Below are 41668 nucleotides of genomic sequence, written 5' to 3'. Positions count from 1 at the left end.
GGCGGATTCAATCGGTCGTCGCAACACCTCGAGATCGTGGAGGTGTTCGATGGTTCGTCGGCAGCAGGCAGCGGACCGGGCAGAGCGCCCGAAGTTGCGCTCACCGGGTCATCCGAAGTTCCAGCGCGCCGTGGAGGCAGTCTTCTGGGAGGCGATCGCGAAGGGGTTGCTGCCGATCGAAGCCGCCGCAGTAGCCAGCGTGGCGCCCGCGGTCGGTCAACGCTGGTTCCGCAACGCTGGCGGCATGGCGCCCTTCGATCTGAAGCACCAGCCCACCGGGCGGTATCTGTCGTTCGTTGAGCGGGAAGAGATCGCGGTCCTGAAGGCTCAGGCCAAGGGCGTGCGCGAGATCGCTCGCCAGATCGGGCGCGACCCCGGCACGGTGTCGCGCGAGCTGCGCCGCAACGCGGCCACGCGCGCCGGGAGTACCGGCTATCGCGCGTCGGTGGCGCAGTGGAAGGCCGACATGGCGGCCAAGCGGCCGAAGCCGGCGAAGCTCGTCACGAACCCGCGGCTGCGCGTCTACGTCCAAGAGCGGCTCGCCGGGCGGATTAGTCGCCCCGACGGCACGCCCGTGCCGGGGCCGCAGGCGCCGAAGTTCACCGGGCTCAACAAGCCCCACCGCAAGCACCGGCCCTGGGCGTTGGCGTGGAGCCCCGAGCAGATCAGCCATCGTCTCAAGATTGACTTCCCCGATGATGAGGCGATGAGGATCAGCCACGAGGCGATCTACCAGGCGCTTTACATCCAAGGCCGCGGCGCGCTCAAGCGCGAGCTGGTCTGGTGCCTGCGCACCGGACGCGCGCTGCGCGCGCCGCGGGAGCGATCCCGACGCAAGACGTGGGCGCACGTGACACCCGAGACGCTGATCAGCGAACGTCCCGCAGAGGTCGCCGACCGCGCGGTTCCCGGGCACTGGGAAGGAGACCTGCTGATCGGCCTGGAACGGTCCGCGATCGGCACCGTGGTCGAGCGCACCACGAGGTTCACGATGCTGGTGCACCTGCCCCGCGAGGAGGGCTACCGGCACAAGGAGACGCCAAAGAACGGCCCAGCTCTGGCCGGCTACGGCGCGATCACCATGAGTCGGGCCCTGGCCGCGACGATGACGACCCTGCCGACGCAGCTGACCAGGTCGCTGACCTGGGACCGCGGCAAGGAGATGTCCGCCCACGCCCAGTTCAAGGTCGCCACCGGCATCCCCGTGTTCTTCGCCGACCCCCAGTCGCCCTGGCAGCGCGGCACGAACGAGAACACCAACGGGCTGTTGCGTCAGTACTTCCCCAAGGGCACGGACCTGTCCCGGTGGTCCGCCGAGGACCTCGAAGCCGTCGCCCACGCCCTGAATACCCGACCTCGCAAGACCCTCGGCTGGCGAACCCCCGCCGAAGCCCTCGACGAGCACCTACGCTCGGTCCAACAAGCCGGTGTTGCATCGACCAGTTGAATCCGGTCTTGGCGCGATGAGCCGGTGACGACGTGAGCGACGGCGTCCTCCGTCCCGGCTGCGTCGAATGCCGCGGACACCTTGTCCGAGGCCGTGGACATCGGCGGTCGCCGACAGCGAACCACTCCACCTCACCCTCGCGACGTGCGCCATCACCCACGTCTACCGGGGGCCGTGGGAGTCGTCCTGACCTGGCGGTCCTCGACGCGACTCACTCGTGCGGTCTGAGGGTCCACTCCTGATCACCGGCGCGGACCAGCAGGCGCAGCGCAGGTGCGCGAAGCGGGCGCACGAGCTCGAGGACCCGGTCCGCCAGCCGCCGGCCGTCGGGACCGTAGACGCTGATCTCGCTCTCGTTCGGTGAGCGCATCGTGCCGTCCACCTCGCCGACCTCGGGCTCGAGCCCGAGCATCAGCGTCATCTCGACCATGTCGCCCACCGAGCGCCCACGCCCCGGTACGACGACGACGACACGGTCGGACAGGTGCTCCGGCGCCGGGCTCGGTCCCGTGCCCGGTGGCACCGGCGTCGGGTCGTCCCACCACGGTTGTGTGCGCAGCGGGACGAGCGCGTTCGCCCGCACCTGCTGCAGGAGCCACCGCTCGAGCGCCACAGCGCCCATCACACCGCCGTACTGGCGTCGGCCGAGCTCGCTGAGGGGTGCGTGGAAGAAGTGGACCCGGCGCAGCTGGTCGTCGACCAGGTCCACCCGCACCTCACGTCCTTCGGGGTAGACGTCGCGCAGGTCCGTCTCGAACTCCGGGGTCTTCCACCTGCTGCGGTCGACGTCGCCCGCGCCGCCGAGCAGCGGCCACGGGTCACCGATGTGCAGCCCCGAGAACCTCTGTGCCAGCAGCGCGTCCCCCGGTTCGAGATCCGCCAGCTCAGCGCGCGTGGGCAGCGTCGGTCGCGGAGCGAAGACGTAGCCGAGCACCCCCTGCGGTGGCGTGTGGAACACGACCCGCCCCGGGGCGAACGTGCCGTCGGCCAGAGGGATCGCGAACCAGTCCCCGACCCGGTACGCCGCTGCGCTCACGCGGACCATCGTGCCAGCAACCAGGCCGCGCTCAGCACGTCGCCTTCCACAGTTTCACGAGCTGTTCCCGCATCAGCCGAGCAGGATTGAGCCGCGCCATCGGGCGCTGACCGTTCAGGCTGCCCTTCGCCTGCGCTGTCCGGATGTCCACGTCCCCCCACTTCGCGTTGAAATGGTCCTGCTCAAGTCCCCGTCGGACGTTGCGGTTGTCCGCCTGGTGGACCTCTCGGAACACGAGACCTTTGTACCTCGGGTCCGCCTGGTGCTCCCGCTCGCGGCGCGCGAAGTCGTTCGTCTCCCCGACGTAGCGGACGACCTGGGTGACGGCGTCGTAGAGCTCGTAGACCCCCGCCTTCCCGCTCTTGGAGCACAGGTCCCTCGGCCGGTACCCGCCGGGGACGTTCAGGAGCACCTGCGCGATCTGCGCGTCCAGGTTGTCGTTCGGCGGTCCGTCGCTCAACGCCGGGTCGTGGAGCGGGATGGAGCTCGCGAGGTCCTGGAACCGGGACAGGTCCTTGCACGTCGCAGTCGTGCTCTCCACCGCACACTGGGCGATGGCCTGCTCCGCGGCGAACGTGCCGAGGAAGTCGCCGGACGCGGTGAAGATCCGTTGGGCGTCCACAGCCCGCTTGACCAGGGTGCGGATCTGCGAGGCCTGGTCGCAGTTCGACGCCCATGGCCACCAGCAGTTGGAGCCTGCGACGCTCGACGCCGCGCTGATGAGAGGCGAGCAGTTGCTCACGCAGTTCCAGTCGGCGTCGTACGTGACGACGTCCGGCGCGTAGCTCCTGTACGACCACGTGTTCCCGACGATCGACGCACGGTTGGCGACGACCGGGGCGAGTCCTGCGTCCGTGTAGCGCTCCGGCTGGAACAGCGTGTACGAGGCGAGGCCGGGAATGCCGACCTCGTTCCGGTCGGGCTGGCGGGGGTCGGTCCCGCGCTGGTACTCGAGGTCGTCGTTCGCCAGGTCGAAGTCGGTGTCCTTGCGGTCGGCACGCGAGAAGTACGTGGCGCCGTTCGGCTGCTCGACGCCCATGGTCTCGACGTAGTCGGAGACCGTGTCCCGGTCCGAGTCGACGACCGTCGGCAGGGATCGGCCGGTGAAGTACTTGGTGATGCCGACGTCGATGAGGAACTTGTAGGTGGTGCGGGTCGCGGGATAGTCGCGCAGGTCCAGCGGCTCGCCCAGCCGGAGGCCTCGGAGCTCCTGACCATCGGTGAGCTGGTCACCGTCAGTGTCCGCGACGTCCGGGTCGCTCGTCACCCGCCGATTGCCGGCGAACGGGTCGTTCCCGGTCGGGTCCAGCGAGACGTCGTAGAAGCCGTACCTGGTCAGGACCCCGTAGGTCTCCTCGCAGTCGGTCAGGCCGTCTGCGTCAGTGTCCGTGCCGTCGTCGATGATCCCCTTGCCCAGGGTCGCGTACAGGGCCGGCAGCTGGGAAGCGTCCGTCAGCGCCAGGAACTGCCCGCCGGTACCGTCCGCGATCGACTGGAGCAGACTCGACTGGACGCCGTCACCCAAGCCGATGGCGTGGATGACGACCCCTTGGTCACGTGCGACCTGGGTCAGGTAGTCGGAGTAGGAGCTGTCTCCGTCGGTCATGAGGACCAGGACCTTGGCTCGGCCGACACCGGCCGAGGCCTCCAGCTCGGTCAGACCTTGGGAGACGCCAGCGGCGATATCGGTGCCGCCGCCGGCATAGCCCGAGCCATCCAGTGCAGCGGCGACGTCGGCCTTGCTTTGCGCCGAGCTCAAGTTCGTCAGCGGGATCCGTGTGGAAGCGCTCGACTCGAAGCTCACGACCGCTGCGGCGTCGACCGGGCGCATCTGGTCGAGGAACGCCTTGGCGCCCGCGACACGCATGCTGCTCGGGTCGTTCCAGTCCATGGAGCCCGAGGTGTCGATGACGAACGCTACGTCCACACCGACCTGGTCCGCGTCCCCGCTCTGCAGGCAGTAGGTCTGCTTGGTCGGCCAGTACCGCTCGAAGCCGCGCTCGTCGAGCTTGAACACCGCGTACGACGAGAAATGGGTCACCGTCGTCGAGACGGTGTGCGACGTGGTGTCGACGACCTGCTCACCCTCGGCGGGGAGCCACAGGCCCAGAGTGTCGTCGAGGTAGTACAGCCGCAGCCCGGCCTCGGAGAAACCGCTCAGCGCCGCGGGGTCGTACGGGATGCTCAGCGTCGCGGTCCTGAACGAGGTGCCCTCGGGCAGCGTGATGTCGTACACAGGGCTTGCCAGGGCATCTGCGACCGATGCAGCGGTCATGTCGTCGCTGGCGATTTGCACGTCCCAGGGCAGGATGCCGCCGTCGGACTGGAGGACCACCCGAACACCGTCGGGCCCGTCGACAGGCACCTCGCCCGCAGGCGCCGGCCCCTGGGCCGTGAGTGGATCCGTCATGACGGGCGTGGTCTCGACCGTCTCGCAGCCGGTGACCGTCTCCGCGTCCACGCACCGGTCGGCACCGTTGTCACCAGCCGCCGTGTCGTCGCCGGGACCCGCGAGGAGGACGTCATTGCCGTTGGCGGCCGTCAGCGCGTCAGCGCCTGCGCCGCCGTCGAGCAAGTCGGCGCCATTTCCGGCACTGACCGTGTCATCGCCGTCGTCCCCGTACAGCAGGTCGTCGCCGTTCTCACCGAGAAGGGTGTCGCTGCCCGGTCCGCCGTGAATGGTGTCCTGCTGGTTCCCACCACAGATGACGTCATTGCCGGCACCGCCGTCAATGGTGTCCCTGCCGTTGCCACCATCGATGACATCGTCCCCCGCGGTGCCCGTCAGGGTGTCATTCCCGTTCGTGCCGTTGATGGTGACGACCCGCCCTTGACAGCTCGCGGCGGCGTGCGCGGGCACGCCGACGAACGCTGTGGCAAGCAGTGTGAGGATCGCCAGCAGTGCGCTCGCGGAGGTCCGGCGGGCCACGGTGCGAATGCGGATCGAACGTGCGGGCACGACGTCTCCCTGCTGTCTGCGGAGGCGACGCCTCCCGTCAGACGGAGCGTGACAGGGCGGCAACCCGCGCGTGGCCCGTTTCGTGCCACGAGATGAGCCTGTTCACCCAATTGGGCGCCACGTCTGAGGGAGCGAAGGAGCCGTCGCGAACTCGGGCATGCGCGAGCTTGTGGTCCCCTGTGACAGAGCCTGCCGGGCGCCCACCCGCGGGAGCGGTATCGGCTGCGCACTGCCGCCGCTCATGGCCAGGGCGGCGGCCATGGCGAGTGTCGAGATGCGGCGCAGACTGACTGCTCCCGTGCGGCGTACCTTGATCGCCAGGATGCTCGGAGCGAGGACCGGTCAAAGTACGACGCCCCGCACGCGTACCGCTGTTCGCAGCGTGCTGTGTCCGCGCTTCACAAAGCCAACCCGCCGCTCGCCGTCATCGAACGGACATCGCCAGAGGGACCCCTCCGGCGGGTCCCGGGCGGTCGTGGTCAGTCGACCGGTGCCGGTCCGCCGAGCAATATCTCACCCCGTCCCGCTGCCCGGACCGTAGGTCGCCGGCCCGCCAGGCCACAGCACGCCCCGGCTCGATCGTTCTACCAGGGCGTGCTGTGTGGTGTCGCGGGTCAGTCGTGCGGGGGGCGTCCGGCGCGAGCGGTGAGGATCGCACCGACGACGACCGCTGCAGCGGCCACAGCCCAACCGGCGGACGTCCACCCGATCAGCTCGGTGGGCACCGCGCATCCCGCTGAGGAGTCCTCATCCTCGCAGGACGCCCACGGCTGCCAGAACAGCATGACCGCCAGCACGATCCCGGCAACGATGAGGACCGGGCCTGCGATGCTCGTCCGACTGCGCTGCGCGTCGGTCAAGAGCGCTCACCACCGCTGGCGGTGGCCCAGTTGCACCGGTGGAACGCGACGAGCCATCCCCATCCGGCCAGCGCGGTGCGGTCCGGGCGGAACTTCTCGAGGTTCCATGGCCCGGCCGAGTTGAAGTACCCGCCGGCGACGTGGCACTCGTACTGCTGCAGCAGGGTCAGCTTCTCCGTCACGCGAGGCTGTCTGGCCTTCACCTCGTTCCACCCGGCCGTGAAGAAGATCTGCCACCCCGCCGGTGTCGGCAGGTGCTGGGACTGCCCCCAGATCGACTTGGTGGCGTTGATCCGCAGGTCTCCGTTGTACGTGTCGCGTGTGACCGAGGAGAACAGGTCCCGGCCGAGGTACGGGTCCGCGACGATCGGGTAGGAAACGTCCTGCGTGCGGTGGTCGACGACCTGGGTGAGGACGCCGTCCGCGAGTTCGAACCGAGTGGGCACGGAGACGCCCGCTGCGTCCACGGCCCACGGGGCCGCAGCGCCGACGATGATGCTTCCTTCGCCGTCGAGCAGGAGCACGCTGCCGTTGTCCATCGTGTGCCACTGCCCGTCGGCGTCGGTGGCTATCTCGAACGGGAAGCGCGTAGGGGAGTCCGAACCGCTGATCGAGTAGACGACCTGGACCGAGCCGTCCTCCTTCTCCAGCGCTGCGAACGCCGCGTCATCCTCGGTCACGATGACGGAGTCGCCGGTGGGCAGCTCCCCGACGTGTGCGACTACCTCGACCGGCAGCGCGACGGTGACGGTCGCGTCGAACAACTCGAGCTCGGCGGTGTTCTCGTCGACGTCGACGGTGAGCTCGGACTCACGCTGGTCGTTCGCGTCAAGTGCCCCGTCCTGGGTGTGCTCGGCGGCAACCTGCTCGGTGAGCTCGACGAGCTCGAGGGCCGCTTCCAGTTCATCGGTGCCGGTGCCGGTGGCGTGGGCGGGTGTGGAGCCGGCGATGGCGACGACGACGATGAGCGCCGCGGCAACTGCCGTGTGCGTCGTTCTCACGACACTCCTTGGTGCACGGTCATTCGTCACGGTTGTGACGTCTCGGCGGAAACTAGCAGCAGGGACATGGGCACCGCTGACGTTTCGGGGCCCCGGCCTCGAGCTGTCCCGGTCCGGCGCTGCAGGGGGGCGCGGGACGGAACCGCCGGCTCCGTCACGACGGCCCCCGGTTCACCGTCACCAGAGGCGGACCCGCTCCTGACATCACGCTTGAGGTCGTTGACGCCGCGGGCGCGAAGTGGCCCGGACCGCCGAAAGCTCGCTCGAGGAAATCGACGCCAGACCCGCTAGAGGGCGGCACGCGGAAGCATGCCGCAGCACCGCTGGTGCGTTACATGCGTTACACCTGCTTGCCCACCCACACGCAGGCCGGTTGCAGGCCGGTGGGAGGCGGGCCTCCCTGAAGGGCGTCCGTCCGCACGGGATCCGGGCCGCGAGGTAACAATTGTCGAGATGCACGACAGATTGACCGCCCCGCAGCGGCGTACTTTGACCGAGCACACCCACGCGGGTGGGCTCAGTCAAAGTAGGAGCCGGGGTTCTTGGCCGACGACGTACGCGCCCGACGCGGGGCCAACGCCCTCGACGATCGGGCGGGCGTGGTCCGATGGCCGGGTCCAGCACCGCGGCGTCCGGCTAGTACAAGGTCTTGGGCGGGGTGCGCCAGGCTTCGGTGCAACTCGCGCGACCGGTGGGCCGTAGCCACCGCCTCGTCGTCGAGTGCGCCGACGGCACCCGGCTCGTCGACCCCACCCTGCGACACCCACAGCGACCTGGAGGCACCGCCGATGCGGTAGGCGGTGGACGTCCACGGCAGGTCGTGGTCGACGGTCACACGAGTCCCCTTCCACTTGAACTGCTCAGCGTTCTGCCCGCCATCGAGCGACCGCGTCACCGTCGGGTCGACCCCAGTCGCCGTCGATCCACAGGCTGTCGAGGAAGCTCGCCGCAGGTGCGAGCGGGACGCCGTGCCGCGCCGTGAAGTCCCCGACCGTCTGCAGCTCGGCCAAGGACCACCGACTCTCGATCCCCCCGAAGAGCCCCCCGTACGTGATGTCGACGAGAGCACGCACCGCGTCCTGGACCTCGCGCTCGTCGAGGCCGAGCGCGGCGACCTGGTCCCGGACGGGGTCCGGGAACGGCCGGCCCGGGCCGAGACCGGTCAGTTGGTGCGACTCGTACCAGCCCCTGAACGCCTCCGGCCCGTCGACGGTCATCCACTGCCAGAGGTGGTCCTCGAGCGTCACGAGCTCCGCAACGCGCAGACCCACGGCCTCGCGCCAGCGGGCGAAGGTGACCAGTGCGACCGCCTGCCGGGCCCTGACCGACAGGTCCGAGTACAGCGCAGGACTCCGCCACGACAGCAGCTCCCGCGCTACGGAGTACGTCGCGCCGGCGTCGCCGATGCCCCAGGGTGCGAGGTCGACGACGTCGACGACCGTGCCTCCCCGGAGTTCCCGGGCATGGGGACGACACGCGATGTCGACGTCGACCGGGAAGCTGCTGCCGGCTCGCAGGGCTGAACCCGAGTCGACGACGGCCGCCTTCTCCTCGAACCGGTGGGTCACGCCATCGACGTCATCGAACTCGATCTCGACGAAACCGGGGAAGTCATCGGAGATCCACCTTGTGGCGCGACCAGGGAGCATCAGCACGAGCACATGATCGCAAGGACCGCCGGGAGGATGACGGCACTGTCGACAACCGCGCGGCGACAAGGGCGGCGTACAGCCGGAAGAGATCGCCAGGGCCTCCGGGTCCAGCACCCACTGCCGCTGCGGTCTGCCGTGACGGGGCCAGCACGACACAAGGATCGGTTGCCTCGCCGAGCCGGCCGCGATCCGTCCGAACTGCGCTACTCGATCCGGTGTCGCGCCGCCGCCTACGGTGGTCCCGAGCGGATGATGGAACCAGTCGCTCACGCCCCCGCGGCGGCGAGTTCCCGGCTGGCGCGGAACTCCTCGGCGGCGGCCTGGGTCGTGTACTCGACCAGGGCGACCTTGTGCTCACGCAGCACCTCGAGCACCTGCCCGGGCGTGGCGTAGAAGAACTCCCGGCGGGTGTTGATGCGGTTGACCCGCTGCTCGGCGAATTGCCGGTGCAGCATCGCCTCGATGCCGAACGCGTCCTCGGAGAAGAAGAGTGCATGCACGTCGAACGTGAACGGCACCGAGGCGTCCCCGAGCTCGCGTACCCGGTCCATCGGCTCCAGGCGGCGGGTCATGCCGATCTTCACGACGTCCGGACCGAACGCGCCGACGTTGGAGATGACGTAGACGTAGCCGGCGCGGACGTTCGCGGCCCGGTAGTCGACGTCGGCGATGGACTGGTCGATCTCGGCGAGCTTGGCCTGCAGCTCCGCGGCGCCCATCTCGTCCCCGCGGGCCTGCAGCGCGGCGAGCGCGTTCGCGTAGTGCTCACGCTCCTTGTCCAACTTCTCCCGGGCACGTCGCAGCTCATCCTCAACGCGCTTCTCCTCCCGCAGCCGGGCCTTCTCCTCGCGCTCGGCCTCCTTCGCGGCCTGGACGGCGGCCTGGTGCCGGGCGGCGAGCTCGAGTTCGCGGATCCGAAGGCCGTGGTACTCGGGGGTGATGGCCAGGCGGATCATCTGCCCGTTCTTCGCGACGCGCTCGACCACCCGCGTCAGGCGCTGCTGGGCGGTGGCGAGCCCACCGGCCCTGACGGCCTTGATGGCGTTCTCGGCTTCAGCGTTGTAGGCCGACAGCATCGTCTTGGACATCGATTCGACGAACTGGCGGCCCTTGGCGGCGGAACCGTCGAAGGTGAAGTTCGACGTGGCGGTGACGGCCCGCTTGTCAGAGACGGTGGCCTTGATCTGGGCCCGTGCGCGGGCAAGCTCGGCGGACAGGGTAGCGGACGCTTCTGCGGGGTGCTCGAAGTCGTAGAGGCCGAACTCCTGGACGTTGATGGCGTGCCGCACGTCCAGGGCCTGTTGCTGGAGGGCCGCGAGTTCGGCGCGGGCCGCCGCGACCTGGGTGGCGTGCTGCTGCTGGGTCTGGTTGATCTGCTCGCCCAGGCTCGTCAGTTGAGCTTGGGCGGCGGTGGTCTGCTGCTGGATCTCGGCGAGGGCGAGGGCGCCGGCGGCCTCCAAGGTGGCGCGCAGCTGCGTGTTCTCGGCGGCGAGGTCCCGGGCAGCACCACGGGCGTTGAACAGCCCGATCTTGCGACCGCCAGCCGCTTGAGCCTGCTGGGGCACCGGCTGCTCGGCATGCTGGGGCTGGGTGACCGGCGGGTCAGGCTGCTGCGGGGCCGCGGAGGGCTGGGCTGGGGCGACGTGCGCAGTCCACTGGGCTCCGTCCCAGTACCGCATCTGGCCGGGGACTTGGGGGTCGGGGTACCAGTTCGCCGGCGTTGTCGTCATGATCGTGACGGTATTCGCGGACGGCCGTCGGTGTGACCAGAAGGATCAGGTATCACCCTCTGAAGCACCGGCTCTGGGGGTAACTACGGAACCAGGGTCCGCCGTGGGCTGACGACGCCGTGGGTTGGCGCCGAGGGTGCGTTTCGGCGCCCACCCCGTCTGGAGCACCATCAGGCCGACTGGAAGGGCTGACTCCGGCCCGTCGCACCACCGGCCGCCGCTATCGGGTGAAGGACGACTTCGCACGGGCTGAGCGGGTCCGCCTGGCGGGGCCCGGACTAGACGTCGTCGCCGTCGAGGTTGAGCGTCGTGCGCCACTTCAGGGGCCGCTCAGCTCGCCGAGGTCTGCCCCAGGGGAACGTGGCGGCCGCGCCGGTCGACGTGACAGTCGCAGGCTCGACCGCCACCATGCCCGCACCGACCGGCGCTCTCAGCGCCCTACCGCACGAGGTCGCACGTAGAGGAGCACTCAGCCGGTCCCGCGTCCCGATAGCTGGTGGCTTGGAGCCGACGCGTCCGTACTTAAAGTATCGAAGCCCGATTCTCAAAGTATCTTGCATCTCGACAACACAACAACACCTGGACTACATCTGCATGTCCACGAATCGCGAGTAGTGCCCCTGGAACGCCACGGTGATGGTGTCCGTCGGCCCGTTACGGTGCTTGGCTACGATCAGGTCGGCCTCGCCGGCGCGCGGCGACTCCTTCTCGTAGGCATCCTCGCGGTGCAGCAGGATCACCATGTCCGCGTCCTGCTCGATGCTGTTGTGGACGGCGATGCCGTTGGCGATGAAGTTGTGGGTTCCGACGACCGTCGCGTCGAACACCTGCTGCTCGCCGACGTGCTCGATGGCGACGACCTCGTCCCACAGCAGGTCGTTGACGGCCATGATCTCGAGCTCCTGGGAGTCGAGGACCGCAGCGATGCGTCCGAGGCGCTGGCGGGACGGCGCGTGCTTCCACATCGTCGACCCGCAGAACTGCGTGCCCATGGCCTCGGCGAACTGGCGGTGCGTCATCCCGCGCTCGACGAGCAGGTCACGTACGTCGTCCCAGACCTGACGAGGGACCGTGTCGACGTTTGTGTTCGCTCGCGTCTCGCGGATGATCGCCAGCAACCGCTCCGCCTGCGTGCCTCGCGCCCCGTGCACGCCGATCTCCTGCAGGAACCGCCGCTGGTCGTCGACGCCGGAGACGTCGAGAGTCCAGCCGTCGCGGTACCCGCTCTTGCTCGTCTTCCGGATCCGCGTCGAGATGCCGAACCGCAGCAGCAGCCGCGACAGGTCGTCGACGAGACGGCGAGAGGTCGACGCGTAGTAGATGCGGCCGCTGCGGCCGTTCGCGTTGACGGTGACGGACCCGTCGGTGGCCCAGATGTGCTTGATGAACAGCGAGATCTGCCGCTTCGGAAGGTGGAACACGGCGGTAGGCACGAACTTCTCGTGGCTGCGGGCGCCGAAGAGACCGAACTCGTCGAGCCACTCCGCCACCGGGTTCCGCTTGCCGCGGGCAAGGCGGTAGGGCGCCGGCAACCGCAGCGTCGTGACCCGCGCCGCCGCGTACTCGTCACGGATGGGCGTGATGCCGAACGCTCCGGCGGCGTCGGTGACGGCCGCGAGATTGGCCTCGTCGACCGACGCGTACCGCACCGGCTGCCGCTTCACGAACGACCCGTCGCCCAGCAGGTGCGCCAGCATCACGACCTTCCGGTCGTCCCACTCCGCCGTGAGCTCCGGACCCGGCACGTGCCGCGGGACACCGACACGCGACCCGACCTTCAGCTCGCCGAGCGGCGTCCACCCCTCGTACGTGAGGAACGGGTGGTTCGCGGTCGCCGTGACCTCCTTGCCCGACGCGAGCCGCAGCCGGTACACCGGCTTCACCCCCGTCGGGAAGACGTGGGTCAGATGCCGTCGCACGTACTGCAGCCGGTCGTCGAGCGCCCAGATCGGGACGTCCTTGTGCTGCAGCGCGAACATCTCGCCCAACGTGATCTCGGCGCCGGTGTCGGCGCGCAGCACCCGGGTGTCCTCCGTGAGGCAACCCGATTCACGCAGGTCGCTCATCGCCGGCCGCTTGTCCGTCCGCTGCTCAGGACCACGGTTCAGCTGCGAGATCGCGATGACCGGAACCTCGAGCTCCTTGGCGAGCAGCTTGAGCGCACGTGAGAACTCCGAGACCTCCTGCTGGCGGGACTCGACGCGCTTGCCGGACGTCATCAGCTGGAGGTAGTCGATGACGACGAGCTTGAGGTCGTGGCGCTGCTTGAGGCGCCGGCACTTGGCGCGGATCTCCATGAGCGACATGTTGGGCGAGTCGTCGATGAACAGCGGCGCCTCGCTGATGCGACCCATGGTCGCGGCGATCTTGGCCCAGTCGTCCTCGCCCATCGCGCCGGTGCGCAGCTTCTGCAGGTGGACGCGCGCCTCGGCCGACAGCAGACGCATCGTGATCTCGTTGCGGCTCATCTCGAGGGAGAAGACGACGGCAGCCTGGTTGTTCTTGATGGCGGCGGACCGCACGATGTCGATGCCCAGCGTGGAGTTGTGCGTCGGGATCATCGACTCGCCCGCGAGGTACAGGTGCGAGGAGTGGGAGATCTCGACGCAGCGCACCGGCACCGACGCCACGGGCTCGACCGACACCACGTACCGCTGGTGGAGACGCGCGGTCGAGCGGCGACGCCGCTCCTTGTGGACGAGCTTCTTGCGCTCGAGCGCGAACACGTCGTCGTCCGTGGTGAAGGTGATGGTGAAGCACGTGGACGACGCTGCGGAACGGCCCCGGACGGGCTTGACCGACCACCCGGTCCGGTACCCGAGCGAGTGGACCAGCTCCCGCACGTCCCGCGCCAGCCGCTCGTCGGTCACCGCGAACTGCACGGACCCGGTCGGGTTCACCGTGCCGTCGGTGTCGAGCAGCCCTGCCAGCAGGTCGCGCCGCTGGTCCTCGCTCGCCCGCAGGTAGTCGAGCGGGATGTGCTTACGACCGAGCACGCCGAGAGTGCGCAGCCGTCCCTGCACGGTGCCGAGGCGGTCGTGGCAGTCCTGGCAGCGCACGAGTCCCGTGGTCTCGACACCGCAGTCAGGACACGTCGGAGCGGGCACGGGGCCGGAGAGCATCTTGACCCGCCCACCGCACGACCGCCCGCACGTGCGCACCTGCGAGCGCGCGGGCACGAAGTCGGTGCCGCAGACCTCGCACTGCCGCGTCGCCGTCGTCTCGCGCGGGAGCCGCACGGTGTACAGGTCGGCCGCGCGGTCCTGGCCGGCGGCACGCACGTCGTACCCTCGCCCCTCGATCCGCATCGCGACCTCGGGGTCGGCGCTCGTGAACCGTGCGGACGTCGAGTGCCCGTCACCGAGCCACACACCCAGGAGGTACGGGTCGACGAGCAGGTCCCTGGCCGGCAGACGCAGCGGGTTCGTGGTCGCGACGGAGTGGTTCGCCCGCCCGTCGGCCGTCACGCACCGGACGGTCCCCGCGAGGTCCTCGGTCGTCCGCACGGCGCCCTCGGCGCCCACCCGTCGCTCGGCCCGGGTGCGCGTGAGCCACTGGTGCTGCGCGTCGGCCACGATGGTCGAGCCGTCGTCGAACGTCACGCGGTAGCAGGGACGGTCGACCATGACGTCGGTCGCCGCGACGACGCGCGTCACCGTTCCGTCGGCGGCCAGGAGCTGGTCGCCGACCTGGACATCACCCATGGTCGTCCACCCCGTGGGCGTCGGCAGCGGGGTGTCGAGCGCCAGGGCCTTGCCAATTGCCGGCCGCGCCGCCACCACGATCATCTGCCCCGGGTGCAGCCCGTTCGTCAGCCGGTCGAGGTCCGCGAAGCCGGTCGGCACGCCGATCATGCCCTCGCCGCGGTGCCCGGCCCGCTCGATCTCGTCGACGGTGCCCCCGATGACCTCGGACAGCGGCAGGTAGTCCTCCGACGCGCGGCGCTCGGTGACGGCGTAGACCTCGGCCTGGGCGTTGTTGACGAGCTCGTCGACGTCCCCGCCGTCGGTGGCGTACCCGAGCTGCACGATGCGCGTGCCCGCCTCGACGAGCTTGCGCAGGATGGCCCGCTCCCGCACGATCCGCGCGTAGAAGCCGGCATTGGCCGCGGTGGGGACCGCGGCGATGAGCGTGTGCAGGTACGCCGCACCGCCGACGCGGGCCATCTCACCGCGCTTGGTCAGCTCGTCGGCGACGGTGATGGCGTCGGCCGGCTCACCGCGGCCGTACAGGTCGAGGATGGCGTCGTAGATCGCCTCGTGCGCGGGGCGGTAGAAGTCGGTGCCCTTGATCTGCTCGATGACGTCGGCGATGGCGTCCTTGCTGATCATCATGCCGCCGAGCACGGACCGCTCGGCCTCGAGGTCCTGCGGCGGGGTGCGGTCGAAGCCGCCGCCGCCGCTGCGTCCGCTGTCCGGCGGCGCGCCGTACTCGAGGTCCTCGATGGTCACCTGTCACCTGCTCCTGCTCGTCCCCACCCGTCGAACGCCTGTTCTACCGGGACCCTCTGACAGTCACCCACGAGCCGGCCCCGCGCGGGACGACGTCGCCTCCCGGGGACCTGCCCTCGCGAGGCTAGGCCGCGAAGCTCCCGGACCCAAACGGGTGTGTGCACAGGTCGGTGGACAGCCTGTGGACAACCCGTTCGACCCTGTGTGCACAGGGTGGGGATACACCTGTGGACAAAGACGGATCCGCGGCTCGGCACGCGCTCCGACCGGCGCATACGCTGTGCACGTGCTGTGGAGCGAGGAAGATTCGTGCCGCGTTCACCTGGTGGACGTCTGAACCGCCCGTCGGACACCCCCGGACCCGCGTCGCCCGACCCGACCGACCCCGCTGGGCCGCACGAGGGACGCCCGGCCGACCCCGCCGCGCCGCCCGCCGACGGTGCGGGACGTCCCGCCGCACCCGTCGCCGGCGTGGACCGGCAGATCCTCGCCCTCGCCGTCCCGGCGCTCGGTGCGCTCGTCGCCGAGCCGCTGTTCGTCCTGGTCGACTCCGCGATGGTCGGCCACCTGGGCACCGACGCGCTGGCCGGGCTCGCCCTGGCGTCGACGGTGCTGGTCACGGTGGTCGGGCTGTGCGTCTTCCTCGCGTACGCGACGACCGCCGCGGTCGCGCGCCGCCTCGGCGCCGGTGACCGGCGTGGGGCCCTGCAGACGGGCGTGGACGGCATGTGGCTCGGGGCCGGGCTCGGGCTCCTGCTCGCCGCGGCGACCTGGGCGGCCGCGCCCTGGCTCGTCGCCACCCTGGGCGCGGACGGCGCCGTCGCCACCCAGGCCGTCAGCTACCTGCGCTGGTCCACCCCCGGCCTGCCCGGCATGCTCCTGGTGCTGGCCGCCACGGGTGCGCTGCGGGGCCTGCAGGACACCCGCACGCCCCTCGTGGTGGCGGCGTCCGGGGCGGTCGCGAACGCCGCGCTCAACGCCGCACTCATCTACGGTGCGGGCCTCGGTATCGCAGGGTCCGGGCTGGGGACGGCCCTCGCCCAGCTCGGCATGGCCTGCTGGCTCACGGTCGTCGTCGTCCGCGGGGCCCGCGCCGCCGGGGCGAGCCTGGCACCCGCCGCCGGCGGTGTCTGGGCGAACGCGCGCGCCGGCCTGCCGCTGCTGGTCCGCACGGCGACGCTGCGCCTGGCGATCCTGCTGACCGTGTGGACCGCCACCGGTCTGGGCCCGAGCGCCCTGGCCGGGCACCAGGTCGTCAACGCGGTGTGGGGACTGGCCGCCTTCGCGCTCGACGCCCTCGCCATCGCCGCGCAGGCGCTCGTGGGGCACGCGCTGGGCGCCCGCGACGTCGCCCGCACGCGGGCCGTGCTGCGCCGCACCCTCCAGTGGGGTGTCGGCGCCGGGGCCGTGCTCGGCCTCGTCCTCGGCGGCCTCGCCCCGTTCTACGTCCCGCTCTTCTCCCCCGACGCCGACGTCCAGCGTGCGGCCGTCACCGGGCTGCTCGTCGCCGCCGCCGCGCTTCCGATGGCCGGCTGGGTGTTCGTGCTCGACGGGGTCCTCATCGGTGCCGGCGACGGGCCGTTCCTCGCCTGGGCAGGTGTCGCGACCCTGGTCGCGTACGTCCCGGCCGCCCTCGCGGTCCACACGTGGGCGCCACCCGGAGCCGCCGGGCTCGCCTGGTTGTGGGTGGCGTTCGCCGTGGTCTTCATGGCCGCCCGCGCGGTCACGACGGGCCTGCGCGCTCGCAGCGACTCGTGGATGGTCGTCGGCACCTGACCCCGACGCCGTGGGCGCGGCCCCGGCCGGTGCGTAGCCGTGCACCGGCGGGACCGCCCCGACTGGTCAGGCGCGCTCGGCGGACCGCCGCCGCCGGCCCTCCTCGGCCACGGCCGCGACGGCCACGGCGAAGCACGCGGCCGCCGCCACGGCGAGTCCGGTGCCGTGGGTCGCCTCGTCGCTCTGCGACAGCAGCAGGAGCACGAACCCCACCGGGCACACGGCGGCCCAGACGTCGGCGGGGCGGAACCGGGCGAGGCGGGGGGTCGGACGCTGGTCGGTCATCTCGTCTCCTCGGGTCGGGGGCCGGATCGGCACACCGACGACGCTAGGGCGGGGCCCTGCGTCCGCAGCACCGTCCGCGGACGGAACTCTCGGCTCCGTCCCCGGACGGAGGACGTGGTCCGCGAAGGGACGGCGTGGTCGGCGAAGGGACGGCGTGGTCCGCGGAGGGACCGCTCAGTCGCCCCCGCCCCCACCGCCGCCGGCGTCCGGACCGGACCCGTCGTCGGCGGCGGGACGGGCGCCGTCGTCGTGGGCCGCCGCGGCGCCGTCCCCGCCTGCCGATCGGTCGCGTCGGCCGCCTTGCATGCCGCCTGCCTGCGCGCCGGCCTTCGCTGCACCGCCGGCGCCGATCGCGAAGAAGACGACACCCAGGGCGAGGAACGCCGTCAGGGCGGTCTCACCGCGCGCGGCCCCGGTGATCCCGAGGACGAAGAAGACGAGGCCGAGGACGACGAACGCGCCGCTCTCCTGCTCGCCCCTCGGGCGCTTCGCGTCGGTCTCGGGCGTCGTCTCGTCGCGCTGCTCCTCGGTCATGGCATCCTCCCGCACGTCGTCGTGCGGGCCAGGCTACGGACGGCACCCGCCGCTCACACCGCTCCCGGGGATGAGACGTCCTCCGTCGCGAGACCGAGCCGCCGCGGTCGTGCCACCCGCTGCGCGTCCGGCCGGGCGGCGGACGTCCCGACGTGACGCCGGTGGGGACCCGGGCTCCCCCGCCCGTGGTCGCGTCAGGCGGCGACGAGCTCGTCGGCCGCGGCCGACGGGGCGGCGGTGGGGCGTGGGGTGAGCACCTCGACCGACGCGACGGCCGCTGCCGTCGTCCGGCGCTCCCGCACCCCGCGGCGCACCCGGACGACCGCCTCCGGCAGGATCGCCACACCCATCGTCACCAGCGCGATCGCCATGGGCACGTCGTGCGCCGCGCGCAGGACGCCGACGACGACGAGCGCGGCACCCAGCGCGACGATCGCCGTGACCTGCGCGACCAGGGGCACGCGCGCGCCCCGTGCCCAGCTGTTCGTGGTGCTCATGGTCGCCCTCCTCGTGCCTGCGCGTCGGTCCCGCGCGTCCTTCCGTCGACGGTACGGGGCACCGTGACGCGTGCCGACCCCCCGCAGGACGACCTCCGGCTCCCTCTCACGGATGACGGGGAGTGCCCCGCCACCCTCCGGACGTCGCACGCCGGCACGTCCCCGCGGTGCCCCGCAGACGACGAGGCCCCGCACCGCCGGAGCGGTACGGGGCCTCGCGAGCTCGCGGGAGCGAGGGTCAGGCAGAGACGACCTTGACGGTCACCGCGGCCGAGACCTCGGGGTGCAGACGCACGTGCACCGTGTACTCACCGGTCGACTTGATCGCCTGGGCGACCTCGATCTTGCGCTTGTCGACGGCCGGGGCACCGGCGGCCTTGATCGCGGCAGCGATCTCGGCCGTGGTGACGGCGCCGAACAGGCGGCCCGACTCGCCGGACTTGGCCGAGACGGTGACGGGGTTGGCCTGCAGGGAGTCCCGCACGGCCTTCGCGTCGTCGAGCGTGGCGATCTCGCGCGCCTTGCGGGCACGACGGATCGCGGAGACGTCCTTCTCGGCACCCTTGGTCCACGGCGTGGCCAGGTTGCGCGGGATGAGGTAGTTACGGGCGTACCCGTCCTTCACCTCGACGATGTCGCCAGGTGCACCGAGACCGGTGACCTCGTGGGTCAGGATGATCTTCGCCATGGGTCAGTCCTTTCTCAGCGGGCCGACGACGAGTACGGCAGGAGTGCCATCTCGCGCGCGTTCTTGACGGCACGGGCGATCTGGCGCTGCTCCTGCACGGAGACACCGGTCACGCGACGCGCGCGGATCTTCCCGCGGTCGGAGATGAACTTGCGGAGCAGAGCCGTGTCCTTGTAGTCGACCGTCTCGATCTTGGCGGCCTTCAGGGGGTTCTGCTTCTTCTTGGGCTTGCGGACGACGGGCTTGGCCATCGTGGTGCTCCTTGTCTGTGGAGCCCCGAGCGTTGCCGTGCTCGGGGATGAGAAGTTCAGGTGTGCGAGGCGCCGATCAGAACGGGGGCTCGTCCGAGTAGCCGCCGCCGGACCCACCACCCGCGGGCGTGGCCCACGGGTCGTCGGTCTGGCCGCCACCACCGGAGGACGCGCCACCGCCGCTGAAGCCGCCACCGCCGAAGCCACCGCCGCCGCCGGACCCACCACCGAAGCCGCCGCCGCCACCGGACCGCTGGGTCCGGGTGACCTTGGCCGTCGCGTACCGCAGCGACGGGCCGACCTCGTCGACCTGCAGCTCGTACACGGTGCGCTTCTCGCCCTCGCGGGTCTCGTACGAGCGCTGCACGAGGCGGCCCTGCACGATGACGCGGGTGCCCTTGGTGAGGGACTCGGCGACGGACTCGGCCGCCTCACGCCAGATGGAGCAGCGGAGGAACAGCGTGTCGCCGTCCTTCCACTCGTTCGACTGGCGGTCGAACGTGCGGGGCGTGGACGCGACCGTGAAGTTCGCGACCGCGGCACCGGACGGGGTGAAGCGCAGCTCCGGGTCCCCGGTCAGGTTCCCGATCACCGTGATGGTGGTCTCGCCGGCCATGACGGCCTCCTCGCTCGTTCGGAAGGTTCGGCTGCGGCGTGACGCCGCGGATGCTGGGGCCCGACGCTAGTGACGGGCACCGACACGAAGGTCTCAGGCCTCGCGGCGCAGGACCTTGGTGCGCAGGACGACCTCGTTGAGGCCGAGCTGACGGTCCAGCTCCTTGGCCGTGGCGGGCGACGCGGTGAAGTCGACGACGGCGTAGATGCCCTCGCCCTTCTTCTTGATGTCGTACGCGAGGCGACGACGGCCCCACACGTCCACCTTGTCGACAGTCCCACCGTCGGTCTTGACGACCGTCAGGTACTTGTCGAGCGACGGGGCGACGGTGCGCTCCTCGATCTCGGGGTCGAGGATGATCATGATCTCGTACTGACGCAGGCTCATACCCACCTCCTCTGGTCTTCGCGGCCACGGTCGGTCCGTGGCAGGAGGGTCTCAAGCGTCTCGACGTGCCCGGGTCCGACAGGTGTCGGGTGGTGGGCACGACGAACCGTCCCGTGAGGGACGGCGATCGCCCAGACTACCGGCTCACGGCCCACGGACCGAATCGCCCGCGGGACCGGTCACCCGGACGCCTGGTGGTGCTCAACGGCTCGCGGACCCGGAGGGTCCGCCGCCCGACGGTCCCGCGGTGCCGGCACCGGCACCACCGGCGGTCGTGCCGCCGGCCGCGCCCGCCTGGCCGCCCGCCGTACCGCCGCCGGCCGCGGCGCCGCCCTCGGGCGGGACCGTGGGCGTCGGCTCGGGCGCGGGTGCCGGGGGTGGCGTCGGGGTGGGCTGCGGCGGGGGCCCGCTGGACACCACGATGGTGACCGTGGACCCGCCGGCGACGCTGGCACCCTCCCCCGGCTCCACGCGGATCACCCGCCCGGTCGGCACCGTGGTGGACCGCTCGGTCACCACGGCCGGCACCAGGCCGGCACCCTGCAGCGCGCCCGCGGCGTCCGCCTCGGTGCGTCCGACCAGCCCACCCGGGACCTGCACCTCGGCCGGCGCCTCGGGCTCCTCGGGCACCTCGGGCTCCTCGGTGGCCGTCTCGGTCGGGGCGGGCGTCGCCTTGCCACCGACGTTGGCCCGCGCCGGGAACTCCTGGACCTCCGTGTACCTCGGCTGCTCGAAGACCTGCTTCATGTAGTGGGACCACAGCAGCGCCGGGTACGAACCACCGGTGATCTCGCGGACCTGACCCCAGGCCGTGATGGAGTCCTGCGCCCTGTCGTCCTCGCCGATCTGGGAGAGGGCCACCGAGGTCGCCAGCTGCGGGGTGTAGCCGATGAACCAGGCCGACTTGTTCTCCGTGGACGTGCCGGTCTTGCCGGCGATCGGGCGGCGCAGCGGCTTGACGTGGTTGGTGGCCGACCCGCGCTCGACGACCTGGGTCATCGCGTAGGTCGTGTCCGCCATCACGTCGGCCGCGAACACCTGCTCGCCGGTGGTGTCCGGGGACCACACCGACTCGCCCTCGATCACGGCCTGGACGATGTGCGCGTCACGGTGCACGCCCTGGGCCGCGAAGGTGGCGTAGGCGTTCGTCATGTCGAGCGGGTGGACCGTGTCCGACCCGAGCACGTTGGACGCGACGGTGGTCGGCTCGTCGGTCGCACCGGCGGCCTGGGCGACCCGGGCCGTCTCGGCCGGGCCGACCTCGAGGTTCAGCTGGGCGTAGACGGTGTTGACGGAGTCCGCCGTCGCCCTGACCAGGTCGATCGTGCCGTACTTGTTGGAGTTGGCGTAGTTCTGCACGCGCCAGGGCTTGGCCTCGCCGATGTCGAACTCCTGCGGGGACCGCGCGTCGTACGTCGTGCCCAGGCTGATCCCCTGCTCGAGCGCGGCGACGAGCGTGAACGGCTTGTACGTCGAGCCCGCCTGGATCTGGTCGAACGTCGCGGTGTTGCGGGTGTCCGTGAGGTAGTCGGAGCCGCCGTAGAGGGCGACGATCCCGCCCGTGGCCGGGTCGACGGTGACGATCGACATGCGCAGCCGCTCGTTCGGCGTGGCGCCACCGGTCAGCTCGCCGGCGCGCAGCTGTGCCGCCGACTGCACGGCGATCTGCTGGACCGTGGGGTCGATGGTCGTGACGATCTTCAGGCCGCGGGTGCGCAGCTCGTCGGCGGTCCAGAACTTGGTCGCGAGCAGCTCTTTCTCGACCATCTCCAGCAGGTACCCGTTGGGTCCGCGGTACGTCTCGGACTTCACGTACTCGACGGTCGGCGGGAACGTCTGAGCGGCGCGCTCCTCGGCCGTCAGCCAGCCGCCGGTCACCATGCGGTCGAGCACGATCTCCCAGCGCTGCTGCGCCTTCTCCGGTGCGACGGCGGGGTCCCAGTTGTTGGGCGACGGGATGAGGGCCGCGAGCATCGCGGACTCGGCCACGGTCAGGTCCGCGGCGTTCTTGGCGAAGTACGACTGGGCGGCGGCCTGGATCCCGTACGAGTCACGACCGAAGTAGATCGTGTTGAGGTACCGCCCCATGATCTGTTCCTTGGACTCCTTCTGGGAGATCTTGATGGCGAGGATCGCTTCCTTCGCCTTGCCCCAGTAGTCCTTGGTGGTGTTCTGGTAGTACCGCTCGACGTACTGCTGGGTCAGCGTCGACCCGCCCTGCGTCGGCTTGCCCTGGATGTTGTTGAGGAAGGCGCGCGCCATGCCCGTGAGCGACACGCCGCGGTTGGTGAAGAAGGTCTGGTCCTCACCGGCCGCGACGGCCTGGCCGATGTGCGCCGGCAGCGTCGCGTAGTCGACGATCTCGCGCTTCTGCTTGGCGAACGTGCCCATCTCGGGCCCGGGCGTGCCCGGCTCCTCGCCGGCGAAGTACACGGTCGTCGTCTGGAACTCGACCTCCGCCAGCGGGTCGTCCGGGTTGATGAGCGCGAACGCCGCGACGCCGGCACCCAGCACCAGGAACACGCCGCCGATGAACGTCCCGAGGACCACGCGCCACGACGGCAGCCACCGGTGCAGGCCGGTGTGCTCGCGGCGCGGGTAGTTCCAGAACCCGCGGCGCTCGGTGGTGGCGGACGTGGGGCGACGCGTCGCGCGCCGGGCGCGCGGCGGCGCGGTTCGGCGGTTGCTGGCTGCCAAGGGGGGACCTCTCGTGCGACGACGGTGCGTGCGGCGTCACCTGCGGCCCGTGTCCGGGCACGCCGGGCGGACGCTGCCGGGGCTCAGTATGGACGAACGACCCGGACGTACCACCGGGACGAGCGCCCGGGACGTCCGGATCGCCCGGACCCTTCACATGATCCGCACCGGGCGGTGACGGTGTCTCGACCGCTCCATGACGCGCGGGAGGCCCCGGGTCGGCACCGACCGCGCGGGTGCCGACGGACCCCGGCGACCGGGCGTGTTGTGCGCGAGCGCCCGCTCGACATACTCTCCGGATGTATCGAGTTGATACATCGGATCCTGCCGAACGCCGGGTCCGTGGTCCGGACGGCGACGTGAGGAGGGTCAGGTGCGCGGACGTTCCGACGTGCTCGAGCCGGCCATCCTCGGCCTGCTCGCCGAGTCCCCCATGCACGGGTACGAGCTGCGCAAGCGGCTCAACCTCGTGCTCGGTTCCTTCCGTGCGCTGTCGTACGGCTCGCTGTACCCGTGCCTCAAGGGGCTCGCGGACCGCGGCTGGATCGTCGGCGTCGAGGCACCGGACGACCGGACCGTGGCCAGCAAGCGCGCGAGGATCGTCTACCAGCTGACCGCCGAGGGCAAGGAGCACCTGCAGCAGGTGCTGTCGTCCTCGGGCCCGGCCACCTGGGAGGACGAGAACTTCGACGTCCGCTTCGCGTTCTTCGGCCAGACCGACGCCGAGACCCGCATGCGGATCCTCGAGGGTCGTCGCATCCGGCTGACCGAGCGGCTCGAGACCATCAGGCAGTCCTTCGCACGGACCCGCGAGCGCATGGACGAGTACACGCTCGAGCTCCAGCGCCACGGCCTCGAGCAGGTCGAGCGCGAGGTCCGCTGGCTGGACGACCTCATCGCCAACGAGCGCGGCGTACGTCGCGCTCGCCCCGAGGGCGGTGGCCGTCCGGCCATCGCTGCAGACGACGCCGAGGGCATCTCCGAGGCGCAACACGAGAAGGAGCGAGGATGACCTCCATCCGCGTCGCCATCGTCGGCGTCGGCAACTGCGCCGCGTCGCTTGTCCAGGGTGTGCACTACTACCGGGACGCCGACCCGCAGGGCAAGGTCCCCGGGCTCATGCACGTGCAGTTCGGTGACTACCACGTGCGGGACATCGAGTTCGTCGCCGCGTTCGACGTGGACGCCAAGAAGGTCGGCTTCGACCTGTCCGAGGCGATCTTCAACTCGGAGAACAACACGATCAAGATCTGCGACGTGCCCCCGCTGGGCGTCACGGTGCAGCGCGGCCACACGCTCGACGGCATCGGCAAGTACTACGCCGAGACCATCGAGGAGTCGGACGCCGAGCCCGTCGACGTCGTGCAGACCCTCAAGGACAACGCGGTCGACGTCCTGATCTGCTACCTGCCCGTCGGCTCCGAGGCCGCGGCGAAGTTCTACGCGCAGTGCGCGATCGACGCGGGCGTCGCCTTCGTCAACGCCCTGCCGGTCTTCATCGCGTCGGACCCGGAGTGGGCCGCGAAGTTCGAGGCCGCCGGTGTGCCGATCGTCGGCGACGACATCAAGTCGCAGGTCGGCGCGACCATCACGCACCGCGTGCTCGCGCGTCTGTTCGAGGACCGCGGCGTCATCCTGGACCGCACGTACCAGCTGAACGTCGGCGGCAACATGGACTTCAAGAACATGCTCGAGCGCGAGCGCCTGGAGTCCAAGAAGATCTCGAAGACGCAGGCCGTGACGTCGAACCTCACCGACGGCCCGCTGGCCGGCAAGAAGGACGACCGCAACGTCCACATCGGCCCGTCGGACTACGTCGCGTGGCTCGACGACCGCAAGTGGGCGTACGTGCGCCTCGAGGGCCGCGCGTTCGGCGAGGTGCCCCTGAGCCTGGAGTACAAGCTCGAGGTCTGGGACTCCCCGAACTCGGCCGGCATCATCATCGACGCGCTGCGCGCGGCGAAGATCGCCAAGGACCGTGGCATCGGCGGCCCGCTGCTGTCGGCCTCGACGTACTTCATGAAGTCCCCGCCGGTGCAGACCGAGGACACCGAGGGCCGCGCCAAGGTGGAGGCCTTCATCCGGGGCGAGCTCGAGCGCTGATCCGGAGCGCAGCGAAGAGTGCCGGCCCGGCGCGCAGCGTCAGGCCGGTGCCCGTAGCGCAGCGCAGGCTCGGCGCGACACAGGTCGAGCGCTGAACCTGAGCTGATCCACCCCGAGGGCCCGGTGCGTCACGCACCGGGCCCTCGCGCGTCCCACCGCGACGACCGGCGCGGGTGTGCAGGGTTCGTGGCGCTGACCACCACGGACCCTGCACACCCGCGCTCGTCGTACACAGGGTGGGGGGTGTCGGGACCAGGGGGCCGCTCGGTGCGGGAGCGTGGGGGTGTGAGCGCGTCCGTGGTGGGGTCGGTCCCCGGGAGGTCGTTGCTGCTGACCCGCCCTGGTGCGCCGTCGGCCGCGCGGGTCGACGTCGGCGGGCTCCCGGCGCTGCGGGAGCTGGGCGACGCTGTGCGGGCCGCCGCCGTGCGGCAGGACGGTGTCGCGACGACCGCGCAGCTCGCCGCCGGTGGCATCGAGCGGTCGGTCGTGGCCCGACGGGTCCGCGACGGGCACTGGCAGCGGGCCGTGCGCGGCGTGGTCGTCCTGCAGTCCGGCTCGCCCACGTGGCGTCAGCTCGCTCGGGCGGCCCTGCTGGCCGCCGGCGCGGGCGCCGCGCTCTCGCACCGGTCCGCGGGCTTCGTGCACGGCCTCCTGCGCGACCCGGGCAGCGGGTTCGTGGTGAGCGTCCCGGCGCAGCGGTACGTCGCCCCCCGGCCCGGGCTCACCGTGCACCGGCGCCGGACGATGCCGCGCGCGTCCGGGTCGCTGCGCAGCGTGGACACCGTGGGTACGGTGCTCGACCTCGTCCAGGAGGCGGCGGACGACGACGCGGTCGTCGCGGTGCTGTGCGACGCGGCACGGCTGCACGTGTCGACGCCCCAGCTGGTCGCGGCGGCCGCCGGCCGTACGGGCCTGCGCCACCGTACCCTCGTCCTGGACGTGCTCGGCGATCCGACGGCCCGGGTCGAGTCGCCGCTGGAGCACCGCTACGACCGGGACGTCGAGCGCGCTCACGGCCTGCCCCACTCGCTCGGCCAGGTGACGGGCCACGTCGACGGCCGACGGATCCGCTCCGACCGTCGGTACGCCGCCTGGGGTGTGCGGGTCGAGCTCGACGGACGGCTGGCCCACGCCGGCCGCGTCGACGCCGACGTCTGGCGCGACAACGCCGTGCGCGTCACGCACGGCGACGTGACCCTGCGGTACCGCTGGCGTCACGTGGCCGGCGCCCCGTGCGCGACCGCCGCTCAGCTCGCCGCAGCCCTGCGCGCCCGCGGCTGGCAGGGCTCCCCCGCCCGCTGCTCCCTCGAATGCCGGGTGGGTGTGCAGAGTTCGTCGCGCTGAGAACCACGAACCCTGCACGCGGCGAGGCAGGACGGCAGGCGATCCGGTGTGCGGACCGGGCCGTAACCTTGGCGCGTGAAGGTGATCTCCGACCTCCGGGCCCTGTGGCCCCTGACCGGCTTCCGCCGGCTCTTCGCCGTGCGCCTGGTCAGCCAGGCGTCGGACGGCATGTTCCAGATCGGGCTCGCCACCCTCTTCTTCTTCTCGCCGGAGAACGCGTCGACGGCGACGGGCGTGGCCGCCGCGTTCGCGGTGCTGCTGCTGCCGTTCACGATCGTCGGCCCGTGGGCCGGTGTGCTGCTCGACCGCTGGCGGCGCCGGCAGGTGCTGCTCTACGGCAACCTCGTGCGGGTCGCCCTGACGCTCGTCATCGCGGTCATCATGCTGACCAGCGGCGTCGGCCCGGCCGTGTACGTGCTGGCGCTGGCCGCGCTGTCGGTCAACCGGTTCCTGCTCGCGGCGCTGTCCGCGTCGCTGCCCAAGGTCGTCGACGGACCGCTGCTGCTGACCGCCAACTCGCTGACACCGACGCTCGGCGCCGCGGCCGCGGGCGTGGGCGGTGCCCTGGGCTTCGTCCTGGGCCTGCTGCTGCCGACGGGCCGCGTCCGCGACGCGATCTCGCTGCTGGTCGCGGCGGCCGTCATGGCCTGCGCCTCCGCGCTCGCCACGCGGCTCGGGCCCGACCAGCTCGGCCCCGACGAGCGCACGGCGAGCACGGACGTCCGCCGCGCCCTGGGGGACCTGGCGCACGGCCTGGTCGCCGGTGCCCGGTACCTCGTCGCGCGTCGGACGCCCGCGTACGCGCTGGGGATCATGGCGCTGCACCGGTTCTGCTACGGCGCCGTCTTCATCGCCAGCATCCTCATCTCCCGCAACCTGCTGTCCGACCCCGCGGACGTCGCCGCCGGCCTGGCCACGTTCGGCACCGTGCTGGCCGCCAGCGCCGCCGGGTTCGCGCTGGCCGTGGTCCTGACCCCGGTGCTGAGCCCCCGCGTCGGGCCGCACGTCTGGATCGTGCTGTGCCTGCTGCTGGCCGTGGTGAGCCAGCTGCTGCTGGCGTTCACCGTGACCCTGCCCGCCGTGCTGGGCGCCGGCGCCGCGCTGGGCCTGGCCGCGCAGGGCGCGAAGATCGCGGTCGACACGATCGTGCAGCACGACACCGCCGACGCCTACCGTGGCCGCGCGTTCTCCCTGTACGACGTCCTGTACAACGCCGCGTTCGTCGGGGCCGCCGCCCTCGCGGCCGTCGCGCTGCCCGACACCGGGTGGTCCCCCGCCCTGTTCGCCGGGCTGGCCGCGGTCTACCTGGCCGGCGCCGTCGTCTTCGCCCGCAGCACGCGCACCCCCGTGCCGGTCGCCGCACCGCCCGCCGGGGTGACCACGTGACCGGTGCAGGGACCGTGGGCGACACCCCGCCGGCCGCGTCCCTGCCCGACGACCCGCCCGCGCCGCACACGCGCCTCGTGCTGCCCGAGGACGTGCTCACCGGGCCGTTGGCCCGGGCCGTCCTCGAGCACGGGCCCCTGGCCATGACGGTCTCCGACCCCCGCCTGCCGGGCGACCCCGTCGTGTGGGCGAACACGGCGTTCACCGCGCTCACGGGGTACCCGCTCGACGAGGTCCGGGGCCGCAACTGCCGGTTCCTGCAGTGCGAGGACACCGATCCCGAGGCGGTGGCGCGGCTGCGTGCCGCCCTCGCGCGCGGGGACGACGCGCAGGAGCTGCTGCTCAACGTCCGCAAGGACGGCTCGCAGTTCTGGAACCAGCTGTCGATCACGCAGCTGCGCGACGCCGACGGTCGGGTCACGCACCGGGTGGGGGTGCAGGTCGACGTGACGGCCGAGGCCGTCGGCGAGGCGGCGCGCACGCTCGAGCTCTCGCTCATGCACCGCACGGCCGACCGGCTCGAGCTGCTCGCCCGCATGGGCGAGGAGCTGTCCCGGCACCTGGAGGTCGACGACGCCGTCGACGCCCTGGCCGACCTCGTGGTGCCGCGCCTGGCGACGTGGGGGTTCGTCGCGATGGCGAGCGAGACCGGGCACATGGAGCGGGTGCACGTCGTCACGGCGGACCCGGAGCACGCCGCCGTCGCGCACGCCCTGGGCACGCAGGGCACCACGTGGTTGACCCGGTCGCCGCGCGTCGCGCAGACGCTGGGCGCCGGTGACGACCACGTGCCGATGCCCATGCCGGTGGACGTCGCGAGCCTGCCGTCGCGCACGACACCGGACGAGCTGCGGCTGCTGCGCACGCTCGGCCTGGGCAGCGCGCTGCTCGTGCCCCTGACGGGGCGCGACCGGGTGCTGGGTGTGCTGTGCCTGGTGCACCGCGACACCGACGGGTTCGACCGGGAGACGGTCGTCACCGCCGCCCACCTGGGCCGCCGTGCGGGGGTCCTGCTGGAGAACGTGCGCCTGTACCTGGCCGAGCGCGACGCCGCGCTGACGCTGCAGCACAGCCTGCTGCCCGTGCTGGGGGACGTCGGCGGGCTCGACGTCGCGGCCTCGTACCTGCCGTCGGGGCGCCGCGCCGAGGTCGGCGGCGACTGGTTCGACGCCTTCGTGCTGCCCGACGGTGCGGTGAGCCTGGCGGTCGGTGACGTGGTGGGTCACGACCTGCGCGCCGCCGCGTCGATGGGGCAGCTGCGCTCGCTGCTGCGGGCGTCGGTGTGGCGCGGCGACCGCCCCGGCGAGGCCCTGGAGCGGCTCGACGGCCTGGTGCGCGCGCTCGACGTCGCCGACATCGCGACGTGCGTGCTCGTGCGCTGGGAGCGCACGCCCACGGGCGCCCGCCTCACGTGGGCGAGCGCGGGCCACCCGCCGGTCCTCGTGCGGCTGCCCGGCGGGCAGGTCCAGGGTCTCGACGGCGCCCGCAGCACACCGATCGGCCTGCCGCCGGTCCGCCCCGGGACGGCGCCGGAGGCCGCGACCGACGTGCCGCACGGGGCGTTCGTGGTGCTGTACTCCGACGGGCTGGTCGAGCGCCGCGACCGCGGGCTGCGCGAGGGGATCGAGACGCTGTCCGCGGCGCTGGCCGCGGTGCCCGGCGACGCGACCGCGAGCCAGGTGTGCGACGCCCTGACGGGCGCCCTGGTCGACGAGCACCAGGAGGACGACGTCTGCCTGCTGGTGGTGCGGGTCGACTGACGCGTCGCGTCAGTCGCCCACCACCCACGACTGCAGCCCCGCCTGCGTCGGGTCGAACGTCTCGACCGACGGCAGCAGGTCCGTGACCTCGCCGGTCCGGCCGTCGACCGCCCACAGCGCGGCCGACCCGGGGGTGCCCTCGCAGTCGGTCGTGCCCGACACCAGCAGACCGGCAGGCACGGGCGCCACGCCGGGCAGCACCGCCAGCAGGTCCGACGGGACCTCGGCGAACGGCGCCGTGTCGAGGCCCGTCAGGGTCACCAGTCGCTGCGGGCACGTGCGCGGCGGCTCGCCGGTGGGCCCGGGTCGCACCGCCATCCACGCGACGACCCGTCCGTCGGCGAGCCGGAGCGCCGGGTACGCCGGGCTCGGCTCGCCGACCCCCACCGAGCGGTGGTCGGTGATCGCCCCCGTGGTGGTGTCCATGAGGAGGATCGTCGCGCCGAGACCCGCCGGGCGCAGGGTCACCTCGTCGAGCCGCGGGCAGTCCACCAGCACGTGGGTGTCGTCGGACCACCCGACCATCCAGCACGCCACGGCCGGGAGGTCGTACCGGACCTCCACCCCGTCCCGCTCCACGTGCAGGTCCGCGTCCCCCGACCAGGCACGCGCGGTGCCGTCGGGCGACGCGTCCCCCTCCCAGACGACGCCGTCCGGCGTGGTCCCCACCACCTGGCCGCTCACCAGGTCGAGGACCGTCGCGTCGCCGACGAACCCCTCGGGCCAGAACTCGACCGTGCCGGCGGCGCGGTCCCACGCGGTCAGCATCTGCATCCCCTCGGGCGCGGGGCCGGCGTCCAGCACCTCGCCGTCCGGACGCACCAGCAGGAGGCGGGCGACGGTCGACGCGGTCCCGGCCGCGGGCGTGGCGTCGGCCGCGGGCGTGGCGTCGGTCGTGGGCTGCAGCCACAGGGCCAGCGCGCTGCCGTCGGGGGCACCGCGCAGGTCGGACTCCTCGGCCGGCCGCAGCGGTGACAGTCCCGGCACCTGCGCCCCGCCCGGCTCGGGTGCGGCGGACGGGGCCGTGCCGCGCTGGGACCAGAGCACCGCACCGGCCACGACGACCGCGACGGCAGCAGCCGCGCCGGCGGTGACCAGCACCCGGCGTCGGACGCGGGCGCTGCGCACCGCGGCCCGGGCCCGCGCGGCGGCGGCCACGACGCTCGGCTCCCCCTCCAGGGACGCCGCACGCCGCGCCTCGGCCGCACGGAGCACGTCCGTGAGGTCCCCGGCTCCCTCGGTCACGACGGTCCGCGTGGCTCCCGCCGGGTGGACCGTGCCGTCCGTGCGCTCACGGTCCGGGTCGGGCGCGTGCACGTCCAGCAGCGCACCCAGGGCGCGGACCCCCTCCGACGTGGACCGCCGGACAAGCCCCTCGGACAGGCCCAGGACCTCCGCGGCCTCGCTGACCGACAGGTCGTCCAGGCACCGCAGCACGAGGCACGCACGCTCGCGGGGCGCCAGCGTCGCGAGCGCCGCCTCGACCTCGTCGGCCGGGTCGGTGGTGCCGGCCCGGGTCGGGGACCGGTCCGCGCCGTCCGGGGCGTGCGGCGCCGTGAGCCGCTCCCCCGCGGCGCCCTCCGCCCCACGACGCCCGTCCAGGAGCCGTGTCACCAGCGCGCGCCGCACGGCCTGCTCGGCGGCCGGCACCGACGTCGTCCCGTGCCGGCCGGTCGAGGTCGCGACCAGCGCGTCGCGCAGCAGGTCCTGCGCGGCGACCGGGTCGCGCACGAGCATCCGCGCCCGCGCCAGCAGCGCCGGGTACCGGTCGCGGACCAGCTCGGCCGGCACGTCGTCGGGGCGCGTCACGGGAGGGTCGTCCCGTCGGTGGTCGTCACACCCTCAAGGACGGTCGGGGCGCCCGTTCCGTTGGGGTGCGACCGCGGATCCCCTCAGGACGTCCGCGCCGCCCACCAGCCCAGCAGCTCCTCGCGCGCCCGCTCCTCACCCAGCGGCCCGTGCTCCATGCGCAGCTCCAGCAGGTGGCGGTACGCCTCCCCGACCTCCCGCCCGGGCCGGATGCCGAGGATCTCCATGATCTGCGTGCCGTCGAGGTCGGGGCGGATCGAGGCGAGCTCCTCCGCCTCGCGCAGCGTGGCGATGCGCCGCTCCAGGTCGTCGTACGCGGCCTTGAGGCGGGCGGCCTTGCGCTGGTTGCGCGTCGTGGAGTCGGAGCGGGTCAGGCGGTGCAGGCGCTCGAGCAGCGGTCCGGCGTCGGTGACGTACCGCCGGACGGCCGAGTCGGTCCACTCCCCCTCGCCGTAGCCGTGGAACCGCAGGTGCAGCTCGGTGAGCCGCGCGACGTCGTGCACGGTGTGCTTGTCGAACCGCAGCGCCTTGAGCCGCTTGGACGCGAGCTTGGCGCCCACGACCTCGTGGTGGTGGAAGCTCACACCACCGCCCGGCTCGAACCGGCGGGTGCGGGGCTTGCCGATGTCGTGCAGCAGCGCGGCCAGGCGCAGCACCAGGTCCGGGCCCGGCACCGGGCCGTCGGGGCCCGTCTCCAGCGCGATCGCCTTCTCCAGCACCATGAGCGTGTGCTGGTAGACGTCCTTGTGACGGTGGTGCTCGTCGATCTCGAGCCGCAGCGCCGGCAGCTCGGGCAGCACGTGGTCGGCCAGACCCGTGTCGACCAGCACCTCCAGCCCGGCGCGCGGGTGCGGGGACAGCAGCAGCTTCGTCAGCTCGTCGCGGACCCGCTCGGCGGAGACGATCTCGATGCGACCGGCCATGTCGACGATCGCCGCGCGGGCCTCGTCGTCGAGCCGGAACCCCAGCTGGGCGACGAACCGGGCGGCACGCATCATGCGCAGCGGGTCGTCGTCGAACGACCGGCGCGGGTCGATGGGGGTGCGCAGGACCCCGCGCGCCAGGTCGGTGAGACCGTCGAACGGGTCCACGAACGTCAGGTCCGGCACCCGGACGGCCATCGCGTTGACCGTGAAGTCGCGCCGCGACAGGTCGCCCTCGAGCGTGTCGCCGAACTGCACGAGCGGCTTGCGGGACGTCGGGTCGTACGCGTCGGTGCGGTACGTGGTGACCTCGACGACGACGTCCTCGGTCGCCCCGCGGCGTCCCGCGAACCGGCGGGCACCGACGGTCCCGAACTCGCGGCCGATGTCCCAGTGCGCGTCACCCCACGCGGCGAGCAGCGGCTCGGCCTGGTCGGGCGTCGCGGAGGTCGTCAGGTCCAGGTCGTTGCTGGGGCGCCCCAGGAACGCGTCGCGCACCGGCCCGCCGACCAGCGCGAGCTCGTACCCCGCGTCGCGGAATCGGCGCCCGAGGTCGATCGCGTCGGGCGCCATCGCGGCGAGGGACTCCAGGGCACGGCGGCGCAGCTGCTGCACGGCCGCGGCGTCGGGCTCGTTCTCGGGGGCGTCGGACACCCGACAAGCCTGCCAGAGGTCACGACGGGCCCGGGAACGGGCAGGCGGCGGCACGAACAGAACGGGTGAGGAGGAGTCGTTACAGTGTCGGCATGTCCACCGCCGCCCATCCGCCCGGTCCCGGGCGTGTGCCGGCCCCGCCCGGTGGCCATCCCCTGCGGATCGACCCGGCACGCGTCCACCCGCGGACGCACGCCGTCGCGCTGCCGGTGGTCGACGAGACGTCCGCCGGCGGGCTCGTCGTCACGCGCCAGCAGGGGCACCTGGCGGCCGCCGTGATCGCGCGGCGCAACCGTGCCGGGCGGCTGGAGTGGTGCCTGCCCAAGGGCCACCTCGAGGGTGACGAGACGCCCGAGGAGGCCGCGGTCCGCGAGATCGCGGAGGAGACCGGCATCACCGGGCGCGTGCTGCGCCGCCTCGGCGTCATCGACTACTGGTTCTCCGGCGAGGAGCACCGCGTGCACAAGGTCGTGCACCACTTCCTGCTCAGCGCGCTGCACGGCGAGCTGACCGTGGAGAACGACCCGGACGGCGAGGCGGAGGACGTCGAGTGGGTCCGCGTCGCCGACCTGTCGGACCGGTTGGCCTACCCCAACGAGCGTCGCCTCGCGGGCATGGCGCTCACGGTCCTCACCGACGGATGAGCGCACCGACCCCCCGGCTGCGGGCGCGCCTGCTGGCCGCGCTCGTCACGCTCCTCGCCCTGGCCGCCCTGACCGTCCCGTCCGCCGCCCTGGCGACGGACCGCTCGCCGACCCCCACGTCGACCACCGACCCCGAGGCCGCGTCCGACGTCCGTGTGCAGATCACCGAGGTCAACCCCAGCGTGCTGCGCCCCGGGCAGGACCTCGTGGTGCGCGCCCGCCTGACCAACCGCACGGGTGAGGTCGTCGAGAACCCGCGGGCGGTGGTCCGTCTCGAGCGCCTGCGCCCCGGCACGCGGGCCGACCTGCAGACGTGGCTCGACGAGCCCGTCGACGGGCGGCGCGCCGGCGAGGCCGCCGCCGCGGTCGCCGCGGAGGAGCCGCTGGCCCCCGGTGCGTCCGTGGACCTGACCGTCACCGTGCCCGCCGACGCGGTCGGGCTGCTCGACCGCCCGGACACGTGGGGCGCACGCGGGCTGGCGGTCGAGGCGACCGACGGGCCGCGCACCCGCCTCGGGCTGCAGCGCTCGTTCGCCCTGTGGGCGACCACCGACGACGTCTCCCAGGCCCGGGTGTCGGTGCTCGCACCGGTCGTCGGGCCGGCCGCCGTCCCGGCCGGTGTCGAGGTCGCACCGCCGGGCCCGACCCTCACCGAGCTCGTCCAGCCCGGGGGGCGGCTCGCGTCGGTCCTCGAGATCGCACGCGCCCACCCGGACGTCGCCCTGGCCGTCGACCCGGCCCTCGCGGCGGAGGCCGCCGCCGGCTCCGGCGCGGTCGCCGCGTGGAGCGACGAGCTCGGCGCGGCGGCGGTGGGCCGCGACCTGATCGCGCTGCCGTGGTCCGACCCCGACCTGACCGCCCTCGCGCACGCGGACGCGACCGACCTGCTCGACGCCGCGACCTCGGCCTCGGACGCGGCCACCGGTGACCTCGTGGCCTCCGGTCAGCCCCTCGCCGCGCGGACGGACGTCCTGTGGGCGCCGGGTCCGGCGACCGACCAGGCGACCGCCGACCTGGCCGCGCGCGGCGGGGCGGCCGCGCTCGTCCTCGCCCCCGACGACCAGGCGGCGGAGGACGACGCGGGCGGTGCCCGCACCAGCATCACCACCCCGAACGGCACGCTCGTGGGTCTCGCACCCGACGCGACCCTCACGAGCCTGCTGAGCGACCCGACGGCGCTGGACCCGGACGCGACCCGCACCACCGTCGTCCAGCGCGTGCTGGCCGAGCTCTCGGTCCTCGCCCGCGGCTCCGCGGAGGGCCTGCAGCACGTGCTGGTGGCGCTGCCGCGCGACGCGGAGCCCGACCCCGCGCTGGTCGGCACGGTCCTCGACGCCGTCCAGGGCGCGCCGTGGTCCCGCACCGCACCGATGACGGCGCTGCTCGGCGCCAGCGGCGGGGACGACGGGCGCGACGCGCTGCCCCAGCTCGTCGAGGTGCCGGCCGCGCTCGACCCCGCCGCGGTGCGCAGCCTGGCCGACGCGCGGCGGGCCGCCGTCACGTTCGCGCAGGTCACCGAGGACCCGACGACCCTGCTCGCCGGCGTCGACGCGGCGGTGCTCGCGCCGCTCGCCGTGGCCTGGCGCGCCGAGCCGACCGTGCGTCAGGAGATCGTCGACACCGTGGTCACCGCCGTCGACGACCGCCGGCTCGGACTCGTGCTCGCCCCGGCCAGCACGCAGAACCTCATCAGCGCCGACAGCGAGGTCCGGTTCTCGGTCCGTAACGACCTGCCGACGGCGGCGACCGTGCGCGTGCAGGCCACACCGCGCAAGGCGTGCCTGAGCACCGAGCCCAGCGACGACGTCCTGGTGCCGGCCGGCGGCGAGGAGGTCGTCCCCGTCGCCGTCCACGCGATCGCCAACTGCGAGGTGGTCGTCGAGGCCGTGCTCACCGCGGCCGACGGCAGCCCGCTGTCGACGCCCGTGACGTTCGTCGTGCGCGCGTCGCCGACCGTCGAGTCCGTCGGGACGGCCGTCGTCGGGGTGCTGCTGGCCGTCGGGCTCGTGCTGGGCGTCGGGCGGACCGTGCGCCGCGGGCAGAGCGCACGGCGCGGCGCGCGCCTGGTCCACGACGACGAGGGCACCCGCCCGCTGCCCGTGCTGGGCGGCACACCGGAGGACGAGGCATGAGCGGCACCACCCCGCCCCCCGGCGACCCGCAGGACGTCCCCGGCGGGCCGGGCAGCGAGGACGGCAGCACACCCGGCGGCGGCGCCGGCGCCGGCAGCGGCATCCGGCGTGGCGCCGCGCTCATGGCGAGCGGGACGGCCGTCTCGCGGCTGCTCGGGTTCCTGCGCGTCGCGGTGCTCATCGCGGCCATCGGCGCGACGGGTGAGGCGGCCGACGCCTTCGCGGTCGCCAACAAGCTGCCCAACGTCCTCTACATGCTGCTCGCGGGCGGTGTCCTCAACGCCGTGCTGGTCCCGCAGGTCGTCCGGGCGTACAAGCGCCACGACGGCCAGGAGTACGTCGACCGGCTGCTGAGCTTCGGGTTCGCGCTGCTCGCGGGCGTCACCGTGGCCCTCACCCTCGCCGCCCCCCTGCTGGTGTCGCTCTACGCCGAGTCGGGCAACGCCGCGCAGCAGGCACTGGCGACGACCTTCGCGTACTGGTGCGTGCCGCAGATGTTCTTCTACGGGGCGTACGCGCTGCTCGGGCAGGTGCTCAACGCCCGGGGCTCGTTCGGGCCGTACATGTGGGCACCCGCCGTCAACAACGTCGTGTCGATCGCCGGGTTCGGGCTGTTCATGCTCCTGTTCGGTGACGTGAGCTCCGCCGACGGCTGGAGCGTGGGGCAGGTCGCGCTGCTCGGCGGCTCGGCCACCCTCGGCGTGGTCTGCCAGGCCCTCGTCCTCATCCCGTTCCTGCGCCGGGCCGGCGTGCGGTACCGCTGGCGCTGGGGGCTGCGCGGCTCCGGGCTCGGACGCGCCGGCACCGTCGCCACCTGGACGTTCGTGGGCCTGACCGTCGGCCAGCTCGGGTACGTGGTCGTGTCGCGGGTGGCGTCCGCCGCGCCGGGGGCCGCCGGGTCGGCAACCACCGAGGTGGCCGGCAACGCCGCCTACGACACCGCGTTCACGCTGTTCATGCTGCCGCACTCCCTGGTCACGGTGTCCCTCGCGACAGCCCTCTTCACCCGGCTGTCCGCGCAGGCGCACGACCGTGACGTCGCCGGGGTGCGCGCCAGCCTGTCGTCCGGGCTGCGCGTCGTCGGCCTGTTCACGCTCCTGGCCGCCGCCGGGCTCGTGGTGCTCGCCGAGCCGGGCGTGCGGCTCGTCCTGGCGAGCCAGCCCCAGGGGAGCGTCGACGCCGTGGCCGGGGTGCTCGTCGCCATGGCCCTCGGCCTGCCGGCATTCGGTGCCTGGTCCATGTGCCAGCGGGTGTACTACGCGTACGAGGACGCGAGGAGCATGGTCCCCGTCCAGACGGCGATGGCCGCGGTCGTCGTGGCCGGCACCCTGCTGGGCCGGGCGCTGCTGCCCAGCACGTCGTGGGTCGCCGCCGCGGGTCTGTCGATGAGCGTGTCGTACCTGCTGGGCACCCTGATGGCGCTGCGCGCGGTCCGCCGGCGGCTCGACGGCGACGTCGACGGTGCCCGCGTGCTGCGCACGCACGCCCGTGCCACGCTCGCGGCGCTCGCCGCCGCCGCCGTGGGCGTCGCCGTGCTGCTGGCCGTCCAGACCGTCGGACCCGACGGGGTACCCGGCGCGCTGCTGCAGTGCGCGGTGGTGGGGACGGTGATGGTGCTGGTGTACCTGGGCGGGCTGCGGCTGCTGCGTGTGCGCGAGCTCGACCAGCTCGTCGGGCCCCTGCTGCGGCGCCTGCGGGGGCGGCGCCGACCGTGAGCCGTCTAGCATGCACCCTGGGCCTGCAACCGCGGGTCGGTCGGTCGCGGCGTTGTCCGGAGGTGGCACGGTGACGGAAGAGGTCGGCAGGGGCACGGTGCTCGCGGGGCGCTACCGCGTGATCGAGGCCCTCCCGTCGGACCTCGACGGCGTCTCCGTGTGGCACGCCACCGACCAGATCCTCGACCGTCCCGTGCGCGTGCGGATCCTGCAGTCGGGTGCCGTCGCCCCCGCGCTCGACGCCGCCCGTCGCGCCGCGCTCGTCACCGACGCACGGCTCGTGCGGGTGCTCGACGTCGGCATGCACGAGGGCGTCGGGTACGTCGTGTCCGAGCAGATCACCGGGGCCTCGCTGGCCCAGCTCGTCGAGCGCGGCCCCCTGACGCCCGACCAGGCGCGCGCCGTGGTCGGCGAGGCCGCTGCCGCGTTGGAGGTCGCACGCCGCCGCGGCGTCCACCACCTGGCCCTGCGCCCGTCGGTCGTGCACGTCTCCGCGGACGGCCGCGTGCTGGTGTCCGGCCTCGCGATCGACGCCGCCCTGCTGGGCACCGCCCTGAACGACCCGCGCGCGACCAGCCGCACCGACACCGTCGACCTCGTCCGGCTGCTCTACACGGGCCTGACCGGGCGGTGGCCCCTCGAGCGCGACGACGACCGGAGCGTGTCGGTGCAGCCCGCACCCGTGCTCGACGGGGTGCCCGTGCCGCCGGCGGAGATCGTGGCCGGCGTCCCCAACGACCTCGACACGCTGTGCGCGGTCACGCTCGGCCCGCACGAGGACGGGCCGCACACGCCCGGTGAGCTGGTCCACGAGCTCGAGCCGTGGGGTGAGATCCGCGTCGGCCGTGCCGCCGAGGAGCCGGACGAGCCCACCGGTGCCGGGGGCGCGGTGGCCGCCGGTGCCGCCGCCGCCGCAGCTGCCACCGACCGCCCTGCCGCGCCCGTGCGCGTCGCGCGGCAGTCGGTCCGGTCCGCGTTCGACGAGCTCCCGGCGGGCGCACAGCGCCCCGGCACACCGCCGCCCGCGGTGCCGCGCCGCCAGGGCGTGCTGCCCGCGACCGTCGCGCCGGCGGCCGCGACGACGGCCGCTGCGTCGAGCCCGGCGCCCGCCATGTACCCCCCGGCGGTTCCCGCGTCCCTGCCGCCCGTGGCTCCCGCTCCGCAAGCGGAGCCCTGGGACGACGGGCCGACCTTCACGGACGACCCGTTCGCGTTCGTCGAGGACGAGCCGGAGACGGGTCGCCGCTTCGACCCGACGGCGCTGGTCCTCGTCATCGTCGGCATCGTCGTGCTCGTCGGCCTGGTGTTCGCCGCGCGCGCCCTGTTCGCGTCGCCGGTCGACGACCGCGAGCCCGGCACGGGCCAGGAGACCGCGGCCCAGGAGGACCCGGCGACCGAGGAGCCGGCGGCCCCTGCCCCCGAGGAGCCCGCAGCCGAGGACCCGGACGCCGGTCCGGCCCCCGTGGTCGCGTCGATCCGCACCTTCGACCCGACCGACCCCGCAGGTGAGCGCGTCGAGAACGTCGAGCTGGCCGTCGACGGCGACCCGTCGACCTTCTGGTTCTCCTACACGTACAACCGCCCCGACTTCGGTGGTCTCAAGGAGGGCATGGGCCTGGAGCTCGCGCTCGCCGAGCAGAGCACCGTCAGCGGCGTGACCCTGAACGTCAACGGCACCGGCGGCAACGTCGAGGTGCGGGCGACCACGGCCGAGGCGCCGACCGAGGGCGAGCTCCTGGCCTCGGGGACGCTGAGCCAGGACACCGTGCTCACCTTCGCCGAGCCGGTGCAGGCGTCCACGATCGTCCTGTACTTCACCGAGCTGCCGACCAACGCGGCGGGGCAGTTCCGCCTCGAGGTCACGGAGATCACCGTCTCCTGACCTGCCCGACGCGCGGTCGCCGACCGCGGACGGGAACAGAAGCGCCCTACCATCGGTTGGACGAGCCAGATCCCGGGCCGCACCACGGCCCCGTCGCCACCACGGCGACGTCGAGCGACCCAGCGAGGCACCCTGTGACCGAACCCGCATCGCCCACCTCCACCGACGTGCGCGACCTCGTCGTCGTGGGCTCCGGACCTGCCGGGTACACCGCAGCGATCTACGCGGCGCGTGCGGGCCTGTCCCCGGTCGTCGTCGCGGGCTCGGTCACGGCCGGTGGTGCGCTGATGAACACCACCGAGGTCGAGAACTTCCCCGGCTTCCCCGACGGGATCCAGGGCCCCGAGCTCATGGACTCGATGCGCAAGCAGGCCGAGAAGTTCGGTGCGCTGGTGCTGTGGGACGACGCGACGTCGCTCGACCTCACCGGTGAGATCAAGACCGTCACGACCGGCAACGGCGACGTGTTCCGTGCCCGCGCCGTCATCCTGGCGACCGGATCGGCGTACCGCGAGCTGGGCCTGCCGGACGAGAAGCGCCTGTCCGGCCGGGGCGTGTCCTGGTGCGCCACGTGCGACGGCTTCTTCTTCCGCGACCAGGACATCCTCGTCGTCGGCGGGGGCGACTCCGCGGTCGAGGAGGCGACGTTCCTCTCGCGGTTCGGGCGGACCGTGACCATGGTCCACCGCCGTGACGAGCTGCGGGCGTCGAAGATCATGGCGGACCGCGCCGCGGCCGACCCGAAGATCTCCTTCGCGTGGAACTCCCAGGTCGTGGCCATCCACGGCGAGGACAAGGTCACCGGTGTGACCCTGCAGGACACCGTCACGGGCGAGACCCGTGAGGTCGCCGCGGGCGGCATCTTCGTCGCCATCGGCCACGTCCCGCGCACGGAGCTGCTGATCGGGCAGGTCGACCTCGACGAGAACGGCTACGTGCAGGTCGAGGGACGCTCGACGCGCACCAACCTCGAGGGCGTCTTCGCCTGCGGCGACGTCGTCGACCACACGTACCGGCAGGCCATCACCGCCGCGGGGTCGGGCTGCTCGGCCGCGCTCGACGCCCAGCACTACCTCGCGTCGCTCACCGACGTCGCGGACGTCATCGACCCCGTCTCCCCGGGCGCCGCGCTCGTCGTGACGGACGAGGCGACGGCGGACGAGGAGATGGCGCGATGAGCACCGTCGACGTCACCGACCTCACCTTCGAGCACGAGGTGCTCCGCAGCGACCTGCCCGTGGTCGTCGACTTCTGGGCCGAGTGGTGCGGACCGTGCCGGCTGGTCTCCCCGGTCATCGAGGAGCTGTCCGAGGAGTACGCGGGCCGTGTGAAGTTCGTCAAGGTCGACACCGAGGAGAACCCGGGGCTGCGTGAGGACATGCGCGTCCAGTCGATCCCCTACCTCGCGTTCTTCACCGGGGGCGAGCTGGAGAACGGCCTGATCGGTGCGCGACCCAAGGCCGTCATCAAGGAGGCGGTCGAGGAGCTGCTCGCCGCACGGGAGACGCAGAGCGGGTCCTGACCTCGGGCGCTGTGCAGGGCGGGCGCCGGTCCGTTGCCGCGTGGGTCACCTGCCCGGTGTGGCGAGCCCGCGCAGGTTCCACAGACCCAGGACGGCAGCCGCCGGCTTGGCCCACGTCATCTCCCCGGACCGGTGGTCGGCGCCACGCCGTAGTCGGGCCGCCAGGTCGGGCCGCTGACGCCAGAGGTAGGTGCGCGCCTTCTCGGCGTGCAACGAGCTCGAGACGATCGCGATCGAACGGGCGTCCTCGATCAGCGGGATCGCGTTCTCGATGTTCTCCCACGTGGTGCGGCTCGTCCGGTCGAGCCGCACCACCCCCGAGTAGCCCAGGCGCCGGGTGTGGCGCTCCAGCAGGTCGGCCTCGGGGAGGTCGCCCGCAACCGGACCACCGCACAGGACGAGGACGCTGCGCGCCGCGGCCGGGTCGAGCGCCCGCAACCCGCCACGGACGCGGTAGTTGACGACGTTCACGCGGTGACCCCGGTTGCGGTACCCGAGCACCACCACCGCGTCGGTGCCGTCACCGGCGCGGCCGTGACCCAGCCGGCGACGGCTCGCACGCCAGTGCACGAGCTCCGCCCGGACGACCGACGTGACGAGACCCGCGACGACGGTGACCACGGGACGCACCGGCCCCACCTACGACCGGTGGCCTCTCGTCGGCCAGGCTGCGGGGGTGGCGCCTCGGCTGGACCTGCCTGGAGAACGGCGCACCGCCTGGGCCGGCGGGCCGGTGCAGGCGGCAGCTGTGCGGTCGTGGGCACTGTCATCGGGCCCCGACGTCGCCCCCCGGGCGCCCATGCCGGGCTGCGGGGGCGCGTTCGGCGTTCTCCCAGCGCCTTCGAGGGGCAGATCCGGGGCGGCACGAGCGCCCCACGCGTGCCGTGGGGCGCTCTCAGGGCTTCCTGGAGAACTCTCACGGCCGAT

Annotated in this window: 31 protein-coding genes; 13 read left to right on the top strand and 18 right to left on the bottom strand. The window is 72.7% G+C overall.

Annotation, left to right across the window (positions count from 1 at the left end; translation table 11 throughout):
* Positions 1–49 precede the first annotated feature (49 nt).
* Entirely contained in the window at positions 50–1447 is a 1398-nt protein-coding gene (locus BMZ16_RS17705) for an IS30 family transposase (RefSeq protein WP_089802883.1), read from the top strand.
* A gap of 211 nt (positions 1448–1658) precedes the next feature.
* Here BMZ16_RS17705 and BMZ16_RS17700 read toward each other — a convergent pair whose 3' ends face one another.
* From BMZ16_RS17700 to BMZ16_RS17665, 7 genes are all read right to left on the bottom strand, one after another.
* Entirely contained in the window at positions 1659–2483 is an 825-nt protein-coding gene (locus BMZ16_RS17700) for an Imm26 family immunity protein (RefSeq protein ID WP_143082888.1), read from the bottom strand.
* Positions 2484–2514: 31 nt separating this feature from the next.
* Entirely contained in the window at positions 2515–5442 is a 2928-nt protein-coding gene (locus BMZ16_RS17695) for a VWA domain-containing protein (RefSeq protein ID WP_177199766.1), read from the bottom strand.
* Positions 5443–6056: 614 nt separating this feature from the next.
* Positions 6057–6302, bottom strand: a complete 246-nt coding sequence (locus tag BMZ16_RS17690; protein WP_089802877.1) for a hypothetical protein — start codon at positions 6300–6302, stop codon at positions 6057–6059.
* A complete protein-coding gene (locus BMZ16_RS17685; protein WP_089802875.1) occupies positions 6299–7303 on the bottom strand; it encodes a hypothetical protein in 1005 nt (334 codons plus the stop codon). Before BMZ16_RS17685 ends, BMZ16_RS17690 begins: the two co-directional genes overlap by 4 nt.
* An 860-nt stretch (positions 7304–8163) precedes the next feature.
* Positions 8164–8958: a hypothetical protein gene (locus tag BMZ16_RS17675; protein ID WP_143082886.1), complete on the bottom strand. Its 795-nt coding sequence runs from the start codon at positions 8956–8958 to the stop codon at positions 8164–8166.
* Between the two features lie 263 nt (positions 8959–9221).
* Positions 9222–10685, bottom strand: a complete 1464-nt coding sequence (locus tag BMZ16_RS17670; RefSeq protein WP_089803006.1) for an SNIPE associated domain-containing protein — start codon at positions 10683–10685, stop codon at positions 9222–9224.
* A gap of 584 nt (positions 10686–11269) precedes the next feature.
* Positions 11270–15136 carry a replicative DNA helicase gene (locus BMZ16_RS17665; RefSeq protein WP_089802871.1) on the bottom strand — a complete coding sequence of 1289 codons (3867 nt, stop codon included), beginning with the start codon at positions 15134–15136 and terminating at the stop codon, positions 11270–11272.
* 471 nt (positions 15137–15607) lie between these two features.
* Between BMZ16_RS17665 and BMZ16_RS17660 the strand changes: the two genes are divergently transcribed.
* Positions 15608–16912: an MATE family efflux transporter gene (locus tag BMZ16_RS17660; protein WP_089803004.1), complete on the top strand. Its 1305-nt coding sequence runs from the start codon at positions 15608–15610 to the stop codon at positions 16910–16912.
* 66 nt (positions 16913–16978) lie between these two features.
* On the opposite strand, the gene BMZ16_RS17655 is transcribed toward BMZ16_RS17660, so the two are convergent.
* The 8 genes from BMZ16_RS17655 to BMZ16_RS17620 form a co-directional block, all read right to left on the bottom strand.
* Entirely contained in the window at positions 16979–17197 is a 219-nt protein-coding gene (locus tag BMZ16_RS17655; RefSeq protein WP_089802869.1) for a hypothetical protein, read from the bottom strand.
* Positions 17198–17371: 174 nt separating this feature from the next.
* Complete coding sequence (locus BMZ16_RS17650) at positions 17372–17731, bottom strand: hypothetical protein (protein ID WP_089802867.1); 360 nt, start codon at positions 17729–17731, stop codon at positions 17372–17374.
* A gap of 194 nt (positions 17732–17925) precedes the next feature.
* Positions 17926–18228: a hypothetical protein gene (locus BMZ16_RS17645; protein WP_089802865.1), complete on the bottom strand. Its 303-nt coding sequence runs from the start codon at positions 18226–18228 to the stop codon at positions 17926–17928.
* A gap of 238 nt (positions 18229–18466) precedes the next feature.
* Entirely contained in the window at positions 18467–18916 is a 450-nt protein-coding gene (gene rplI, locus BMZ16_RS17640) for a 50S ribosomal protein L9 (RefSeq protein ID WP_089802863.1), read from the bottom strand.
* Between the two features lie 14 nt (positions 18917–18930).
* Positions 18931–19167, bottom strand: a complete 237-nt coding sequence (rpsR, locus tag BMZ16_RS17635; RefSeq protein WP_013118893.1) for a 30S ribosomal protein S18 — start codon at positions 19165–19167, stop codon at positions 18931–18933.
* A gap of 76 nt (positions 19168–19243) precedes the next feature.
* Positions 19244–19783, bottom strand: coding sequence for a single-stranded DNA-binding protein (locus BMZ16_RS17630; RefSeq protein WP_089802861.1), 540 nt, complete (start codon positions 19781–19783; stop codon positions 19244–19246).
* 93 nt (positions 19784–19876) lie between these two features.
* Entirely contained in the window at positions 19877–20170 is a 294-nt protein-coding gene (gene rpsF / locus BMZ16_RS17625; RefSeq protein WP_062101986.1) for a 30S ribosomal protein S6, read from the bottom strand.
* Positions 20171–20371: 201 nt separating this feature from the next.
* On the bottom strand, positions 20372–22867 hold the full coding sequence (locus BMZ16_RS17620; RefSeq protein ID WP_089802859.1) for a penicillin-binding protein: 2496 nt from the start codon (positions 22865–22867) through the stop codon (positions 20372–20374).
* A 373-nt stretch (positions 22868–23240) separates the two neighbouring features.
* Between BMZ16_RS17620 and BMZ16_RS17615 the strand changes: the two genes are divergently transcribed.
* The 5 genes from BMZ16_RS17615 (at position 23241) to BMZ16_RS17595 (ending at position 29460) form a co-directional block, all read left to right on the top strand.
* Complete coding sequence (locus tag BMZ16_RS17615; protein ID WP_089802857.1) at positions 23241–23879, top strand: PadR family transcriptional regulator; 639 nt, start codon at positions 23241–23243, stop codon at positions 23877–23879.
* Positions 23876–24970: an inositol-3-phosphate synthase gene (locus tag BMZ16_RS17610; protein ID WP_089802855.1), complete on the top strand. Its 1095-nt coding sequence runs from the start codon at positions 23876–23878 to the stop codon at positions 24968–24970. Before BMZ16_RS17615 ends, BMZ16_RS17610 begins: the two co-directional genes overlap by 4 nt.
* A gap of 285 nt (positions 24971–25255) precedes the next feature.
* Positions 25256–26314 carry a type IV toxin-antitoxin system AbiEi family antitoxin domain-containing protein gene (locus BMZ16_RS17605; RefSeq protein WP_255366778.1) on the top strand — a complete coding sequence of 353 codons (1059 nt, stop codon included), beginning with the start codon at positions 25256–25258 and terminating at the stop codon, positions 26312–26314.
* Between the two features lie 75 nt (positions 26315–26389).
* Entirely contained in the window at positions 26390–27700 is a 1311-nt protein-coding gene (locus BMZ16_RS17600) for an MFS transporter (RefSeq protein WP_089802854.1), read from the top strand.
* On the top strand, positions 27697–29460 hold the full coding sequence (locus BMZ16_RS17595; RefSeq protein WP_255366777.1) for a SpoIIE family protein phosphatase: 1764 nt from the start codon (positions 27697–27699) through the stop codon (positions 29458–29460). Before BMZ16_RS17600 ends, BMZ16_RS17595 begins: the two co-directional genes overlap by 4 nt.
* Before the next feature lie 9 nt (positions 29461–29469).
* On the opposite strand, the gene BMZ16_RS19590 is transcribed toward BMZ16_RS17595, so the two are convergent.
* Positions 29470–31269 (bottom strand): RNA polymerase sigma factor, encoded by a 1800-nt coding sequence (locus BMZ16_RS19590; protein WP_255366776.1) that lies wholly within the window; start codon positions 31267–31269, stop codon positions 29470–29472.
* An 83-nt stretch (positions 31270–31352) separates the two neighbouring features.
* On the bottom strand, positions 31353–32846 hold the full coding sequence (locus BMZ16_RS17585; protein ID WP_089802852.1) for a CCA tRNA nucleotidyltransferase: 1494 nt from the start codon (positions 32844–32846) through the stop codon (positions 31353–31355).
* Positions 32847–32938: 92 nt separating this feature from the next.
* On the opposite strand from BMZ16_RS17585, the gene BMZ16_RS17580 reads away from it, so the two are divergent.
* The 6 genes from BMZ16_RS17580 (at position 32939) to trxA (ending at position 40741) form a co-directional block, all read left to right on the top strand.
* Positions 32939–33490, top strand: a complete 552-nt coding sequence (locus tag BMZ16_RS17580; RefSeq protein WP_218143391.1) for an NUDIX hydrolase — start codon at positions 32939–32941, stop codon at positions 33488–33490.
* Positions 33487–35622 carry a DUF6049 family protein gene (locus BMZ16_RS17575; protein WP_089802849.1) on the top strand — a complete coding sequence of 712 codons (2136 nt, stop codon included), beginning with the start codon at positions 33487–33489 and terminating at the stop codon, positions 35620–35622. The genes BMZ16_RS17580 and BMZ16_RS17575 overlap by 4 nt, the downstream gene beginning before the upstream one ends.
* Positions 35619–37337 (top strand): murein biosynthesis integral membrane protein MurJ, encoded by a 1719-nt coding sequence (gene murJ / locus BMZ16_RS17570; protein ID WP_089802847.1) that lies wholly within the window; start codon positions 35619–35621, stop codon positions 37335–37337. Before BMZ16_RS17575 ends, murJ begins: the two co-directional genes overlap by 4 nt.
* A gap of 70 nt (positions 37338–37407) precedes the next feature.
* Positions 37408–39219, top strand: coding sequence for a protein kinase family protein (locus tag BMZ16_RS17565; protein ID WP_143082885.1), 1812 nt, complete (start codon positions 37408–37410; stop codon positions 39217–39219).
* A 134-nt stretch (positions 39220–39353) separates the two neighbouring features.
* Positions 39354–40397, top strand: coding sequence for a thioredoxin-disulfide reductase (trxB, locus tag BMZ16_RS17560; RefSeq protein ID WP_089802843.1), 1044 nt, complete (start codon positions 39354–39356; stop codon positions 40395–40397).
* Positions 40394–40741, top strand: coding sequence for a thioredoxin (trxA, locus tag BMZ16_RS17555; RefSeq protein ID WP_089802841.1), 348 nt, complete (start codon positions 40394–40396; stop codon positions 40739–40741). Before trxB ends, trxA begins: the two co-directional genes overlap by 4 nt.
* A gap of 45 nt (positions 40742–40786) precedes the next feature.
* Here the strand turns inward: trxA and BMZ16_RS17550 are convergent, their stop codons facing one another.
* Positions 40787–41371: a YdcF family protein gene (locus tag BMZ16_RS17550; RefSeq protein WP_177199765.1), complete on the bottom strand. Its 585-nt coding sequence runs from the start codon at positions 41369–41371 to the stop codon at positions 40787–40789.
* Positions 41372–41668 lie beyond the last annotated feature (297 nt).

Source organism: Cellulomonas sp. KH9 (assembly GCF_900114185.1).
GTDB lineage: Bacteria > Actinomycetota > Actinomycetes > Actinomycetales > Cellulomonadaceae > Cellulomonas.
Note: the sequence above shows the minus strand (reverse complement) of the source record. Positions and strands in the feature narration are given on the sequence as shown.

Coding starts and splice junctions, on each gene's coding strand:
- BMZ16_RS17705 (WP_089802883.1), top strand. CDS start 50: ATGGTTCGTCGGCAGCAGGCAGCGGACCGGGCAGAGCGCCCGAAGTTG.
- BMZ16_RS17670 (WP_089803006.1), bottom strand. CDS start 10,685: ATGACGACAACGCCGGCGAACTGGTACCCCGACCCCCAAGTCCCCGGC.
- BMZ16_RS17655 (WP_089802869.1), bottom strand. CDS start 17,197: ATGACCGACCAGCGTCCGACCCCCCGCCTCGCCCGGTTCCGCCCCGCC.
- BMZ16_RS17650 (WP_089802867.1), bottom strand. CDS start 17,731: ATGACCGAGGAGCAGCGCGACGAGACGACGCCCGAGACCGACGCGAAG.
- BMZ16_RS17645 (WP_089802865.1), bottom strand. CDS start 18,228: ATGAGCACCACGAACAGCTGGGCACGGGGCGCGCGCGTGCCCCTGGTC.
- rplI (WP_089802863.1), bottom strand. CDS start 18,916: ATGGCGAAGATCATCCTGACCCACGAGGTCACCGGTCTCGGTGCACCT.
- rpsR (WP_013118893.1), bottom strand. CDS start 19,167: ATGGCCAAGCCCGTCGTCCGCAAGCCCAAGAAGAAGCAGAACCCCCTG.
- BMZ16_RS17630 (WP_089802861.1), bottom strand. CDS start 19,783: ATGGCCGGCGAGACCACCATCACGGTGATCGGGAACCTGACCGGGGAC.
- rpsF (WP_062101986.1), bottom strand. CDS start 20,170: ATGAGCCTGCGTCAGTACGAGATCATGATCATCCTCGACCCCGAGATC.
- BMZ16_RS17610 (WP_089802855.1), top strand. CDS start 23,876: ATGACCTCCATCCGCGTCGCCATCGTCGGCGTCGGCAACTGCGCCGCG.
- BMZ16_RS17580 (WP_218143391.1), top strand. CDS start 32,939: ATGTCCACCGCCGCCCATCCGCCCGGTCCCGGGCGTGTGCCGGCCCCG.
- BMZ16_RS17575 (WP_089802849.1), top strand. CDS start 33,487: ATGAGCGCACCGACCCCCCGGCTGCGGGCGCGCCTGCTGGCCGCGCTC.
- murJ (WP_089802847.1), top strand. CDS start 35,619: ATGAGCGGCACCACCCCGCCCCCCGGCGACCCGCAGGACGTCCCCGGC.
- trxA (WP_089802841.1), top strand. CDS start 40,394: ATGAGCACCGTCGACGTCACCGACCTCACCTTCGAGCACGAGGTGCTC.